General features: G+C 41.8%; 35 protein-coding genes (1 of these 35 running past the window's edge). 17 read left to right on the top strand and 18 right to left on the bottom strand.

Annotated elements, in window-relative coordinates:
* Positions 1-120 precede the first annotated feature (120 nt).
* Both pyk and AC1DBT_RS04765 read right to left on the bottom strand, forming a co-directional pair.
* On the bottom strand, positions 121-1,551 hold the full coding sequence (gene pyk, locus AC1DBT_RS04770; protein ID WP_480018809.1) for a pyruvate kinase: 1,431 nt from the start codon (positions 1,549-1,551) through the stop codon (positions 121-123).
* A gap of 64 nt (positions 1,552-1,615) precedes the next feature.
* Entirely contained in the window at positions 1,616-2,620 is a 1,005-nt protein-coding gene (locus tag AC1DBT_RS04765; RefSeq protein WP_420027804.1) for a 2-hydroxyacid dehydrogenase, read from the bottom strand.
* Positions 2,621-3,220: 600 nt separating this feature from the next.
* On the opposite strand from AC1DBT_RS04765, the gene arcC reads away from it, so the two are divergent.
* From arcC to AC1DBT_RS04750, 3 genes are all read left to right on the top strand, one after another.
* Positions 3,221-4,159 (top strand): carbamate kinase, encoded by a 939-nt coding sequence (gene arcC, locus AC1DBT_RS04760; RefSeq protein WP_480018808.1) that lies wholly within the window; start codon positions 3,221-3,223, stop codon positions 4,157-4,159.
* Between the two features lie 162 nt (positions 4,160-4,321).
* Entirely contained in the window at positions 4,322-6,325 is a 2,004-nt protein-coding gene (locus AC1DBT_RS04755) for a subtype A tannase (protein ID WP_480018807.1), read from the top strand.
* A 57-nt stretch (positions 6,326-6,382) separates the two neighbouring features.
* On the top strand, positions 6,383-6,727 hold the full coding sequence (locus tag AC1DBT_RS04750) for an ACT domain-containing protein (RefSeq protein ID WP_480018806.1): 345 nt from the start codon (positions 6,383-6,385) through the stop codon (positions 6,725-6,727).
* A gap of 93 nt (positions 6,728-6,820) precedes the next feature.
* Here the strand turns inward: AC1DBT_RS04750 and AC1DBT_RS04745 are convergent, their stop codons facing one another.
* The gene (locus AC1DBT_RS04745) at positions 6,821-8,200 is read right to left on the bottom strand and encodes a glycosyltransferase family 4 protein (protein ID WP_480018805.1); all 1,380 of its coding nucleotides are present in this window, start codon (positions 8,198-8,200) and stop codon (positions 6,821-6,823) included.
* Between the two features lie 330 nt (positions 8,201-8,530).
* The gene (locus tag AC1DBT_RS04740) at positions 8,531-10,987 is read right to left on the bottom strand and encodes a KUP/HAK/KT family potassium transporter (RefSeq protein ID WP_480018804.1); all 2,457 of its coding nucleotides are present in this window, start codon (positions 10,985-10,987) and stop codon (positions 8,531-8,533) included.
* Between the two features lie 125 nt (positions 10,988-11,112).
* Between AC1DBT_RS04740 and AC1DBT_RS04735 the strand changes: the two genes are divergently transcribed.
* A complete protein-coding gene (locus AC1DBT_RS04735; RefSeq protein WP_480018803.1) occupies positions 11,113-12,678 on the top strand; it encodes a S10 family peptidase in 1,566 nt (521 codons plus the stop codon).
* A gap of 318 nt (positions 12,679-12,996) precedes the next feature.
* On the opposite strand, the gene AC1DBT_RS04730 is transcribed toward AC1DBT_RS04735, so the two are convergent.
* Both AC1DBT_RS04730 and AC1DBT_RS04725 read right to left on the bottom strand, forming a co-directional pair.
* Positions 12,997-13,329: a type II toxin-antitoxin system RelE/ParE family toxin gene (locus tag AC1DBT_RS04730; RefSeq protein WP_480018802.1), complete on the bottom strand. Its 333-nt coding sequence runs from the start codon at positions 13,327-13,329 to the stop codon at positions 12,997-12,999.
* Entirely contained in the window at positions 13,326-13,640 is a 315-nt protein-coding gene (locus AC1DBT_RS04725) for a type II toxin-antitoxin system RelB/DinJ family antitoxin (protein ID WP_480018801.1), read from the bottom strand. Before AC1DBT_RS04725 ends, AC1DBT_RS04730 begins: the two co-directional genes overlap by 4 nt.
* Positions 13,641-14,143: 503 nt before the next feature.
* On the opposite strand from AC1DBT_RS04725, the gene AC1DBT_RS04720 reads away from it, so the two are divergent.
* Complete coding sequence (locus AC1DBT_RS04720) at positions 14,144-14,746, top strand: DUF4097 family beta strand repeat-containing protein (RefSeq protein WP_480018800.1); 603 nt, start codon at positions 14,144-14,146, stop codon at positions 14,744-14,746.
* 89 nt (positions 14,747-14,835) lie between these two features.
* Here the strand turns inward: AC1DBT_RS04720 and AC1DBT_RS04715 are convergent, their stop codons facing one another.
* The 3 genes from AC1DBT_RS04715 to rlmKL form a co-directional block, all read right to left on the bottom strand.
* On the bottom strand, positions 14,836-15,213 hold the full coding sequence (locus AC1DBT_RS04715; protein WP_311444464.1) for a type II toxin-antitoxin system death-on-curing family toxin: 378 nt from the start codon (positions 15,211-15,213) through the stop codon (positions 14,836-14,838).
* Positions 15,210-15,458, bottom strand: a complete 249-nt coding sequence (locus AC1DBT_RS04710; RefSeq protein WP_061102691.1) for a prevent-host-death protein — start codon at positions 15,456-15,458, stop codon at positions 15,210-15,212. The genes AC1DBT_RS04715 and AC1DBT_RS04710 overlap by 4 nt, the downstream gene beginning before the upstream one ends.
* A 333-nt stretch (positions 15,459-15,791) precedes the next feature.
* A complete protein-coding gene (gene rlmKL / locus AC1DBT_RS04705; protein ID WP_480018799.1) occupies positions 15,792-18,287 on the bottom strand; it encodes a bifunctional 23S rRNA (guanine(2069)-N(7))-methyltransferase RlmK/23S rRNA (guanine(2445)-N(2))-methyltransferase RlmL in 2,496 nt (831 codons plus the stop codon).
* Positions 18,288-18,736: 449 nt separating this feature from the next.
* On the opposite strand from rlmKL, the gene AC1DBT_RS04700 reads away from it, so the two are divergent.
* A complete protein-coding gene (locus tag AC1DBT_RS04700) occupies positions 18,737-20,461 on the top strand; it encodes a phospho-sugar mutase (protein WP_311431361.1) in 1,725 nt (574 codons plus the stop codon).
* Positions 20,462-20,913: 452 nt separating this feature from the next.
* Here the strand turns inward: AC1DBT_RS04700 and AC1DBT_RS04695 are convergent, their stop codons facing one another.
* Positions 20,914-21,357, bottom strand: a complete 444-nt coding sequence (locus AC1DBT_RS04695) for an arginine repressor (RefSeq protein ID WP_006303142.1) — start codon at positions 21,355-21,357, stop codon at positions 20,914-20,916.
* Positions 21,358-21,723: 366 nt separating this feature from the next.
* Between AC1DBT_RS04695 and AC1DBT_RS04690 the strand changes: the two genes are divergently transcribed.
* The gene (locus AC1DBT_RS04690; protein ID WP_480018798.1) at positions 21,724-22,827 is read left to right on the top strand and encodes a hypothetical protein; all 1,104 of its coding nucleotides are present in this window, start codon (positions 21,724-21,726) and stop codon (positions 22,825-22,827) included.
* Positions 22,828-22,961: 134 nt separating this feature from the next.
* Positions 22,962-23,603, top strand: a complete 642-nt coding sequence (gene deoC / locus AC1DBT_RS04685; RefSeq protein WP_480018797.1) for a deoxyribose-phosphate aldolase — start codon at positions 22,962-22,964, stop codon at positions 23,601-23,603.
* A 248-nt stretch (positions 23,604-23,851) separates the two neighbouring features.
* Here deoC and AC1DBT_RS04680 read toward each other — a convergent pair whose 3' ends face one another.
* Entirely contained in the window at positions 23,852-26,071 is a 2,220-nt protein-coding gene (locus AC1DBT_RS04680; RefSeq protein ID WP_480018796.1) for a transglycosylase domain-containing protein, read from the bottom strand.
* Between the two features lie 281 nt (positions 26,072-26,352).
* Here AC1DBT_RS04680 and tyrS point away from each other — a divergent pair, with 281 nt between their 5' ends.
* From tyrS to lgt, 5 genes are all read left to right on the top strand, one after another.
* Positions 26,353-27,570 (top strand): tyrosine--tRNA ligase, encoded by a 1,218-nt coding sequence (gene tyrS / locus AC1DBT_RS04675; protein ID WP_480018795.1) that lies wholly within the window; start codon positions 26,353-26,355, stop codon positions 27,568-27,570.
* Between the two features lie 45 nt (positions 27,571-27,615).
* On the top strand, positions 27,616-29,520 hold the full coding sequence (locus AC1DBT_RS04670; protein ID WP_480018794.1) for a glycosyltransferase family 2 protein: 1,905 nt from the start codon (positions 27,616-27,618) through the stop codon (positions 29,518-29,520).
* Positions 29,521-29,600: 80 nt separating this feature from the next.
* Positions 29,601-32,198: a U32 family peptidase gene (locus tag AC1DBT_RS04665; RefSeq protein WP_480018793.1), complete on the top strand. Its 2,598-nt coding sequence runs from the start codon at positions 29,601-29,603 to the stop codon at positions 32,196-32,198.
* A 478-nt stretch (positions 32,199-32,676) separates the two neighbouring features.
* Positions 32,677-32,910 carry a NifU family protein gene (locus tag AC1DBT_RS04660; protein ID WP_029575192.1) on the top strand — a complete coding sequence of 78 codons (234 nt, stop codon included), beginning with the start codon at positions 32,677-32,679 and terminating at the stop codon, positions 32,908-32,910.
* Between the two features lie 5 nt (positions 32,911-32,915).
* Positions 32,916-33,740, top strand: a complete 825-nt coding sequence (gene lgt / locus AC1DBT_RS04655; protein WP_480018792.1) for a prolipoprotein diacylglyceryl transferase — start codon at positions 32,916-32,918, stop codon at positions 33,738-33,740.
* Positions 33,741-33,939: 199 nt separating this feature from the next.
* Here the strand turns inward: lgt and AC1DBT_RS04650 are convergent, their stop codons facing one another.
* Entirely contained in the window at positions 33,940-34,809 is an 870-nt protein-coding gene (locus AC1DBT_RS04650) for an aldo/keto reductase (protein ID WP_480018791.1), read from the bottom strand.
* A 341-nt stretch (positions 34,810-35,150) separates the two neighbouring features.
* Here AC1DBT_RS04650 and AC1DBT_RS04645 point away from each other — a divergent pair, with 341 nt between their 5' ends.
* Positions 35,151-38,999 (top strand): G5 domain-containing protein, encoded by a 3,849-nt coding sequence (locus tag AC1DBT_RS04645; RefSeq protein ID WP_480018790.1) that lies wholly within the window; start codon positions 35,151-35,153, stop codon positions 38,997-38,999.
* 626 nt (positions 39,000-39,625) lie between these two features.
* Here AC1DBT_RS04645 and AC1DBT_RS04640 read toward each other — a convergent pair.
* From AC1DBT_RS04640 to AC1DBT_RS04620, 5 genes are all read right to left on the bottom strand, one after another.
* A complete protein-coding gene (locus AC1DBT_RS04640) occupies positions 39,626-40,498 on the bottom strand; it encodes an ROK family protein (RefSeq protein WP_480018789.1) in 873 nt (290 codons plus the stop codon).
* A gap of 153 nt (positions 40,499-40,651) precedes the next feature.
* A complete protein-coding gene (locus AC1DBT_RS04635; protein ID WP_480018788.1) occupies positions 40,652-41,752 on the bottom strand; it encodes a PTS fructose transporter subunit IIC in 1,101 nt (366 codons plus the stop codon).
* A complete protein-coding gene (locus AC1DBT_RS04630; RefSeq protein WP_276769158.1) occupies positions 41,745-42,077 on the bottom strand; it encodes a PTS fructose transporter subunit IIB in 333 nt (110 codons plus the stop codon). The genes AC1DBT_RS04635 and AC1DBT_RS04630 overlap by 8 nt, the downstream gene beginning before the upstream one ends.
* 23 nt (positions 42,078-42,100) lie before the next feature.
* Positions 42,101-42,952, bottom strand: a complete 852-nt coding sequence (locus tag AC1DBT_RS04625) for a ketose-bisphosphate aldolase (protein WP_480018787.1) — start codon at positions 42,950-42,952, stop codon at positions 42,101-42,103.
* Between the two features lie 121 nt (positions 42,953-43,073).
* A complete protein-coding gene (locus AC1DBT_RS04620) occupies positions 43,074-43,523 on the bottom strand; it encodes a PTS sugar transporter subunit IIA (protein WP_480018786.1) in 450 nt (149 codons plus the stop codon).
* A gap of 184 nt (positions 43,524-43,707) precedes the next feature.
* On the opposite strand from AC1DBT_RS04620, the gene AC1DBT_RS04615 reads away from it, so the two are divergent.
* Positions 43,708-44,565 (top strand): MurR/RpiR family transcriptional regulator, encoded by an 858-nt coding sequence (locus AC1DBT_RS04615; RefSeq protein ID WP_480018785.1) that lies wholly within the window; start codon positions 43,708-43,710, stop codon positions 44,563-44,565.
* Between the two features lie 295 nt (positions 44,566-44,860).
* Entirely contained in the window at positions 44,861-45,859 is a 999-nt protein-coding gene (locus tag AC1DBT_RS04610) for a hypothetical protein (protein ID WP_480018784.1), read from the top strand.
* A gap of 120 nt (positions 45,860-45,979) precedes the next feature.
* Here AC1DBT_RS04610 and trmB read toward each other — a convergent pair whose 3' ends face one another.
* Entirely contained in the window at positions 45,980-46,846 is an 867-nt protein-coding gene (gene trmB, locus AC1DBT_RS04605) for a tRNA (guanine(46)-N(7))-methyltransferase TrmB (RefSeq protein ID WP_480018783.1), read from the bottom strand.
* Positions 46,847-47,694: 848 nt separating this feature from the next.
* Here trmB and AC1DBT_RS04600 point away from each other — a divergent pair.
* Positions 47,695-48,334, top strand: partial view of an ABC transporter substrate-binding protein gene (locus tag AC1DBT_RS04600; protein WP_480018782.1) — the 5' portion only. It continues 995 nt past the right edge of the window; 640 of the gene's 1,635 nt are visible here — the first part of the coding sequence; it begins with the start codon at positions 47,695-47,697; the stop codon falls past the right edge of the window.

Genomic DNA, 48,334 nt, shown 5'->3' with positions numbered 1-48,334 from the left:
TAAGTTTAAAAACATAATCGTATTTCATACAAAACCCCTTTCACTGGTTTTGTCCAGTAAAAGGGGTACATATCATCCGCGGATATAGAGGGGGTTTCTTAACATGTAAGACGTGCGTGCTTATTGAATCTGAGCAACCATAGTCATGTTAGTTGAGGTAATGTAGTCGCCTTGAGAAGGTGAAGTTTGTGGGTCACCAGCGGTAATAACAACAAGATCGCCCTTTTCTACACAACCATGATCTTTTGCCTCACGTAATGCGTTATAGCAGGTAGCAGAAAGTGAGCCTTGCTCAGGGGTTTTGTAAGAAGTAACACCCCAGTAGAAGCATGTCTTTCTGATTGCATGATTTGAAGGAGACATTGCAATGATTGGCAAACTAGGACGGAAGTTTGAGATAAGGCGTGCGGTACGACCTGAGTGAGTTGGGCAAATAATGCAATGTGCATGTACACGATTTGCGCACTCAACAGCTGCTAAACCAATTGCTGCGTTAACTTCGTCACCTGAATCGTGATAGATACCACGTTCAGCTAAGTATTTCTCGGTTTCTTTACAAACGGTTGCCATCATCTTTACAGCCTCAACAGGATATTTACCTGCTGCAGACTCGCCTGAGAGCATAACGCAGTCGGTACCATCATAAATTGCGTTGGCAACGTCGGTTACTTCTGCACGCGTTGGACGAGGATTTCTGATCATAGAATCAAGCATTTGAGTTGCGGTAATAACAGGCTTATACACCGAAGCACATTTGCTAATAATGCTCTTTTGAATGTGAGGAACTTTTGCAGGTGGAATCTCTACACCTAAGTCACCACGAGCAACCATAATACCGTCGGAGTGCTCAAGAATCTCGTCAAAGTTCTTTACACCAAGTGCGCATTCAATCTTGGGGAAGATATCAATGTGACGTTGACCTTGGCTAAAGCAGAGTTGACGGATTTCATCTACAGCAGCACCGTTACGGATGAACGAAGCAGCGATAGCGTCAATTCCAAGCTCGCAACCAAAGAGGATGTCTTTTTTATCTTGCTCGGTAACAGAAGGAAGACCAACTTCAACGTTAGGTACGTTTACACCCTTGCGCTCGCCAAGCTCACCACCGTTGTCAATGTTGCAGTACATGTCGGTACCTTCAACATGGTCAACAGTTAACTCAATTAAGCCGTCATCAATAAGAATGATGGAGCCTTTTTCTACTTCTTGAGGAAGACGCTTGTAGTCAAGCGAGAAGCGGTCTTTGTTTCCAATAACACCGTCATCAGTGGTAACGATGGTTTTTTCACCTGTTGTTAAAACAACTTTTTCGTGATTTTCAAGCTCACCCGTACGGATCTCTGGGCCTTTGGTGTCAAGCATAATAGCTACAGGAATACCGAGTTCTTGAGAAATACGGCGTACACGCTCGATATTTGTGCGGTGATACTCATGAGAACCATGGCTGAAGTTAAAGCGAGCAACATTCATGCCGCTCTTAATGATTTCACGTAAGATGTTATCATCCTCAGTAGCAGGACCCATGGTGCAGATGATTTTTGTTCTTTTCATCTATATCCTTTCACATGTGTTTATTTTGTATCCGCTATCATTGTAGTTGTTGTAGCAAAAAAATCTAGCATACAACGCTACGTTCTATAAACTCTTTACCTTCTGCATAACGTTCAGCATTTTCAAGGGTAACACGCGCAATTTGGCTGAGTGCTTCGTGTGTAAAGTATGCCTGGTGAGATGACATAACAACATTAGGGAATGCACACAGTTGGGTGGTAACAGATTCAAACACTTCGCTGGTACGGTCTTGATAGACGTTTGGACCCTCTTCTTCATAAACGTCCAAACCTGCTGCGCCAATTTTGCCAGAAATGATACCACGAATTAAAGCTTGTGTATCAACCAAGCCACCACGACCTGTGTTTACAAAGATAACACCAGGTTTCATCTTTGCAATTGCTTTGTCGTTAATCATGCGGTAGCTTTCATCGTTTAAGAAGGCATGCAGGCTGATAAGGTTAGATTCTGCATAGAGCTCGTCTAGGGAAACAAATCTATCAACACAGTGCTCTTCGTCTACCAATTTTTGATTAGGATACAAATCGTAACCCAAAACGGTCATGCCAAAGCCCTTGCAAATACGGCACAGAGCAGCACCAATACGACCACAGCCTACGATACCAGCTGTTTTTCCGTGTAAGGTGTCGCCAACAAGACCAGTAAGCGAGAAGTTGTTTTCACGAATACGATTGTAGCCTTTGCAAATGTGGCGGTTGGCTGCCAATGCCAAAGCCATTGCGTGTTCAGCGATTGCCTCGGGCGAATATGCAGGAACACGGGTAACTTTCATGCCAATTTCTTGAGCGGTTTTAACGTTTACGGCGTCAAATCCTGCGCATCTCATAAGAACAAGCTCAATACCTAAGCCTTTGAGTACTTCCAAAGTCATTGCTGATACGTTGGAGTTTACAAATGCACATACGGCGTCATAACCTTTTGCCAATGCTGCAGTTGTTGGAGTGAGTTCTACATCGGTGTAATCAAGTGTTACATGAGGGAAATCAGGTAACTCTTTGTTAAACGAATCCTTATCGTAGCTCATAGTTCCAAAAACAAGTACTTTCATGGCAACTCCTTTTACTAAAGGCTGTATTAAGATTATGTGCACTCGTACTAAGTGTGCACAAAATATTTAGGCAACCTTTAGTTTAACGCACTTTTAACACAGAGGGTATGAGTAAAACAGAAGTCCATATCACATTTTTAAATTCCATAATGTTAATTTTGGTTAACGGATAAAAGTGAGTGGTAAACGGTATAAATATGCAGAAATCATAGATACGTGTCTAGTAGTGATTTATGGAGTTGTTGTTATGGTTTTGTCGCGCGCGCCTTTTGTGCTGCTTAGTTTTTCATGCTATTTTTTCTATACAAAAGAATGACTATTACGAGGTATTTTCATTTAAATTGCGCGCAGTGTATGTATTAAACAATAAAAAAATACAATAAAGTGTATGCAATAAAAAATTACAGACAGCTTTGATTACTAGAATTCAAAAGCATAAGACCATTTACCGATAATTTTTGCATCTCAACAAATTTATACAATAACTCTTTTATTTTATGCGTAAGAAGTATGGTAGGCTTACACTGTGATATGTTATAAGAAACACGTGTAGCTTCGGCGGCTGCGCTTGCTGTTTTATACGCTCTACAAGGAGAAACTATGGATACACAACAAACCATCGTTGTTGCTTTAGGAGGAAATGCTTTAGGCAAAACTCCTCAACAGCAGCTGGCTCTTATTCAAAATACAGCAAAATCGCTTGTTGATATGATCGAGGAGGGTTATCGCGTAGTTATAACACATGGCAATGGTCCCCAGGTTGGGGCTATTAAAGTTTCTACCGATTATGCTTCTCAACATGGTGTTGGACCAGAAATTCCGTTTGCAGAGTGTGGCGCTATGTCGCAAGGCTACATTGGATATCATCTTCAGCAGGCAATGACCAACGAACTTGCTCGCAGGGATATACACAAACCTGTGGTGTCGGTAGTTACGCAAACGCTGGTAGATGCCGCAGATCCTGCGTTTCAACATCCTACTAAGCCGGTAGGTGCTTTTTATAGCGAAGCAGAAGCAAAAAAACGCATGGAGCACTCGGGCGATATCTATGTTGAGGATTCGGGGCGTGGATGGAGATGGGTAGTTGCTTCACCGCTTCCAACCTATATTGTAGAAACCGATACCATTAAGTCGCTGGTTGAAAATGGATGTGTTGTTATTGCTGCAGGTGGTGGTGGAATACCTGTTGTTAAGACTGAATCAGGTTATAAAGGCGTTGCAGCTGTTATCGATAAAGATAATACCGCAGCTTTACTTGCTCACGATATTAAAGCCGATCGCTTGGTTATTTTAACTGCGGTCGAAAAAGTTGCTATTAACTTTAATAAGCCCAATCAGCAAGACTTGGATGTAATAAGTGTTGAACAGGCAAAACAGTATAGTGATGAAGGTCAGTTTGCACCAGGATCTATGCTTCCTAAAATTTCTGCGTGCGTAAACTTTGTACAACAAACTCCTACAGGTGAGGCGCTCATTACCTCGCTTGAATGTGCAAAACAGGGGCTTTTGGGTAAGACGGGGACGCGCATTGTAGCTTAAGCAAGCACTTTGGGTACCTTATCGGGCAATTTAGTAATCATTTGACGTATGTGTGTTGGCACATACGTCTTTTTATATTTTCTTCTTGTGAATCTGGTGGGAACTTTCCAACTTTTTAGTCATAATATAAGAGGTCTTTTGAGGTAGGTACTTGGAGGATGTATGAACATCACAAGAAAGTCTTTTTTGTCACTTGCGTCGCTTGCAATGTTGTTTGCAGCAGGTTGCACCGCTCACACCGATGAACAACCTCAAGATACATCTGCAGCAACTTCGCCAGAGCCTGCGGTAAACTTGAGTGAATTTAAGGCGTTAGAGCTTAGGCGTGACGGTTGGAAATTTGATAAAGTTCACAACTGTTTTTATCAGCTTGCTGTTCCGTATTGTCTGCACCCTGCATCAAAAACGTATGGTTCTCTTTCAATTTATGTTCCTGGTACTTATTTTCTTGCAAAGAAAAAAGGCGATTTGTGGCAATGTACCACGCGCGAAGACGCGCAGCTAGGTGATTATACGCCTCAAACCGCTCCTATTGTTATGCCACTTAATTCGGCGTTCTTTACGCCTCAAGCATGTCCTAATGTTTATGAGTATGAAGGTATGCGCCGCTATCTTCAAGCTGGTATGATTTACGTTTATCCAGGTTTTAGAGGTAGAAGTTCTGGTTTTGAAAGCGATAAAAAAGAGGTCTTTTCGGGTGGTGCTCCTTGGGGCATTGTAGATCTTAAAAGTGCCATTCGCTTTTTACGTTACAATTCTTCGGTACTACCTGCTAATACCGATAATATTTTTACGCTTTCTTACGGAGCAGGTGCCACGATGAGCTCTGTTTTGGGTGCAAGTGGCGACAGCGAATTATATTCGGCGTATCTTAAAAAAGTTGGTGCGGCAACACATGACGGTCAGGGAAAAACAATCTCCGATAAAATTGCTGGCTGTGCATTATGGTGTCCTTTGCTTGATGCAGACTTAGGCAATTGTGCCTATGAATGGATGATGGGGCAATTTGTAACGGATGAGTCGCGTAAGTCAAATTCATTTAAAAAGCAGCTGTCTTTAGATCTTGCACAAGAATATGCTTTACGTTTGAATGATCTTGGTTTATGTGACGATCAAAATGAGCGTTTGCTGCTTTCAAAGTTAGACGATGGAAGCTATTGCGATGGATCATACTACAATTATGTAATGAAGACGCTTACCGATGCCGCTACTAATTTTATTACGCATACACAGTTCCCCTACATACAAACTCCTTCGCGTTTAATAGAGCCTTCTTTTCCAGGTAATTTAAACCAAAAACAGGAAAAAAGTTCAGCAAAAGGACAGCCGTCTGCAGAATCTTCGCAGGATGCGTCCGCTAAAAAGAAAGATGACAAAGCTCAAACAACTGATGCCGCTCAAGCCTCAGAACAGTCGTCTTCGGGAGTTTCAAAAGTACAAGGAATATCTTACGAAACACCTGCAAGCTATCTTGCAGCGCTTAATAGTGATACGCGCTGGATTACCTATTCTTCGTCAAAAGGAACAGTATCTATCAGTAATCTATGGGATTTTGTGAAACATTACAAGGTTCCCAATAAAGCGGTATGTGCTTTTGACGCTCTGGATAAATCTACGCCCAGCAATCAACTTTTTGGAATTGATAACGAATCTACCTTGCATTTTGATGCACACATTGCACATGTGCTTACCGAGCATCAGGACGCGTATAAAAAAGATTCCACCTTTGATTCAAAGCTTGTTGATGCTTTTAATCAAGATCTTGAGAAAAAAGATGCTTTGGGCTCCACGCAACAAACTCGTATTAATGCACTTAATCCGCTTTATAACTTATGTGGCTCAAGCGAAGGTTTTGGTAAAGCACAAGTTGCACCGTTTTGGCGTATTAATACCGGGCTTATGCAGCAGGCATCACCTTTAACTACCGAGCTTAATTTGGTAGCTGCTCTTAAACATTATGATGGTGTAAAAGACGTTCAGTTTACCCCCGTATGGGATAAGGGCTTTGAGCTTGCCGAAATTAAAGGGCATCCGCAAGATAACGCTATCCAATGGATAGGTGTATGTGTTAAGCAGCTCGTTTCCCTTCAGGAACAGCAAAAACAAAAGGCCGAAGAACAAGATCAAAACGCCGATCAAAATGATAGCGATCAATCAGATTCCTAACATTTGTGTGATACTACATATAGTAATAACGTTGCATACGTACGGAAAGGTATTGTTATGAATGAAAATAATACAGATGCCCAGCTTTTAGCGGATACGAACACAACGTTTGAGCGTGCGCAAAGCACGCATAATCGTGCGATTGTAAGTGTTTTAGGAAAAAACCGCTGCGGTATTGTTGCAAAAGTGGCAACGATTCTTGCCAACAATGATGCAGATATTTTAGATATTTCGCAGACAATTATGTCGTCCATCTTTACGATGACTATGGTTGTAGACCTTTCAGAAGTCAGCGTTAGTTTTGCCGAGATTCAAGAGTCACTTGATAAGCTTGGAGAAACGCTGCACGTTCAAATTACCATGCAGCGTGAAGATGTGTTTACCTATATGTATCGTTTGTAATCACACCGCTAGACCGCTTTAATGCGCCTCGAGGCGTACTTCGTGTGCTTTTATACGATAAGCCATGCGTACCTTTGCGCATGGCTTATCTCGCTATATATGGGTAAGATTGTGAGTATGGTGCTGCTGCTCAAATTTTGCTTCTTCCAGCTTAAATTCGGGATCTTTGGGCGAAACAAGTTCGTCTTTTCCAGTAGCAGGATTAGTGTGGTGAAAAAGTACAGGCTCAAACAAATGCAATTTAAGCGTAAACACCAGAGAAAGCGCAAAAAGGACGATAAAAATGCAGATACGTGGCATTACCTCAACTTGCGTCATAAGATAGGTTCCACAGCATAAAAACGCCGTCCATGCATACATAATAAGAACTGCTTGTTTTTGATTAAATCCTTCAGAAATAAGACGATGATGAATGTGCCCTTGATCTGCTTGACTAATACTGATATGCGCTCTTTTTCTTCTAATGATTGCCGAAAACGTATCGATAATAGGAATACCCGAAATAATAAGAGGTACCATAATGGTAGTAAGACCTGCTACACGTGTTACCGATAACAGCGAAATAACCCCTAAGGTAAAGCCAATCAGCAATGATCCTGAATCACCTAGAAAGATTGAAGCGGGATTAAAATTATATTTTAGAAAACCCAGTGTTGATCCACACAGTGCAATTGCTAAAAACGCAGCATCAAGTCTATTTGCCATAATCGAGAGTACAAACATAGTTGCACTTACAATAAAGGCAAGTCCTGTTGCCAGACCATCAAGGCCGTCGATGAGATTAAAAATATTAACGTATGCAACTAAGTAAAGAATCGTTAAAGGATACGCAATCCAGCCCAAATAGAGCGCGCCAGAGCTTAATGGATTAACAATAACGCCAATAACAAGTCCGCCGCATACCGCGCATGCAGCCGAAATAATTTGTCCGATGAGTTTTTGAAGGGGCGTCAAATGATAAACATCATCAATAACACCAGTGATAAAAATGCAGATCATACCAAGCATAATAAGTGGGTAGTTAATGTACTGAAATACTTCACTTGGTAAAAATACGCTTGGCCAAAGATGTGCAAGGATGCCTAAGTAATGAATAAGCAGCGTTAAGAAAATTCCTGTGAAAACGGCAATACCACCCATACGAGGAATGGGCTTTTTATTAACGCGGCGTTTTCCGGGGCGATCAATAGCTCCAAGTTTGTGGGCAATTATTTTGGCAAGGGGTGTCAGTGCCAAAACAGTTGCAAATGCTACAAAAAATAAGCAAAGAGAACAGGTAATAATAAGGGGAGAACATATTTCCTCAAGTGGAACCGGACCAGTTTGGAGCGTCAAAGAAGGGGTGAATGCATGCCACGTTGAAAACAAGGACATACAAGATGCTTCTATACCGCGGTGATTGGAACTGGTAAAAAGAGATTGATACATGCTGATACAATTGCTCACATGGTAATCGATAAGATTTGTGAGCATATGTGATCTCCTTACTTAGCAAGCGTTTATAGGACAAACGTGTAGAGCCAACTTGTTGTACCAATAATTACATACATCTTAAGTTTGAACGATAATGACTTTCTATTCAAGTCTATTTTATTATTACAAAATTCGCTATAGTAGTTATAGCGTCCTTTCGTAGTACAACTGGGTGAACCGACAAGCGTTTTGAGGGAGCTCATATTTCGTGTTTAGTACAGGCATCCTTCACAGTTGAGGAAGCTGGAACAAGCGATGAGAGCACCCACCTTATGGAAGGTGGGTTCATTTCGCACCTACGAAAGGGCGTGTTTATGAATGGTTGTGCCTTTACGAATGTTTACGCCTCGATCCCCCTTGATTATCACTTGTAAAGTTCTTTTGAGAATCCGGGTAAGTTTCATTTTCATACGCGTTATGCATATCTTGTGCGTCGGGTTCAAAAATGCCCGTGTCTGTTCCTATAAACTCTTCTCCCTGATAGCTATACTCGTCGTCTTCAGTATCATCGTTGTCGTCAAGTCTGAGCGGCCTAAAGCTAGCTGTATCTCCACCAATAAGGGAGTGCTCAACCGACTCATACGAATCTGCAAGTTCGTGTTTAACACTGGCAGAAAAAATATCTTCATCGCTGTCGTCTATGTGCATAACTCCTGTTTGTTCAAGGGAGGGGTTTACGTGAAGTGGTTTCATAATGCGTGTAAGGCGGTGCTGCTGTTTTGCTCGCGTAAAGAGTGGCACATACTCAAAAATAATGCTTGAGTTTTCAAGACCATACCATTTAACAGGCGATCCGCAGAGTCTGCGAATAATATATTTAGCTTCAATTACTACGCGATTAAGACCCGAGATATTGGTTTCGGGCGATAAAACCTTACGCAGCATACAGAATCTAAAGTCGCCAACGTTGCTATTTTCTCGATAAATTGAATACTTGTGGTGCTGAGGGTGCAGAATTCGCGCATCTACCATATCGGAAACAATTTGATACAGATAGGTGTTAATACGTTGGTTTACTCTAAATCCAAGACGGAGCTGTACTTTAAAAATAAAGTTGGTACCAAAGTTTTCTACCAAATATTCGTGAGTGTAAGGCTCGTTTGTAACTTTAATATTTACAAACCAGTATGCTTTTGCGCGTTTTGGACGCTTATCCAAAATTGAATATAAAATATCACGGTCAAGACGATCCTGAGATGAGTCATTTGACAAAAATACAATGTTATCGGCAGTATAGGGGAATTCGCGGTCGCGTTTAAGACGGCGCAGCTGATCGATATATTTAACGATGGGTAAATAAACGGTTTGCGTGTGCTCAACTGCGGTTGCTCGTCTCCATATATACATAATGGCAAACATCGCTGCTGCCATAAGCACGGTAAAATATCCACCATGGAAAAACTTGGTAAGCGATGAGAAGAAAAACATCAGCTCAATTGCACCAAAGAAAATACCAAAGACAATAGCTGCAGGTTTATTGCGTTTAATTGAAGTTAAATAAGTGTACAACAAAATGGTGGTCATTAACATGGTTGCGGTGATAGCAAGACCATAAGCAGCTTCCATATGATTGGAAGTTTGGAAGATGAGCACAACAAGTATGCATGCAAACCACATGGTATTATTGACCAGCGGAATATAAATTTGACCTTTGTTAAGAGATGGATAATTAATTTTCATGTGAGGCATGAGGTCTAAGTGGATTGCCTCGGAAATAATGGAATACGAGCCGGTGATAAGTGCTTGAGATGCAATAATAGCAGCAAGAGTTGAAAGTATAACGGCAAAGACACGATAATTTGGGTCAATCATTTGGAAGAACGGGTTAAGATCGTCTAGGCTTGCTAAAGAAAGGGAAGAGTTATTAACTAAAATCCATGCGCCTTGGCCTAGGTAATTAAGGATAAGACAGGTTTTAACAAAAGGCCACGTTGCAAAAATATTAACCTTGCCAACATGACCCATATCGCTATAGAGGGCTTCTGCACCCGTGGTACAAAGAAATACATTACCAAGTACCATTAAGCCAGCTGCATTTATCTGACCATTAAACAAAAATACAATTCCACGGATTGGATTAAGTGCGCGTAAAACATTAAGATCTGCACATAAATTAATAAGACCTGAAATTCCTAAGTAGAGAAACCATAGTGTCATGATAGGGCCAAAAGCCTTACCAATTGAAGACGTTCCTGATCGCTGCACAAAGAATAAAAGACAAATAATGGTGATGGTAATTATAACAACCACGCTTTGGCGTCCACCCATAAGCACGCGTATAAAAGGAATAGTTCGCAGACCTTCGATGGCGGTAGTAACTGTTACGGCAGGGGTTAAAATACCGTCTGCAAGTAGTGCGGCTCCGCCTATCATAGCAGGGATAATGAGCCATTTTCCAAAGCGTTTGACAAGTGAATACAGCGCAAAAATTCCGCCTTCGTTATGGTTGTCGGCGCTCATTGCTACAAATACATATTTTACGGTTGTAATAAGGGTAAGCGTCCAAATAATAAGTGAAAGAGCTCCTAATACAACATCTTCTTTCATGGTCATAAGTCCGCCGTTGCCTGTCATAATGGCTTTAAGCGTATACATAGGACTTGTTCCAATATCACCGTATACAATACCTAAGGTTACCAGCATCATTGATGCGCTTAAGGGTATGGACGGCATTTTAGCACGCGCTGTTGCCGCGATGCGACCCGTTTGTCCTATGCGACCTGTGACGTTTGCATTTTGTATCGACTGCATATTGTCACGAGATGCGCTAGAAGACGATGTAAACATGAACACCTAATTTCTTTATCTAATTTCACCTAAAAATTTGTACGCTAACCCGTATAATAAAAGGACGTACAAATATATATGTAATCCTATCTGATTTAAAAAGTTATGCAAGTAAGGAGATGCTTATGAGTGACACAACACCACAATCAGTACAAGATGGAGCTGTTTGTGTACAAAACGTACCGTCGCAAACCTCAACACGCGCTTCAAAAATAAAGGACGCCTTTATTACTGTTCCTGCGCAAACGCGAATTGATTTGCCCAAGGCTGCGTCCGCAAATCTTGTATGGCGTGGATCACACGAAACATCAGGAGAAATGATTAGCTATCAAGTGCAGGCATCTCATGTGGATGTACGTTCTGATACAGGTGCACTTATTGGTAATATGTTTTCCATGTCCTATCTTGCCTTGGACGAAAATGGAAAAACACAAAGCACACGTCCTGTTACCTTTGCTTTTAACGGCGGTCCTGGATGTGCTTCGGTTCCTATAAATTTTGGTGGCCTAGGCCCTCGCCGCGTTGTTTCAAATGGTGTTAAGCATCTAGGCACGCCTATTGAAGTTGAGGATAATCCATATACCCTTTTGCGTTCAACCGATCTTGTATTTCTAGATGCATTGGGCACTGGTTGGTCAACTGTTGCCGAAGGTGCAGATACTTCGTCTATTTTTGGTGTTGATGGAGACGCTGACGCGTTTTGTCGCGCAATTACTACCTGGCTTGAGGAACATAACCGCTGGTTGAGCCCTGTTTATTTGTTTGGTGAGTCTTACGGAACTACCAGAAATGCAGTTTTGATGCGCCTTCTGGGCGAAAAAGACATTAAAGTTGCAGGTGTAACCATGTTGTCTGCTATTTTCGACTTTGCCCAGGTAGAAGAGGGTAGTGACCTCTATCATTTAGGTATGCTTCCAACTATGGCTGCAACTGCTCACTTCTTTGGTAAAGCAGGTGCACAAGAAACTGTTGAATCTTGGTTTGATAAAGCGCTTGCATGGACCGATAAAACGCTTGCACCTGCGCTTTTACAAGGAGACCGTCTTGATGTCAACGAAGAAGAGCGTGTTGCGCAAGAGATGAGCCATTTTATCGGATTACCTGAGGCTCATATTCGCGCTTGTCATTTACGTATTACGCTCGACGATTTCCGTCGTAATCTTTTATACGAACAAGGACGTGTGGTAGGCCGTTTGGACATGCGTTATTCAAGTGATGCTCCTGTTGCTGTTCAGTCGAGTAGTTCTTGGTTTGCATCGCAAGATCCTGCTGATGATGCGGTTGAGGCAAGCTGGACAAGTGCATTTAGAGACTTTTGTCATAATACCTTAGGATATTCATTCAAGGCTCCGTATATGTCTATGAACTATGATCGTGTAGGCGTTAACTGGAAATGGGAACATACCACACCGGGCAAAGATGGTTCAAGCATGTCTGCTAACGTTGCATACGACATAAGCGTTGCTATGCGTAGAAATCCTTGCATGAAAGTGTGCATATTAGGCGGTCGCTACGATGCAGCAACTACCTATTGGAATGTTCTTCACGACATTTCCTGCCAGTTCCTTTCTCCCGAATTAAAAGAGAAGCTCGAGTGGCATTTGTATAACTGTGGTCATATGGCATATACCGATGCTCCAACGCTTGCGCAGCTTTCCAAGGATATGGAAGCGTTTTATAAGCAAGCATAAATAAGTATATAGGCACTTATGCATGAGCAAACATAAAGGTGCTCGTGCCGTTTGCTTTGTCTATCTGAGGCGCACCTGCGTACGTTTGCGTAGGTGCGCTTTTTGTGTCCTATACCTCCGCTTTTTGAGCGCACGTATGCTAAATTACAAAAATGGAGATTATATTACTCTTGTAGTTAATAAAGATAAAGTTCAAATTCAAAAATCTAAGGTTTTTATTGAAGACAGCATTAAAAAATAACAGCACATTATTAGAGGTAGGTGAAACGTTCGAAATTACGTTACTTCTTTCGTTACTTTTCTAGCCAAAATCGTGTATTAATTATTTGAGTCGTTAACAATGCTTTCTATATTTCTGCCTGAGTAGAATATGCGAATAATAGTAACTGTCATTTTATTTTCGTCTACTTGGTAAAAGACTGTGTAGTTATTGACGGAAACTCGACGTATGCTTTTAGAACGCCATGGTTCCCAAACAACAAGCGGATATCGCATAGGCATAGTATCAAGAGAGTGAATGGCTTTTCTAATATGATTGACTTGTTTTTCAGCTGTTTTAGGAACTTGCAAATTAAAACGGATGTATTCGTACAGTTCAGTGAGGTCAAGGAAGGCTTGCGGGGAATAAATGATGCTGTATGCTTTGCTCATACGCCGTATTCCTTTGCGAAAAACTTATCGACATCGTCGGCACTATATGATTTTCCGGTCGAAAGTGAGTCGATACCTTTTTGCAGTTCTGTATCCAGTTCAGCTTGAGTTAAATTACCTAAAGCAAGTGGCTTTTCTTGCTTATGAGCTGGCAGTCGAAGTTCAAAAGGTAAACCATTTTGTAAAACAATCTGGCTGTAAAGCATTTGGATTACTGAAGATGGAGTTATGCCAAGCTGGCTCAAGATACTTTCAGCATTTTTTTTAAGATTTGTATCGATCCTTGCATATACAGCGTTTGTATTTGTCATTGTGTTCACATCCTTTTTGCCCTTATTTTATAAAATATTGCAAGCATATGCAAGCAGATGAAAGCAATATATGTATCGAAATGTGATTAAGTCATTAAAACCTTTTAACGATAGCTTTTACTATCGTTAAAAGTGCGCCCAATACCCATAGCGTGCATTCAAAAAAAGTAGAAATACTACCTGTGCGCACACTTTTCGCTTAATATTCGAAAAAAACCTTATTTGACACGAGTTTTTGTGGCGCAGCGCCATGGGGTCAAAAAACACGTTTTGCATGTGCCCAGGTAGACGCGTTGATACTGTTTTAAGAACCTCTCAAAAGCGGTGCGAAGGGCAATTTTTGGCTTCAAAACTCGTGTCAAATGGGGTAATTTTCGAATTTTTCTCAAAAGTTTTGTAAGCGAGCACGCCAGCGGCTCCCTTGGTGACTAAAATTCCTGTTAAAATATCTGCTCACCATGTATAATCAAAACAAGCAATCCAGTAACAAGGGAGACGGTAAAGTGCCAAATAGTAGGAAGTTTTTAGCACACACAAAAGATGCTAGTTTAACTGTGAGAACAGCTGAGTCTTTTAGTATTAGTTATGTTAATTGCGAAAAAGATATATTTAAGATTGAAGAAAATCAAGACGGTATAAAACTTGTACAAACAGAAAAAGTTTCGGCTTTTTACTGGCTTAGGTGGCTGGCTAAAGGCAGTCCTGAAGTCATTGTTACGCTGCCAGACCACATTGATTTTTGTGAGATTGAAGCTGAATCAAATCAAGTATTAGTAACAGATATTAAAGCTGACAAGGTTTATGCACAAGTCCATAATGGCAAGGTAGAAGCAAGAAATGTTCAAGCGAACGATGTTTTTCTGAAGTGTCTTAATGGTTCTGCTGTGGCGCATAATGTTAAAGTTGCCGCTTCTTGCATGGTGGATACGACAAATGGTACAAGTATTTTAAAAGGAGAAATTACCAAGAACGCATGTCTTGAAGTGGTTTGTGAGAATGGTATTACCGAGGTTTCTGATAAGAATAAGGTCAATCTTGGATATAGAACAGATGGATGTGTTCACTATGCTGTGCGTTGCTTGAATGGAAAAGCTGTAGTGAAGTAATACTTTTGTGATGTTTTATGTCCTCTACTGTAACCCGTTGCATCAAATAGACTTTGGCAGATCCCAAAATGCTGCGGAATGTTGGGCCATCAGGCTTGGTGGTTTTCAATCCAGTTGTAAAGGTCGTTTTCATCTGCTCTATCAGACGCAACTTTGAAAATAATATCAATCAGCTCTTCATCTTTATAAGACAGCATAATGTTGTTGAGTGCCAAAAAGATGAGCATAGCATGCGTACCAATGCGCTTGTTGCCATCTATAAAAGGGTGATTTTTGATAAGACCAAAAGCCAAGCGTGTCGCCTTATCTAAAATAGTTGGAAAAAGTTCACGCTTGTCAAATGTTTGCAGCGGAGTTTTTAGTGCCGAATCAAGCATTCCTTCATCGCGAATACCTAAAGAGCCACCACTTGTTTCAATCAGAACCTGATGAAGCTTCATCACCTGCTCTTGGGTTAAATACTTCATTTAGCAAGTTCCTCATAGACTTTTTTGTTCTTTTTGATGAACATGTCAGATAAGGCTGCAACCTCATCATTTGTTGGAAGATCAATTTCATCAGTTTGCGCTTTTGGAAATTCTAAAATTACGTAGCGAGGAGCGTTATTTTTTAAAATAACAGCCGAGCCATATTTATCAACAAGGCGTGCGACTTTAGAAAAGTTTTGATTAGCTTCGGAAATAGGAACAAGCGTGTCTGTATTTACATTCATAGGTGAGACCTCCTTTTTAGGAGAATTATAGCATACATTTTAGGATAAATAAATCCTAAGTAGTTTGAGAGTTACTTTACAAATGACATATAGCTTCGTATTGTTAAAAGGTGCGTGCAATATCTATGCTGCGTGCTCAAAAAGGGATAGATATATTACCCGTTCATTCAACCCAGCAAAGCAACACAATAATGTTGTTTTCTGCGTGTGTGGACGTTTTTATGTGCATCGTATGCTTTGAACACGACTTTAGCTGCAATTTTACCTGCGTCTTTAGCTGCGGTTTTAGTCATGACTTTGATCACAACTTTGGCCACGACCTTGGTCACAACTTTAGCCGCGGGTTACAACATACGCATGGTGTACATTTTGCGTGCGCGCAAAATCAAAAGGAATGGTATCTGCGGTAATATCGTCTATGACAACGCCTGCTTTGGTAAGCGCTTCTTTGTTGAGTGTAAAGTGCTTAAGATTGCAGCAAAACAGGGCTTTTCCATCTCGTGTTAAGAGACGAGAAAGTGTAATAATTAACTCAACATGATCACGCGCAACATCCCATGTTTTTCCATGCATTTTATTTGAATTTGAAAACGTTGGAACGTCACATAAAATAAGATCCCACCTGTTTTTGCTATGACGCATGTCTTGTATCCACGTAAGTACATCCGCACGAATGTATTCATGCTGATTTCCTTTAAATCCGTTTCGTTCCATGTTACGTTGTGCCCATTGAAGTGTTGGCGCGCTCATGTCAACTGTTGTGGTATAGTTTGCGCCTCCATCGGCAGCATAGCAGGTAGATGTTGCAGTATAGGCAAACAGATTCAAAAAGCGTTTGGAACCTTTCATTGCTTTTGCCATCTCGCGCACGCGGTTTCTTACTTCTCTAAAGTCAAGAAAAATTCCGCAGTCATGGCGTGCGGTAAAATTAACTTCAAAAATCAAGCCGCCTTCTTCGATAAGATGAGATCCTTCGGGCATGCCTGATTTGCACAAAGGCGATGAGCTTGCATTGCGTACAGCCGACGTGTTTGCATTACGCAAAGCCGCCGTGCTTGTATCGCGCGTCCGCACGGTTTTACGAGCATTATTTGTCTGTGGCATATGATATTGCGATCCACCTTTTGCCTGCATTCTGGTGTGAACGAATACATCTTCGGGTTTGGTTTGAAGAATCAGCGATGCAATATGCAGCGTATCATAGAGTCTAAGCTTGGCTTTTACCGGATCGATAACTTTTGGTGCTTTATATTCAGAAATATTAAGCCAACGCTGCGCTGATCCATCTTGCGTTGCGGTCTTTGTGGTGCGCGGTTGATACGCATTAAACACATCTATTGCACAGGCGAAATCTGGGAGATCTGCATCATAGACGCGGTAGCAGCTAACATCTTCGCGTTTTGTCCAAGGTCCTCGCTGCTTGAGCGTTTTCTTAAGTCGCGCAGCAAATTGAGCTGCACCTTTATCAAATATCGTAATGTCTTGTATACGTCCTTGTGACCAAGCACCGCCAAGTTCGCAAGAAAACAACTCACGCGCGGCAGGGCGTAGATTACCAAACAGCACGGTTTGCGTACCCAGGCGCGTGGTGCACATTTGCGCAAGTAAAGCATCGCCAGCTTCGTGTGCTAACTCTTCGGGAATACTTACCGTTAAACTGCGTTTAAGCGTCTCAGAAGAATCTTTAGACGGCTCATGCTCCTTACAAGTTGCCTGTGCTGCTTGAATAAGTTTACTTACTCTATCAGCACATACGGCAGTTGAGCTTACATCGGTTTGACTGGCGTTGAATATAAACGCGGTCGCAGATGCGTTGCTTGCAACGTGAGGCGCTTTTGAGTTATTTGCAATGGTTTGACCTTGCGAAAACTGCGCATATCGTTGTATGAATTCGTCAAAATCAACGGTTTCAAAATTTACACGCGCAGCCGATATATGAGCACGCGAGAGCATATAGCGTATAGTTTGTATACTTTTGCGTTGAGCGGACGGATCATCGTATAAAACCAAAGTGCAGGTATGATTTTGATAGTGTCGCTCATCGTTTTTTGATTGGTTGATAACGTTTTCCCATATATCGGGCTGGTGGCCTTTCCACTTTAAAAATCCCCAATGTATACGATTACGGCCACATGCAAGATGTAGCGCTTGTTCTACAGCTTCAATGCAGAGCGTTCCACTTTGAGGATATGCACATACCAGTGTTGCATGTTCATGTCGAACACAACTGTACCAGCTGCTTTGACTTAACAGAGCAGCTGCATAATCAGGACGCAAAAATGCAAGATGGTGTTGCGTGTTCTTTTGAGCTTCCCAGCCGCGCTTAAAAAGCGGCTCGCCACTTAAATCAATGCCAAGTGTTGCACGGTTTTTTGCAATACGTAGCGAAATCATTACATCGGGGTGATGTGTGTCAATAGATGGACGCCATCCTTGCGTTTTTATGCACGCATCGCATAGAGCGTCTTTTACCTTTTGCGCGCTAAATATAGAATTGTTCAGGTTTTCATTGGTGCCATGAGCATCAATTGCACAGGTTGTACCACGATCTATATGCTCCCACCAGGGAATTTCTGCTGCTTGTTGGTAGAGCGTTTGCGCGTCTGTTGCATCGATATGTTTTATAACATATATAATGCGCGATGCTAAGCGCGTATAAAGACATATGGTATATGCATCTTTAAGCGTCGAAAAAAACTGTACACGTCCTTGCAGCGGACGTGTTTTTACTGGAGCAATGCTTCGCAATTCGCGACTTAACAGCTGTTCAAATCCCAAGGGACAGCTTGCAAAAAACTCCATTTGATCTGCAATTGGCTGATTACTCATGGGTTAGATCGCTCCTTTGAACACTTTGTTACGCTACGTAGATGACGTACAGTTTACTATGACGTAGTGCTTATAATATTTTGATTAGCAATATCTTAGTAATATATAACGCTTCTATCTAGCATAGAGGATATTTGCGTGCGCGCACGTCATAACATGTTGTAATACGCTTTATACATCCTAAAAATATAACGCTGCCAATCTTGTAAAAGACATCTACGGGCATCCGCATGACTAAAAATTTAGCGGTAGACGATAATTTGTAGCTATCTGTGAAGCTCACACATAAAGCTTATGTGTTGCTTTATACGAACATATGACCAGCTAAGTGCTTTATCGCCTTCACGCAATATGAAAGCGTTTGTTTTCGTCTTTACATCTGTTGTAATGTTACCTATGATGGTTTTGTGTGTAATTTTTTTCTTTCAACTAAAACCAAGGAGATTTTGATGGATTCACAAACTCAAGAGCGCATTGAGCTGTGGCGTAAACATGTAGAAGACGAAGATTTACGCCAAGAGCTTCAAAGCCTTTTAGAGGCAGATTCCCAAGAAAAACTCAACGATGCATTTTATCGTTGTCTTGAATTTGGTACTGCTGGTTTGCGTGGAACGCTTGGTGTTGGTACCAATCGTATGAATGTTTATGTAGTGGCTCAGGCAACACAGGGAGTTGCAGATTATCTTAACGCTCATTTTGATAATCCCAGCGTGGCAATTGGTCGCGATTCTCGTTTAAAGGGCGAGGATTTCCAAAATATTGCAGCACGCGTTTTGGCGGCTAACGGTATTCATGTGTATGTTTACCCACGCATCGAGCCAGTACCTGCGCTTTCGTTTGCTGTTCGTCATCTTCACACGTCGGCTGGTATTGTTATTACCGCTTCTCATAATCCAGCAATTTATAACGGCTATAAAGTGTATAACGATAACGGCGGTCAAATTGCCAATGAATGCGCTGCCGAGATTTCGGCATCTATTGCAAAAACTCCCGTATTCGGCGGAGCAAAACTTATCAGCTTTGACGAAGGCCTTGAGCGTGGACTTATTCAGTGGACGCCTGAAGAAGTGCTTGATTCGTTTATCGAAAACGTTATGAAAACGTCTGTTGAGGGCTTTAAGGCTTCTGATGGTTATAAAGTTGTGTATACGCCGCTTAACGGTACTGGTAGAGAATGTGTTACTCGTATCTTAAAGAAGCTTGGCGTAGAAGATGTAACCATTGTTCCCGAGCAGGAATTTCCAGATGGTAATTTCCCAACCTGCACCTATCCTAACCCCGAATTTAGAAAGACTTGGAATTTAGGTTTACAATTAGCCGATAAAGTTAAGCCAAATCTGTTGGTTGCAACCGACCCCGATGCCGATCGTATGGGTACCGCCATTCCGCATAATGGCGATTACGTGCTGCTTTCTGGTAACGAAATGGGCGTTTTGCTTATGGATTGGCGTGCTCGCATGGCGCGCGAGCAAGGCGAAGATGTTGCTTCTAAAGTATGTGTATCATCTATCGTTTCTTCTGATATGAGCTGTGCGCTTGCAGAAAAATGGGGCTTTGAGCTCAGACGCGTGTTAACCGGTTTTAAATACATAGGCGAGCAGGTAGATCAGTTAACCGATAAAGGCGAACAAGATCGTTTCTTGTTTGGTTTTGAGGAATCATACGGCTATCTTGCAGGAACTCATGCGCGCGATAAAGACGCTATTACTGCCACGATGCTCTGTGTTGAAATGGCAAGCTATTATGCTGAGCTGGGCTTAGACTTATACGAAGCTATGGATAAACTTTATCAACGCTATGGCTATTACCTTAACAAAACGGTGAGTGCAGCATTTATGGGCGAAGCTGGAGCTCAAAAGATCGTTGCTCTTATGAATAAGCTCCGTACGGCAGCTCCTTGTGAGTTTGGCGGCCTGCGCGTAGAGTCTATGGTAGATTACCTTACCGATTGTGAAATGCAGCGTATTTCTGGGTTGCAGAAAGAGCCAAGTCAGCTGTTGCCACATGCAAATGTTCTTGAGTTTAACTTAGAAGGCAAAAATAAGCTTATTATTCGTCCTTCTGGTACCGAGCCAAAGATCAAAGCATACATCTTTACCTATGGTTCTACGCGCGAGGATGCGCTACGCCTGCAAGATGAGCTGTCTTCTACGATTGACGAGCTGTTTGCGTAATAGTGTCTTTGCGTAAGATGTTTGCATTGTAAGGTGTGTTTTAATGGTTTAGTTTTTTAGAATCTATCGGCGTAATCGGCAGCAATACTGGTTACGCCGATTCTTATAAACGATAAGCGACGCAGACAAAATATTTTTGAAAGAGTTTCACAGAACATTCAGTTGTTGCAAAATTTGCAACAACTGCTGCTGATAGAAAGGCATTTTCTTAAAAGTATTGATACCCTAGAAGCTGTTGAGCATATAGATGAGTAGTTATAGAAGTGCTGATCAACTATAATGAATACTATTTACGTTACCGAATAATGAGCTATCGCTCACGCACCGTGTATTACGTTTTGGGTATCACGCATTGCACACAAACTTTTTGTGTGGTTGATTTCTTTTTGTTTCTCCCAAGAGGTCTACAAAAATACTCGTACATGTCTGTAAACGGCGGTGTGGTATGCACCTTATTTCATAAGGGTAGAATTGCGCAGCTTATTGATGAGCGAAACAAAATCTTCGGCGGCTTCCATGTCATCTGCTACCACTAATACGGTGTCATTACCTGCAACAGAGCCTTTAATTTCGGGAAGTGATGCCGCGTCAACTGCAGCAGCAACACCGGGTGCAGTGCCTGGTTGTGAATGGATAACTATCAAGTTACCAGCCTGATCAATATTGGTGACAAATTCTGACACCATGCGTTGTAAATGGAGATCTTCGGCAAGGACATAAATTCCTTCTTGAAGCTTACGCAATCCCATATCGGCAATATCACGAGAAACCGTTGCTTGCGTGCAATTAAACCCAAGAGCCTGCAGCTGATCCACCAAAGCTTTTTGAGTACGAATTGATTGTCCGCGAACAACGTCACGTATAGCGTCTTGTCTATTGTTGCGCCGCTTAACCATGTAAGCCTCCGAACATATTGAGCATTTCCTAGAGCACTCACGCATATTTTGGTTCATGTGCCTGCGGTTCTCTCATACCGCAGACGGTACAGCTTTGTATACATGAATCTTCTGACAAATAAAGTGAGTATTAATCCTCTTAAAAATACGGAACTATGACTAAAAAGTCAATAATTGTTACATTTTGTTAATATTAGCGGGTAAAATGTTGCATAGAATTTATGAATGCAACGGCTTTATACATTATATTCGTCCGCTGAAGGAAGCTTGTATTTGATATTCACTATAAATACGCTAAACTGAATCTATATGGATACATATCTACCATGTTGCTGACTGTCTGTAAGGTACGAGGAGGCATAACTAATGGCATTTTTACAAGGTCCTCACACACGGGGTACAAACTCCTCGCGTCGCGGTCAAACGCTTTCTCGTGGAAATTCTGGTTCGCTTTCAAATCGCGACGCTAAAGTGTCAGAGCCTGGTAAACGTCAGCGTTTTTCTCCCTATAAAAGCCATCGTAATTATCGTACGATTCGTGGAACAGACGCTGGTCTTAATTTGCGCCATTTTGAGCGTTCTCGTCGTTCTCGTAAGTTATTCGGTTCGATGTCAGACGATATGCTGGCATATATTTTAATTGGTATTTCTGCTGTTATTTGCGTTGTTTTGCTGCTGTGTCTTGCCAACTGCGTAAGCGGATGCATACACGGATGTTCTCATGAAGAGACTCCAGTTGTTCAGACCAACGAAATTGATTCTCGCGTTGAGGCTAGTACCTCGGAAAATCTTACCAATCAGTTTACGCCCGTGCTTGACTATGCTGATGACATTACCTGGATTGCAGCGCACGCGCATGAATATAGTGACGAGCGTTTACCCGAGCTTGCAATTCGCGAGCAAAGCGCCGCGCCGTTTGTGAGAAGCATTCTTGATAGTAGTAAAAGTGTGTCTGCATCCGAGATTACGCCGCAAAAAGGAAGCATGACTGCATATTACACGTGGGATAGCTTATGGGGTAATACGGCCTATGGGCAGGGAACTATTGCTACCGATGGTTCTGGTTTGGTGTCGTGGTTTATGATTCGCACCATGCTTTTAGGCGATGCAAATCAAACGCCAGCCGATTTTGCCGAACAGGCAAAAGATTATGCAGATGATACCTGTGGCACGCAAGGCGAATTCTTTGTACAACATGCAAAAGATGCCGGTTTATCCATTAAGGACTATACGGTTTCAGCGGATAATTTAAAGCTTTCGTGCGATGGTGAAAAAAAGCTTGCGCTTGTGTGCTTAAAAGAGGGCTTTACCTCGCCATATCAGCATTGGGCTGTTGTTGCGCGTGTTAATAAGAATGGTACGGTGTCTTTGTATGATCCTGCAAGCAAAACGGCTACAGATGCTACGTGGGAGCAAAGCAAAATTACCGATCAAATTTGTAAACTGTACGCGGTAAGTGCGGCGTCGTAGTGTTTGGTGCTTAGCGCTTAGCGCGTTGCATGACCTAGTGATCTAGGCGTTTACGTGCGTATAGTGCGTATTGGTATGTGAGCTGATTTTAGAGCGTTGATCAGTCTTTTACAAGAAAGGTAGCACAAAGCGGTATGGAACTTAATCAGTATATTGATCACACATGTTTGGCTCCTCATGCTACAAGGCATGATATTGAACGTTTATGCAACGAAGCAGTAAGCCATTCGTTTAAAACAGTTGCAATTAACGGCTGCTGGGTCTCATGTGCAGCACAGCTCTTGCAGGGGAGTAATGTTGGTATAAGCGCCTGCATTGGTTTTCCTTTGGGTGCTATGACTTCTCAAGCAAAAGCATACGAAGCTCGCGAAGCTGCGCATAATGGTGCAACCGAAATTGATATGGTTATTAATATTGGTTTACTTAAAGATAAAGACTATGATGCATGCACAGCAGATATTAAAGCGGTGGTAGACGCTGCACAATTACCCGTTAAAGTTATTTTGGAGTGCTGCCTTTTGACAGCAGATGAAATTGTACAGGGTTGTATATGTGCACGTAATGCAGGTGCTGCTTTTGTTAAAACAAGCACTGGTTTTTCTGCGTATGGTGCGCGAGTTGAGGATGTCAAACTGATGAGGAAAACGGTTGGCTCAGCGCTTGGCGTAAAAGCGGCTGGTGGTATTCATACATCTCAAGAAGCGCGTGCCATGATAGAAGCAGGTGCGTCGCGTATTGGTGCGTCTGCTTCGCTCGCAATTTGTGGTGAAGCGTAAATTTACCTTTGAACATTTAAACGCCTGTACAAACACTGTGCAGGCGTTTAAAAATGTATCCCCTCACGTGCAGATAAATTTGATACGTGAGGGGATATTTTATGTGTGCAAACCTACGTATGAGCTGCATAAAAGTGTACAAGCAGCGTTTAAGCGGCGGCTATGCGAGCATGCAGACGTCAAGCATGTAAACGCCATGCAAGTGTGCAAGCAGCGTTCAAGCGGTAACCATGAACAATCCACGATGCCTACCGTCGCGCGGGCGGTTGTTTGTTATCAGGCTTGCCAGGGTTTTTACCTCCTGGGTTTGTTCTGTTAGGCGTACCACCTGGATTAGTTCCACCAGGATTATTTTGATTTGGCTGTCCTGGATTTCCTCCGTTAGGTTGATTGGGGTTTTGATTATTTGGCTGAGAAGGCGTCGTGGTTTGATTATGATTGTCACGACGATTGGGTTGCTCAGGATTTATCGTCTCCTGTTTTTGTTCTTCCTCGAGAGTCTCAAGGGTATCGGTTTCACCTGTATTGGCGTTGTCAGAGGTAAACTTAAAGGTCCACGAATTGTTGGGCTTAAAGTCAATGGTTCCGTTTGCAGCTGGGAAATCGGCCGCGCCGGCATCACCAAGTGCTGCATTAATAAAATCACCGAATAAAGGAACAGCGGTGTTGTAGGGGTGACCTAAGCCACCGCCAACACGTACAGGTACCTCTTCGATATATCCAAACCAGATAGCAACCGATAAATTGGGCGTAATGCCGCAGAACCACAAGTCACGACATTCCTGAGAAGTTCCTGTTTTACCAGCAATAGGCTGTTTGATTCTTACAGTTCGAGCCAGCTGACCTGCGGTTCCTCCGCCTTTACAAACGCCTTTCATAACATCAATGGTTGCGCGCGCAACTTCGGCCGAAATAACTTGGCTTGGCGCGTCTTTGTGCTCGTACACCGTATTGCCATTTCGGTCTTCGATCTTAGTAATTGCGATAGCATCGCGATGCTGACCTCCAGCCGCAATGGTTGCATATGCTTCTGCCATTTGGACAACGGGAACACCGTCTACACCAAGCGTCATAGAATCGTATGCGTCGAGCTTTGCATGAATACCCAGGTTATGAGCCATTTCTGCAACATTGCTGTTGCCCAGCGTTTGTGCAATCTGTACAAAACCAGTGTTTGAAGACACTGCAAACGCTTGTTGCACGCTAATTGTTCCAAAACTTTGGTTACCAAAGTTACCAAGCGTCCACAAAGGAGTTACCTGAATAGGTGAATTACAGTTAACGCGTGTTTGTGGACTCATGCCATTGTTAATAGCGCAGGCAAGCGTAAACGTTTTAAATGAAGAACCAGTTTGGCGATACGCTTGTGTTGCCAGGTTAAATTGATTACTACTATAGTCTTTACCGCCGATCATAGCCTTAATGTAGCCAGTTTGCGGCTCAACAGCTACTAAAGCTGCTTCTAGACGTTTATTACCAATGAGCTTAAGCCTTCTTGATGTTACTTGTTGTGCCTTATCCTGAATAACGGGGTCAAGTGTTGTATAAACCTTTAGACCACCTTGCATAACTGTATTTTTATCAAAATCGGCAAGCAAAAGTTGTTTAATATAATCTGCAAAATAGGGATAACGTCCTTTATTGGCACTAAATTTACCAGGGTTTACCTGCAATGATTCGGCTATTGCTGCATCGTATTCGTCCTGTGTAATATCGCCCGAGGTAAGCATACGTTGTAATACGATATTTCTACGAGTAACGGCATTATCAGGATTAACAAGTGGATCGTATGATGATGGCGCTTGCGGCAATCCTGCAAGTGTTGCGCTTTCAGCAAGCGTTAAATCTTTGGCATTTTTGTTGAAGTATGTAATAGCGGCAGCTTGAATACCATAAGCACCATGACCAAAATAGATGGTATTTAAATACATGTTAAGAATTTGATCTTTGGTATACATTTTTTCCATCTGAATGGAAATGTAAGCCTCGCGAACTTTACGACGAATAGTTTGCTCAAACTGCTCTTTTGATAAAACGGTGTTACGAACAAGCTGCTGAGTGATGGTAGATGCACCTTCAGATCCTCCGCGTGCGGTTTTTACAACAGCACGAATAATACCTTGGGGGTCAACGCCGTTGTGCTTGTAAAAGCGGCTGTCTTCGGTATCTACAATAGCTTTGAGCACGTAAGGAGAAATTTGATCTTCAGAAACGCTTCGTCTGTTTTGCAGGTAAAATTCTGCAATCACCGAATGGTCTGCTGCGTAAACGGTAGTAGGTTCTCCTACGACATATGCATCTGCTGAGGTGTAATCGGGCAGGTCTTGAAGCCATGAAGAAATAAGAGAGCTTAAGGAAAATGCAAGTGCAAGGCCCAATAATGCCATAAATCCAAAGGCACCGGCTATTCCAAATTTAACTGCATGTGTTTTACTGTGTTGTCGTGCTCTACGGGTTCTTACGCCCATGTATCCTCCTTACAGAGTCAGTAATACAACATATTATAATTGATATTCGACTTAAATTAACTCATTCTTGCGTCTTTACAAAGAATAACAAATAGTTTACGAACATGTGTACTATATAGTTTTTCTTATGCCATGTGTTTTACACATATAAAACATGGTACAGTGTAGTGAATTGCTTGAATTGTGTTTTGTTAAACAAACACATACAAGGCACTACGTAAGCTTCATAATCGGTTTGCGCAGATGATAGGTTGTTCAACGTATATTTGGAGGACAGAGCGTTGGTGTCAGTAGAAGAACAGCTTAAGGTTATTACTTCGGGTACTATGCAAATTGTTCCCGTTGATGAGCTTAAGGCAAAACTCAGTCGTCAAGAACCTTTAACCGTTAAACTGGGTGTAGATCCTACATCACCCGATCTTCATTTAGGCCATGCTGTGCCCTTGCGCAAAATGCGCCAGTTTCAAGATTTAGGCCATAACGTGGTTCTTATCATTGGAAATGGTACGGCTCTTATTGGTGATCCTTCGGGTAGAGATTCCACGCGTCCTCCTCTTACCGAAGCCGAAGTTGAGAAAAACGCAGCTACCTATGTTGAACAAGCTATGAAGATCCTTGATCCTCAAAAGACAAAAATTGTTCATAATGGTGACTGGCTTAAGCCTTTAGACCTCAGCAGAATGCTTGGACTTATGAGCAAGTTCAACGTAGCTCGTATATTAGAGCGCGAAGATTTTCACAATCGTTATACCAATAACCAGTCAATTTCTTTGCACGAGTTCATTTATCCTGTTTTGCAAGCATATGATTCGGTTGTTGTTCATGCCGATGTAGAAATGGGCGGTAATGATCAAATTTTCAACCTTTTGGCAGGTAGAGATCTTATGCGTGCCGAGGGTATGGAGCCGCAAATAGCGCTTACCATGCCGCTGTTGGTTGGTACCGATGGCACTAAAAAGATGTCTAAAAGCTATGGTAATTATGTTGGACTTACCGATGCAGCAGACGATATGTTTGGCAAGCTTATGTCCATCCCCGATGAACTTATTGCATCGTACTATCGTTTATGCTCAACATTTTCTTTGGAAGAAATTGATGCCGTTGATGAGCAGTTTAAGAATAAAACAGCCGATCCATATGCGTTAAAGCGTGCTTTGGCCGTAAATATCGTAACGCTTTATCACGGAGAAGGAGCAGGGTTAGCTGCACAAAAGCAGTTTGACGCTCAGTTTAAGCATCACGAGATTCCAGACGATATTCCTGAGTTTTCTACCTCTATTGTAGAGGTTAATGACGATGGAACGGTGTATTTAGCAAAACTTATGGTTGATTGCAATCTTGCGCCTACGGCAAGCGAAGCACGTAGGCGTATTGATGGTGGCGGTGTAAAGATCGATGGAGAAGCGGTTGCACCTAAGTTGTATAACATTTCTCATGAACGCTTACACGCTGGTACAGTTTTACAATTTGGTAAACGTAGCTGGGCAAAGCTCAAATAACTTTGTTATTGAATATAGATTGTTGATTGTTGATTGGAAGATTTTATGCAGAATTTTACGCTCGCACACGTTATATTCGAAAATTCTCAGCGTTTTTATCAGTTCCCAACGCTTTACTATTTCTCAGCGGCATCCTTGCAGTCTGTTGACATGTATCAAGCAAAACTGTTGGGTGGTGCAACATATGACTTTACATCGTTTATGAACGCATGCTCTGTACAAAAGTGGGCTACCTATACCTATGCTCAGCAATTTTTCTTGCACGTAGAATACAAGGGCGCCCCTGCTAAGATAGAGCTTACCTACGCAAAAGCTTATGACGAGCAACCTCAAACGTACCAGACATCTTATGAAATTGGCAGTGCAGCTGATGAATGGCAGACGCAAGACATTGCCTATGAGCTCGATGCAGATGTAGTTATATGCGGATTTAAAATAACAACAACTTCTGATGCAATGATTCGCAACTGCTATTACTATACATCGGTTGCGACCGAGCATATTTGTACTCCTGAGCTGGCTTTATGTACAACAACGTTCAAAAAAGAATCTTTTATTATAAAGAATGCACAAATGGTGCGTGATTATATTCTGGCTTCGTCAGAGCCCATCGCCAAGCATTTTTCTATGCACATTGTTGATAACGGGCGTACGCTTAAAGCAAGCGATGTTGAATCCGCAGGTATTGAGCTTCACCCCAATCCCAATGCAGGTGGCTCAGGTGGATATGCACGCGGTATGATCGAGGCGCTGCGCCAAGAAAAGCCGGCAACGCATGTACTGCTTATGGATGATGATGTAAGTGTGTGTCCCGAAAGCATTATGCGTACGTATGCAGTCCTTTCTCTGGTACGCGATGACTATCGTGAAGCATTTATCAGCGGTGCCATGATGTGCTTGGATGCTATGGACACCCGTTGGGAAGATCTGGGTCACATGACCGAAGTTGGCCAATGTCTTCCTCTTAAGGTTCCAGGTTCTATGGCTTACTTCCAAAACATTGTGCGCAATGATGTGGCTTGTTCGCACGAAGAAATTAAGCAGATTGCTGATAACAATCATTGTTATGCTGGTTGGTGGTACTGTGTAATTCCTGCGTCTACCATCAAGCGTTTTGGTTTGCCGTTGCCACTGTTTGTTCGATTTGACGATATTGAATATTCTTTGCGTGTTCGTCCAAAGTTTATCAGTATGAATGGTATTGCTGTTTGGCACTTGGGTTTCAATGCAAAATATAATGCAGCAGTAGAGCGCTATCAAACTACTCGAAATTCCTTTATTACGCAGTGTACAACTCATATTGCTTCTAGGAATTCGTTACTTGTCCGTTTTAGAGATCTTGCCTTTGGTTTGGATCTTAGAAAATTTAATTATGAAGATGCACGTTTAGCACTTGAAGGCTTTGAAGATTTTCTTAAAGGTCCAAGTTATATTATGAAACCTGGTACCGTAGAGGAGCGCTTTATGCATGCGCATAAAGTAGCCGAGCACTTGCTGCCAGCTGACGAGTTTAAAGCGCAGCTTAAAAGTAAACTTAACTATACGCTTTCTGATGTGTATGGATCTTCATATGTTGCGCCTGTTGGCAATGGGTACGATGTTGCGCGTTCTCTTAAACAAAAGTTGATAGACCTTATCACGTTTAATGGGCATCGTTTTACTTGGTTGGCACATACAAATCCCGAGCCTGTCATTATTGATGCCGCAGGGTGGACATATCAATCAGGTATTATTTCTCAGCGCAAAACGCTTTTGGTCATCAATGGTCTTAATGGATCGGGAACTATTCGTACCCGTGACGCCCATGCTTTTCGTGAGTTGTACCATAGGTTTAAGCGTGATATGAAGTTTTATAATGATCACAAAGATCAGCTTGAGCGTGCTTATCAAGAAGCTATGCCAGAAATGACTTCCGTTGAGTTTTGGAAAAATTATCTGGGAATCAAATAATGCGCATAACCGTGACAGTTAACGTGCCAGTTGGGTATAGTTGCATGAGATTTACACGTTGCGTATAAGAAAGGGTTTCGTTGCACGTTTGTTCACCTCGCAGCTCACAAGCTAAGTTTCCTTTAGAACTTTTAGCTCCTGCAGGAAGTCCCGCTGCTTTTTATGCGGCTCTATATGCAGGAGCTGATGCTATATATTGCGCACTTGGTTGCGATTTTAACGCGCGCCGTAGTGCGGATAATTTTTCGGATGAAGATTTTCAGCAGGCGTGTAAAGACGCGCATATTTTAGGCGTGCATGTGTACGTGCCTATTAACATCGAAATGCGAACCGAGGAGATTCCGCGCGTATTAGCTTTGGTTGAACGTGCCTGGACACTTGGTGCCGATGCTTTTATTATTCAGGACTGGGGCGTTTTGTTTGAAGTCCGCAGGCGCTTTCCGCATATCGAGTGTCATATTTCTACTCAGTCAAACATACATGATTGCCGTGGTATTGCATTTTGTCGCGCGTGTGGTGCCCAACGCGTTACGCTTTCGCGCGAGCTTAGTTTGCCCGAATTGGCCAAACTCTCAAAAGAGGGCGTTGATTTGGAATGTTTTGGGCACGGTGCCTTATGTTTTTGTTATTCGGGTTTGTGTATGCTCAGCTCACTTAACGGCGATCGTTCTGCAAACCGTGGGCTTTGTGCTCAGCCGTGTAGATTACATTATCGTATGTACGACGACGAAGGTCATGTGTACACAATCAAGAAAAACGATCATCTTCTTTGTCCCAAAGATTATTGCGTCCAAGATAAATTACAGGATATGGCTCAAGCAGGAGTTTTCTCCCTTAAAATTGAGGGGAGAATGAAAAGTCCTGCGTATGTTTATGCCGTTGTTCGTGCGTATCGTCTGCGCATGCAAGCACTTTTGGAACACAGAGATCTAAGCCCCGAAGAAGAACAAACCATTCACAACTTGCTGCAACGAAGTTTTAACCGCGGTTTTACTCATGCGTATTTGGATGGAACTTCGGGAAATGAAATGATGAGCTTTGATCGCTCAAATAATCGAGGTCAGTTGGTTGGAAGCGTTGTTTCATCTCGCGATTTAGGCGTTTTTAAGCGTCCTCGTCCCGATAAACCAGGCCGTTTTCGTTATAAGCCAACGGCAGAAATTACGGTGTTATTGTCTTGTGAAGTTCGTAAAGACGATTTATTAGAATTGCGTGAAGACGGTCACAGCGACTTTTTAACCTCGCGTGTTACTCATGATGCACAAGCTGGCGATACAATTATCTGTCAAACCGCGCGTCCTCTTCCGCAGGGCTGTCCTGTTCGTATGATACGTTCTCAGGAATTGATGGATATAGCCGATAAAGCTGCTCGTCATGTACTTGTGCGTCGTGTGCCTGTTGTGTTTTCTATATATGCACACCTGAACGAAAAATTTATCATCACCGCTCAAACCGCAGATGGTCGCGCTGCGGCCACGCTTGCAGGCGATCCGCCGCAGGTGGCAAAAACACGTCCGCTTACTAAAGAAGATATTATTGCGCATGTAGGACGTGTGGGAACTTCTCCTTTTGAGGTAGAATCCTTTTCTATTGATATGGACGAAGGACTTGGCATGGCGTTCTCAACGCTTCATCATCTGCGCCAACAGGTACTTGAGGATCTTCAACATACTTTATTGGAGCCCACGTCACAACGTGCGCGCACTGAGGCGCTTCGTTGTATGCGCAAGGGGTTACCGTTTGCTCAAAAACCCACTATGGACACAGTTGCAACTGAGCTAGCGTATGGACGTCAGAAAAATTTGCTCTTGGGTATGCGTGATAGCCGCGTCCATGAGCAATTGTCTTCGCAGCTCTTTTATGGAGCGGCTATCTGTGCGCTGGTGCCTTCGGTAGAAGCTGCATTTACCGCAATTAAAGCTGGTGCAACCAGGCTTTATGCAACTGTTGATACGCTTTTGTACGCAAAACATCATCATCAAGCATGGCCTGCTCACCACGTTCCCATTCCTTTGTTAGACGAGGTTTGTCGCGAACGCGATCACGTGCGCAACGATTTGTTTGTACAGCGCGATAAGTCTTGTGCGGTGGGAAATATGTCCGAGCTTTTGCTTGCTCATCAAAGCGGTGCAATAAGCGAAATTAGACCCTGTGTGCCGGTTTTTAACACCTCAACTATTGAGGCACTTGCGCGATACGGTGCAAGTACCATATGGTTTTCGCCTGAATTAAGCTTGCGCGAGCTTATTGGGTTAAGTAATGCCTCACCTTTGTGTACAGGTATGCTTGTATTAGGAAGGCCTCGTACGATGACAACTGAACACTGCATTTTGCAAGCGGCAAACCAGTGTATTCATAATTGTCTTAAGTGCAGGCTGCGCCAAAGGCGCATGTGGCTTGAGTCTGAACGTGGCGATAAACATGCCTTTACCGTTGATTTAGAAGGAAGAAGTAGGCTGTATTCGGCGCATCCGCTTGACGCAACGCCCCATATTCCAGCACTTATGGAAGCAGGCATGAATATGTTTATGGTGGATTGCACGCTTTTGTCAACTGAACAAATTGTACAATACATCCATCATGTACAACATGCCGTTCTTGCTGGGTATAATCATAAACAGCCAAAGCCGCGCATGGTTGGTTTTTCGGCAGGCAGACTTTTTGACGAAGTAGGATAGAAGAAGTAGGGTAGACAAAGATATAACAATACGTATGTACCATGTGACAGAGCTTGGGTTTTGTAGATGTGCGCTATCGGTACGTGCGTGTTGAAACCTTATTAAAGTACACAAGTTCAAAATAGGTGATAGGGGTACGGTCGTGGAAGAAACATACGATTCACAATTTTCGTCGTATACGGAAGGCTTTAATAGCGATGATTTCAAAGATTTAGAGCAATCTTCAGATAACGAGTATAACGTAGCTGCGGATGCTGCTGCGCGCACTCGTGCACTTGCGGCAGATGAAGCCGCTGCACGCGCATGTGATGCCGACGTTAAAGATGATGCTTCTGAGCACACTACAGATACCCAAGCTGCCGCGGATACCCAAGCGGCTACCGCAGGTTCATCTCCTGATATTTCGCCTGAGGCGCAGCATGAGCTTGATAATTTTCAAGCGCATGAAACGTCCAGCGAAAAGCCGGCTCATGTTCCTATTAATCGCGAAATCCTTGAAGCAACGCTTGATGTCATTCGAGAAAGTCTGCAGGCTGATGGTGGTGATATTGTGCTCGTTAACGTGTCAGATGATGGCGTAGTAACGCTTGATATGGTTGGCGCGTGCGCAGGGTGTCCGATGTCTGCTTACGACATGAGCGAAGGTGTAGAGCGTATTTTAAAAGAGCATGTTCCTGGTGTTGTTAAAGTTGAACCTTCGATGATGTGGTAGATGCTATGTGGCTGAATGATTTTTACCAAACGCTTAATCCCATTGCTTTGCAAATAGGCCCTTTTATTATCAGATGGTACGCGCTTGCCTATATTGCAGGTTTTATTTCTGCTGGTATTGTGATGTATAAAACGTCGCAAGCGTGGAAGATTCCTTTGGGTATTGATCGCGTAATGGGGCTGGTAAACGCAAGCATCATCGGCGTTATTGTGGGTGCTCGTTTAGTGTACGTGCTGTTTTATGGCTTTTCATATTACAGCGAACATCCGCTTGAGGTGTTTTTTCTCAATCAAGGCGGCATGAGTTTTCACGGTGGACTTGTGGGCGCGCTTATTGCTGGATATATTATGTGCCGCTTTGTATATAACATTTCATTTGTAACCGTGTGCGATTTGGCTGTTATTGGTACCTGCCTGGGTCTCTTTTTTGGCCGTTGCGCTAACTTCATTAACGGTGAATTATGGGGAAAGGCTTGCGATCTTCCCTGGGGAGTTATGTTTGCTCATACTGGCGGCGGATTTGTGTATCGTCATCCTTCACAGTTGTACGAGGCTGTGCTTGAAGGCTTGGTTATCTTTACCGTGCTGTTTACGCTGGCACACTCAAAGAAGCGCAGGTATGAAGGGGAGTTTATCGGTATTTTTCTGGTGATGTATGGCGCATTTCGCTTTTTGATCGAGTTTGTGCGCCTGCCCGATGCGCAGCTTGGATACCTATGCGGAACTGATTGGCTTACGATGGGACAATGTCTTTCGCTGCCACTTATCGTGCTGGGTGCGTTTGTTCTTTTTTGGGCGTTTACGCGCAAAATTGAGCATCATTTGGCGTAATAGACATACTAAGCAGGCTAGAGTGCTTTTTTCCTAGTCCAATTTATACATGCTTGATGTTATGAGTTCGCGTCCGCGCGCATATAAAACAATAAACTCCGTACCCGACAAAGCGGATACGGAGTTTTTTAGTGTGCTAATTTATTTCTCGTGTGCGTTATTGGTTGTGTGCTCCCTAACTTGCAATGCTATAACAACGCTATAAGGGCGTATTCACGCACTTCGCAAGCCAGTCTTCATCGGTCATTGGATGAGATATTTTTCCATCCTCTCTTCCAAGTGAAGTAATGCCTTTGACCTCGTCTTCGGTGAGCTTAAAATCAAAGACACTTAAATTCTCGGGCAGGCGCTCCTCGTGCACGGTTTTAGGAATCACTGCAACGCCGCGATCAATTTGCCAACGCAGCACCACTTGTACCGGAGTTTTGTGATACTTTTGAGCGCAACTTTGAACGATATCGCTTTGCATAACTTCGGCTTTTGCGCGCGCAATTGGACAATATGCAACCGGCTGAATATTGTGCGCATGCAGGTAGGTTATCAGCTTTTCTTCGGGCCATAACGGATGAATTTCAATTTGGTCACAACTTGGCATAATGCGCGCATGCTGCATAAAATCGTCGAGCATTGCTTCATTAAAATTGCTTACGCTAATGCTTTTGATGATGCCCTGATCGTGGTAGTCTTCCAGCACGCGCCACGTTTCCAAAGCTTTTTTACCCCACCAATGCAGATACATCATATCAAGGTAATCTACCTGCAGATCCTTAAGAGATCGATCAATGGAGCGCTTTGCAAGCTCTTCGCCGTAATAGTTAGGCCATATTTTAGTTGCAACAAAAAGATCCTCACGCCTTACATCGGTATGAGCAATTGCTTGACCCACTTCTGCTTCGTTTTGGTACATCCATGCCGTATCAAGCGCGCGATAACCAAGGTCGAGTGCTTTAAGCATAAGATCAATGGTGTTGTGCGCTTTATACGTACCTAAACCAAGCATGGGCATGGTGTATCCGCTTGCTAGTTTTACAGTTTGTACAGCTGCTGTTTTGTACGTATCAGTTTGCATTAAAACATCTTCTTTCTAAATTACGCATAATCGACGGACGAGTTTTGTGCTGGAATACGCACGCTTTGTGTTGGGACGCAGTTGTTCCGACAGTGTTGACGTGTCATAGCACGCGCTTCCGACGACGTTGACGTAAAAATTTACTCTTTTGTATTATAACGTAGGATTTAATATACACTTCTATCTTGGCAAGATAATCTCTATGATGCTCAACTTTCTTTTAGGCTCATTCTAGATCATTGGCAGTTTATATTCAATATATACTGTATATTAAATCCTACTTTATAAGACATGATAATTCTCTATATACTCCGATATACACAGACCGTATAGGAGAATTTATGTCTCAAAAGAATAAAAAATCCAATGCTGTTCTACCTGTTATTTTAAGTGTTGGTATGTGCGCAACCACGGTAGGTCTTGCAACAGCTGTTTCTACGCCAGCGTATGCTCAAAGTACTACAGTTACTACCTCATCATCTGCTACGGGATCAAATCAGGCACCCGATGCTCAGCTTCCGCCTGTGCGCACAAGCTTAACCAAAGAAGAAGCTGAGCAGATGGAGGGCTGCGAGGCCTTTTTTGATCAAGACAAGCAAGAGTTTGTTATTCGCCCTAAGAACGGGGCGAGTGAGGGCGTTATTTCCTATTCGCTTGAGAATAAAAAAGGCGACTTTACGGCAATAAATCATGTACTCGACTTTAAGGACGAAGCTCATGACTACGCCCCAGTGCGCTTCGATAAGCGTGTGTATATTTACGATTCTACGAATCCAGGTGTTTCAAACGATACATTGTTCTTTCAAACATCCGTCAAAACCATTAATATTACGGATAATCTGAATATTAAGTTTGCCAAAAATTTAGCAGCGTTCTTTATGCAAAATTATCGTAAGGCTGCCGATCACCTGAACTATATTAAGGGCATAGAGAACTGGGATACATCTAAAGTAGAGAGCATGGAAAAGATGTTTAACTTGGCAAGTCAGCTTGAAGGCAAGCTTGATCTTTCCAAGTGGGATGTATCTGGTGCAGATAAGCTTAATTTGATGTTCTCGGGCGTCGGCAACGAAAACGACAGTTTTGTGCTCGATTTTAGCAATAAAAAGTTTAAGAATACTGCAGATGTTACCAACATGTTCAATTCTTTCCGCGGTGTGCTTGTAGCTAATAATTGGACGCTTGTGGATCCGAATGGAGCGGTTAATCCAATTCAAAACTTGATGAATAGCACAAGTTCAATTCTCACACATTGGGATGCTTCTGCAAAGAAATACACCGGTCCAAGCTGGCATTTGCTGATCACCGACAACCCGACGATTCTTGAAAAGAATAAGACTGCAAAGTACAAGTTCTACAAAAAAGTCAAAGTTATTTATAAGGATAAGGATACCGAAAAGTCAGTAGAGCTTGAGTTGCCAGCTGTTTACGATTCGCGCATCGACGATGCCGGCAAGCCTGATGTAAACAAAGCTGCTTCCAACGACCCCATGAAAGTTGTTAGGCCGCAGATTGATGATGCTATTAAACAGGCTGTAAAGGACTTGCGCGATCAAAATCCTACGCTTAACTTGCCTGAGAATGTAATTCCTGTACCGGTTCACGATCTTAAAAACGCTAAGTCACCGATTGAACTTTTCCAGGATTACTACCTGGGGCTTGTAAAAGAGGAAACAATAAAAGCTAAGACAACATACACAGCTGATCCAAACTTGGAATACAAGACAGTCGAATATGACACCCAACCTCAAGACGGTAAAAAGCAAACCATCACTGGTGCAATGAAAGACGGCACTTGGGATCCAGATGCCACTTCTTATAAAGAAATAACGAAAGTCGTCAACGGCAAAGCACGCGTTGGTAATAAGCAGGTTACGACTGAAGATATTCAGCCTGGTACAACGTATGAGGCCGACAGCTCGCTTACTTACAAGCAGGAGCAGCCGACAGAAGGCACCAAGGGCACGAAAACCACGACGACCATCTATGAAGTCAATTCTGATACCGGACTTACAGATAAAGTAGAAGGCGAGCCGAAAGTTGAGACCAAAGCCGCTAAGGACAAAGTCATCAAAGTCGGTAACGTTAAAAAGGAAAAGAAGGACGTTGCGTTTAAGACTCGCTATGTTGCGGATGGTACGCTTACTTACAAAGCGCAAAAAGATAAGACTACTGGTCAGAACGGATCTAAAACTGTTACTACCACGTATAAAGTGAATAAAACTTCCGGTCTTACCGCAGACGTTGAAAGCACAAAGGAAGAAACGACAACCAATCCTACTGATCATGTGATTGGCGTTGGTAATAAGGAAGTAAAGACTGAAGATATTCAGCCTGGTACCGTCTATGAGGCTGATAGCACACTTGATTATAACCAGCAGCAAACAACAGAAGGCACCAAGGGCACGAAGACCACGACAACTATTTACAAGGTTGATGAGAATGATGGTCTTACAAGCAATATTGACGGTACACCGACTGTAGATACTGTCAAGGCCAAGGACAAAATCATTAAAGTCGGCAACGTGGAGAAAAAGACAAGCGACATTGCTTTCAAGAAAACCTATGTGGGAAATCCAGATCTTACTTACCAAAAACAGGAAACTAAAACCGCTGGTAAAAACGGTAAAGAAGAAGTCACGTTGACTTACAAGGTAGATGCTGCGACCGGCTTAACGACGGAAGTTGAAGCGAAAAAGGGTTCGTGCACCAAACCTGTTAATGAGGTTATACAAGTTGGCAACAAAGAAGTTATTCAAAACAACGACGGCTCAACCACAACTAAGATTTACAAAGTTAATCCGGACGACGGCACTTTAAGTGATCCGACGGTGGTAACCTCGCGCCCGTGGACCGATATTGCAGGCGGAGCATCAGTTACGGAAGTTTTAAAAGCGAAAATGACTTATACGGCCGATGACTCATTGCCCTACGGCCAAACTCAGAAAGTAAGTGATCCAAAAGACGGAGAGAAGACCACTACTCCAACAGGTAGGGTGGAAAACGGCAAGTGGGTCGAAGGCGAGCCGAAAGTTGAAACCAAAGCAGCTGTAAACGGTGTAACTAAGGTTGGCAATAAGAAAGTTGAGACTGAGGATATTCAACCAGCTACGGTTTATCAGGCCGACAGCAAACTTGATTACAAGAAAGAGCAGACGACTGAAGGCACCAAAGGTACAAAGACCACGACAACTATCTATGTAGTAGATGCTGACACAGGAGTGACAAAAACTATTCAGTCAACCGAAAGCAAAACAACAAAAGCCGCCACAGATAAGGTTGTTAAGGTCGGAAACGTTGATACCAAGACAACTGAGATTAAGTTTAAGACGATTGAAAAAAATGACGCTTCCTTAAAGAAGGGCGAGAGAAAAGTTCAAACACAAGGTAAAAATGGTAGTGACGTTGTTACTACCACGTATGTTGTTGATCCCGTAAAAGGCTTGACTGAGAATGTCGAATCGGTACGAGGTAAACACATTGATGCAGTTGATGAGGTAGTTTTAGTAGGAACGAAGGAAGATCTTACACCAACTCCAACGCCTGAACCGCCTACACCTGAGCCCCCAACACCTGAGCCGCAACACGACAGCTCAGCGCCTGCGGTAATGGATACGCAAGAAGCAGAAGTCTTGCCAGGCAAGATGAAGTACGAGGCAGATGATACGCTTCCTTACAACACACAAAAGAAGATTAGCGATCCTGTTGAAGGGCTTAAAGTTATTACTCATACAGGCAGCTTTGTTAACGGCGTATGGGTACCAAGCGAGAAGGTAGAAATCACCGATGCCAAGGATGGCCTAACAAAGGTAGGTAATAAACAAGTTACGCATGATGGTAATAAGACTATTACCACTACGTATACGGTTAATCCAGATACTGGCGAATTAACCAACCCACAGACTCATACATCTATGTCGTGGTCTGAACTTATACCAGCTAAGCCTGTAGCTCCAGATACGGATAATCACGAGAGTGATAACTCAGGCGACAATACCGGCACTAATGCAGGTACGAACAGCGATGCCAACGCAGGCACCAATGCCGTCACGGACGCATCAGCGTTGTCGCAACCAAAACACATGAAGCAAACGCCTAAGACGGGTGATGCGGGTTCATTTGGCTCGTTGCTTTCGTCGCTTGGTTTATCGCTTTTAGGATTTGCAACGCTACGCAAGAAAAAGCATTAAGCTTGGTGCGCTGGAGTTCATAAAAAGCGCTGCTACGCACGGTCTTTGCTTTGTAATTGTTAGGTAAGACAACCTTGGTTCTTAACTGATGCTTATTCTCAACATTGTTTGAGGACAAGACATCAAGCCAAGGTTGTCTTTTGTTTTGCCCTTGGCATGAAAGTACGATTGTCCAAAGTTTAAGAACGCCCTAAGTTACGATTGCCCAATATCGGTACGTTTCCCGTAGACAGTATTGTGTGGCACTTTTTTGGTATGTATGAGAATAGCTTTGTAAAATTGATCCAATATTTGAACCATAATTTATGAGCTTATAAGCATCGAATTGCAGGTAAACGAATAGTATCAAATGCCCTAAAATTCTGTTTAAAATTACAATAATTACGATAAAATATGTATTGACAGTGCCCCTCTGCGCTTAAGGCTTTAGCCTGCGGACCATTGAGGGGACTTTTTTATAGAAAGACTATCAATAGTTTGCCTTAAACCAGCGTTATCGATGTCTTGTTTTTAGAAGTTTGCAATCACAATACATATGGAAACGCTGTGGTGTCGTCAGAACTACAACACAGCGTTTCCTATCCCTATACGACAGAATAACTTATTTACACTTGAACTATAGCCCTTTAATTCAATGTATTGGGTTCAAGAATGGATTTTGCTAATAAATAGCCTCCATATAGAGCTGAATCATTTTGAAGTCCAGGTTTAACTATATAGTTTTTAGGGTCAGGTATATCAATATAGTCACCTTTGATTTTATTAAAATGATTTTGTATCATCTCAATAAAACCTGTTTTATTAATAAGTCCTCCCCCTAAAACAATTTTATATGGTCTTAGTATTAATGAGTACGTGTATAGTGCTTTTGCAATATATCGTGATGCATATTCAAAAGAAAGGTCATTGATATCAGTATGTTCCCCTGACAAGTTTGTTCTTTTTTGTATGGAAGGACCGCTTGCTAAACCTTCTAAGCAACTTGTGTGATAAGGACAAACAGATTCTACGTTATCATCATCTTCTCGGCTAACTTCAATGTGACCCATTTCAGGATGTGAATATCCATTTACAATTTTGCCATTTTGTATGAAAGCTCCACCGATTCCCGTGCCAATTGTTAAATACAGTAATGAGCTAGAATTTTTACCTGCGCCCATGTAGTATTCGCCAATGGCTGATAATCCCACATCGGTCACTAACCCAATTTTACATTTCAAAATTGCTTCTAAATGTTCTAGTAGATTATAATTCTTCCATTGTATCTTAGGCGTATTTTGTATGACACCGTATTGAGGATCATCTTTATTTACGCCAATAGGCCCAAATGCACCTACTCCCACAGATTTTATCGCGCTCTTAGAAAAGAACTGATCTATTGCTTCAAGATTCTTATGAGGATCTTCCGTCTTTATATTTTTTGTTGACAATAAGTTGCCATCGATATCAAAGATCGCGCATCTAATTTTTGTACCGCCAAATTCAATTGATCCAAACATTGTTACCTCATAACATAGCCTCATATGGTTTAAAAGAATCTCCCTATCTTAATGAGTATAAATAGGGGATACACATTGTGTTTGATAGGGAGATTACATAATTTATTGCTTGTGTCTGCTTAGCCTGCTTGGTTTGCTGTAGACTCTGCTATTTTATCCTTCAGATATTTCTAAGCTATCAAAGCTAAGCTCGTCTTCATTTGAAGCTTCTTCGTTTATTGAAACTTCACCTTTTTTAAGACGCTTTTTGGTGATTATAAGCAATATCGAAGTTACCAATGAACCACCAAGTAATGCAACGAATGCCATAACAGGATTAGTCATAGCAGGGATGACAAAAACACCACCGGATGGAACCGAACTACCAACATCCATGCTAAAGCTAATAGCCCCTGTAATTCCGCAACCTATGGAAGTACAAAAAACAGTTCTTACGAGGTCATTCATAGCGATAGGAATTACGCCTTCTGAAATCATGCATAGACCCATGGGGAAGGCAACTTTAATGTTTTCTACCTCAACGTCGTTGTATATTTTCTTATTTAAAAGTTTACTCCATATCAACGAGATAGTTACACCTATAGGAGGAACCATTGCTGCCAATACTTTGATAGCTTCTGGCTCTAAAATGCCTTCCAATAATAACCCGTCACAGATCAAATTAGGTACTTTACTAATTGGTCCACCGTAATCCAAACAACCCAAAAATCCAATTACAAAACCATATGTTACTTTAGATGTCCTATCCAAATTTTTAATAAAGTATGTTAATTGCGAGGTAATCCAGGCAATTGGCTGACCAATTAAGAAGAACATAATTAAACCAGCAACAATAGCAGTTAAGGTTGGTACTATTAACATTGGCATTAAAGCTTCTGCCCATTTAGGCACTTTCAAGTTATCAATTAGGAATTTTGCCATATAACCGGCAATTAAACCACCAACGATACCGCCAAGGAAGCCAGCACCTAGAAAAGATGCAATTTGGCCCATTAAGAAACCTGGTGCTATACCTGGTCTATCTGCAATTGAATAAGCAGTATAGCCTGCAATGAAAGAAGGCAATAAACCCATACCAAATACACCTAATGTTGTTAATGCACTAGGTATTGTGAGCTGGCTAAACTCTTTTACTACTTGACCGCCCGTTAAGTTACCAATTGCAATAAGCAAACCTGCAGCAACTACAAGTGGTAACATATAAGAAATTGCAGTTAAAAGATGCTTTTTTAAATCATTTAAAAAGTTATTCATTGTTTTCACCTGTTTCATCTTTTACTTTGGCATGTATGGTTTCTAACAGTTTCTTGGGTGACTTAACGCAGTAGGTTGTTGGAACTGTAACCACTTTTTTACCTTTAAATCTTTCTTTGCCCGTTATTGCAATATCAATAGCTAACAGGACTACATCAGCTTCCGCTATCATTTCATCTGAAAGTTTATTTTCGGTTCCAATTGTTCCTTGCGTCTCGATATTGATCGTATATCCAAGCTCAGCGGCAGCAGTTTTTAACTTTTCTCTTGCTATATACGTATGAGCAATACCAGATGTACATGCGCAAACACATGCTATTTTCATAAACTACCCCCTCCGTTTATTTATTAATAAAATTTAACTTTATCGTTAGCTTTAAACAGACATACTTTATCTTTTACAACTTCGCACATGGCTTCAGTACATTCTGGATATATAACATTAGGCTCTCTAATGCTTTCGCTTCTGGCTAAAACCTCTCTACATTTTTGATGGAATGCCATTTTGATATCCGAGGAAATATTGATCTTATTGATACCTCTGTTTACAGCTTCAGCGATTTCAGCGTCTGGATTTGATGAACCACCATGTAAAACAAGTGGGATTTTTACTAATTCTTTGATTTCTGAAAGCAAGTCTAATTTTAATTTAGGAACAAAGTCTTTTGGATATACTCCATGAGCTGTACCAATTGCTACTGCGAGAGTGTCACAACCTGTTTCGTCGATAAATCTCTTAGCATCAGCTGGAACAGTATAGGTAATATCTCTAGATCCACCATATTGGTCACTTGCATCAGAACCTATTGTTCCAATCTCGGCTTCAACTGAAATATCAACAAGATGAGCAACGTCAACTACTTTTTTAGTAAGTTCGATGTTGTCTTCAAAGCTGAGTCGGCTTCCATCAATCATAACCGAAGTAAATCCATCCTGTATTGCCCTTACAACCTGAGCTAAGCTTGCACCGTGGTCTAAATGAACTACAACTGGAATTTTTGTTTTGTATGCTTTATCAAGTACAGTTTTTACAAAGCTATCACCTATATATGACAACTCGTCGGGATGAATTTCAAGAATTACAGGTGAGTTTAATTCTTCGCACGTTTTAATAACACCATTGAGCATTGGCAAAGATGAAATATTAAACGCAGGTACAGCAAACTTTTTCTCGTTAGCAACTTTTAATAGTTGATTCATATTTAATAGCATAGTTCCTCCCAAAATCCAAATTTGTTTTCACTCACAGCGCAACCAATCAACATAACTGTTGATTACATACTTAAACCATCACATCGCAGCCTCCTTAATACAACGTTTTTTATACGAAACAATTTTTAATATCAGTTTTATTTGAAGCATTCAGTAATTTATGTAATATCGTTTCATCTGCTAGATAAGAAGCAACTTCGGATAAAATTGCCAGGTGATTGTCTGCAAAATTTTTGCCATTTTTTACAACAAATAGAACGATCACCTTAACACCTTTACCGTCTAAAGTTTCCCATTCTATTTCGTTCTGTAATTTTGAGATCATAATGGTGGTTTTATTTACATAGTCACTTTGACCATGAGGTATTGCTACATAATCTCCTATGCCGGTAGTTCCCAATTTTTCTCTTTCAAGCACATCATTGAGAAAACCTTCTTTGTCGGAGATATAATTATGTTCCAACAAAATATCTGTCATTTTGCTTAGTGCATCAATTTTTGAATCGGCTTGTAAATTTTCTACCATGAGATCATCGTCTAATATTTCTAAAACGCTCATATTGCCTCCAAAAAAAGAATATTACATTACCTACAACACTTACGCCCTCCACGAAATATCATTACATAATACGATGATATAGTCAATTAAAAAAAAGTCAATGGATAATCTAAATCGGTGCGAATTGAAATTAAGGATTTATGTAGTAAAATCGATGGTACGAATGATTACACAAGAGGTGCTTATGAAACCAAAGCTGGCAGAGGCAAATGTAATTGAAACATTTAAGAGTAAGTATAACTCGTTGTTTAAAGCTGAGAAAAAAGTAGCAGAATTTATAATAAATGATCCTCATAAAGCGTCGTTAATGAATGTAAAAGAAATTGCATCTTTTACTAAAGTCAGTGATGCAACGGTAGTAAGAATGTGCCAGCATTGTGGTTATGAAGGCTTCTATCAAATGAAGATTTTGCTGCTTAGAGATTTAAACGATGCCAACGTTGCAGATTTTAAAGACTTTAATGAAAAGCCCATTCAGCTTTTTCTTAATAGAAAAAAGGGGCTGATTGATACAATCAATAGCGATCAAAATATTAAACATATAAAAGATCTTATAAGTTTAATATTTAGGTCAAAAATAATTTTGATATGTGCTGCGGGTAATACAATGCCTATAGCACTTGACTTAGATTTTAGACTAAATCGTTTAGGCTTTAATGCGTATACATCCACTTCTAATGAAAAGTTATTAAATTACGTGAGTAATTTAAAAAAAGACGATTTGATTATTAACATATCAAAATCGGGTCTTTCAAAAAGCATATTGCAAATTAGCGACATTGCGAAACGAAATCATGTGAAACAAGTTTGCATATCATCGGATGTAGATTCTTGCTTATCAGAAAATGCTGAATTTACGATCTTTTCAGGAAGGCTTTTTAACGATATTAACGATTCCCATAATGGGCTTGAAACACACATAGGGGAATATATCGTTAATGATGTAATCATAGCTTTTATTATCTCAATTAAAATGAATAATAATGAATTTATCAAATCACAAGAATTAGAATACGAGTTTTTCTCGTCGTTGAAGATATAGCGCAATTGAATTGGTTATGTAACAGACGTATACACTGATATTGATTCCGCGTGTTTTGATCTGTATACAGTTGGTTTAATTGATTAATGATTTTTTTGGATTAGTTTATAAGTTTGTAATCCTTTAATACGTTTTAACGCCGTGTATATGCTTTTAACAGGCATTTTAATGCACACTTAACCTAGATTTGAAAAAATACTTATAAAATATAAAGATTACTGAAAATAATGCTTTTTTTTTTATGTTCATTGAAGTACGCTAGTAATTGTATTCAATCTATGAAAGGAGCTTAAACATGAAAAGAATACACAGTACGATTTTAAAAATGTTCTCTGTAATGGTAGTGCTTTCTACGCTTGTATTTATTGCCGTACCTGCTTTTGCGGATGAATTTCAATTTATAAATGTAACAGGAAAATTTGAAGAAGGCGTCGGCGTTAAGGAAGAAGGCGTTGGTATTCTTAGTTGCCAAACAGCAGAAAAAGGTGTTGCGGTTAACCCTGATGGTTATCAGTTAAATAACAAAAACGGTGGTTTTACCATTACCAATATTTCGTATCTGATTTTGCCAGAAAACGAGAAACCAGTAGGTAAAACACTCCAAACGATAGCTGCAAATAAAATATCTATTCCTACTGATAAGATGAAGGACGGAACGTATAAGCTTTACGTCACTGATCAACGTGGTAGCAGTAACGGTAAACTGTTTATTTTTAAGTTTATCGTGCGTCATCCTAATCCCATTATTAATGTTGTAACAATAAATGAAGGCGGAAAACCTTATCTTCAATTGACGTTTTTGAACGGCGATACAAAAAAAGTTGATTTGAGCAGCCTGGCTGGCCTTAAAGGAGAAAAAGGCGACAAAGGTGACCAAGGAGCTATTGGACCCAAGGGTGACCAAGGCCCAGTAGGTCCTAAAGGTGACAAGGGTGACAAGGGTGACAAAGGTGACCAAGGAGCCGTTGGACCCAAAGGTGATAAAGGCGATAAGGGAGATCAAGGCCCTGCTGGCCCTAAAGGTGATAAAGGCGATAAGGGAGATCAAGGCCCTGCCGGTCCAGTAGGTCCTAAAGGTGACAAGGGTGATAAGGGTGATAAGGGTGACAAAGGTGACCAAGGTCCTGCCGGAGCTCCAGGTAAAGATGCCGCACAGTCGCAAATTCAAAGCTCTGATCAGCCTGACGTACAAAAGCTTCCACAAACGGGAGATCCTAGCTCGTGTGCGTTGCCGCTCATTATGACGGGCTTGACTCTTTCGGCTTGCGCGCTTTCAAAGAAAAAAGCCTGCTAATTTTTTGCAAAGCACGTAAAACGCAAAGCGCATAAACGCGCATAAAAGCACGCAAACGTATTAGAACCTGCATCGGCTGTTGCATTGCCAACAGCCGATGTTTTGTATCAAACATTCATTCTATTGCAGCAGCTGCCCATGCGAATCAAGCCGCTTGCCGTTGTGTTTTGCCTCGTAATTAATCAAATTAGTAAAAGTTCCCTGCATACCATGAGGGATATAACTCATAAGCGAGAGATCCTTTGGCAGATAATCAACCAAACTCAATTTTTCTACCTGTGAAATCTGCGCAGGCAACGCACCCACAATGTATTCTCGCGCCAACACGCGTGCACCTTGCTCACTTAGTTTTCCTTCGTATTGACTCATAGGTTCATCTGGTCGATCAGCTCGTGCATTGTCCGATTCCCACGTACATGTATAGCCCGCGCGCACAAATTGCGTTTTGGCAAATTGCATAAGCGGATATGAGTCTGTTTTAAACGTCAGCTTTGCACCTTTAGCCAGCAAATCGCGATACACCAACAAATTATCAAGATACACCAAGCGATCACGCGCCTGCTTTTTACGCGGAAACGGGGTTGGAAAATTAAGGTATATACGTGCCAACTCGCCTTGAGCAAAATATTCATGCAAAAGACTCGAATGCGCGCAAAATACCACCACATTAGAAAGCTTCTCGTCACAAATCTTCTGCGCCGCAATGGCTATGCACAACGGCTCTATATCCACGCCAACAAAGAGCACACGGGGCTCGCGCCGTGCAGCCTCAAGTGTAAAATTTCCTTTTCCGCACCCCAAATCTAAGCGAACTTCTTTAAATGATGCTTGCACATATTTGCCATGTTCGTCCTTTTCACACGGGCAACACCAGTTGCACCATGAACCGCGAAGCGTTTTGGGCCTCTCTACGATTGCTTTCTGGTAGCGTATAAGACGCTGTGCGAGATCAAAATTTTTTCCAAGTCGTGCGTGAAGTGCGTGCATGCGTATTCTCTTTCGCGTAATTATTACCTTAATAAAACCGCGTTTTTGCCGTGTGTCATCTGTCAAAACAAAGACACGTTCCTACTGTGGTGGACTACCATAACAAAGACGCGTTCCTACTGTGTGCGGCTTTGATGTTGGCCTCACAATTTGTTTTCTAAAAAATATGCATCTAAGAGACAAAGCCACAATAACATGGTAAAGGTATCACCAATAAAAGTTTCAGCACTTTCTCGGTGTTCATAGAATATGCGGTTCATGCTTGAGCATCTGTCAAATTCTGTGGTTCGTGTTTGAGCATATAAAATTATGCGGTTTGCGTTGGAGCACGTACTAAATTATGCGGTTCGCGCTTGAGTACCTACTAAATTATGCGATTCGCGTTTCACTATTCATTTGTTTTATAAATACGGATGCATTTTAACTTTCATATGAGCACCTAAGCGTAAGTGATACGTAATTAACCAAAGTTAACTTGTTGGTAAGTTAAGATACGGTATTTTTAGTCGCATTTTGAATAAAAAAACAAGAAGTTTATTGCAATAATTTGCATTAAATATAAATAAAATACAAAAAAGTGTAGAAGGTATGAAATACAAGGGATTTTATGGCTAAATATTACATGATTGTTTCCAAACTCACAAAAGTCTTTTAACTTTTGCTAAAACATGGCAAAGTAATACGCAAGCAAAAAAGAGTGCGTACTTTACGAACGAAATAGAGATGGCTTTGCTTTCAAAGTATCACGTGCCAATTACGGCATCACGCGTCGCGCTTCGTTCGCCCAGTGCGTTTCATCTTCGTTGCTTACGTTATACACGACAAGCTTTAGGAAAGGTAGGATTAAGATGGATAAAATTACCCGTCGTAATTTCCTTAAGGCATCAGCCGTCTCCATGGGCGGCATCGCCGCTTCGGCGATGTTGAGCGCTTGTGGTGCAACTGATGAAAATGCAGGTGCAGATAAGAAGAAAATTGTGCGTTTTGGCTTAGCCAATGCTAAGGTTCCTCTTGATATGCAACGCAGCACCAATTCGCTTTCCGCTTCAATTTCGGATAGTATTTGCGAATCACTGCTTCGTTGGGATGAAACCAACAAGTTGGTTCCTGTTTTGCTTGAGTCAATTCCTCAATTTGAAGCTGACGGTGTTACCTTGCCATGTACGCTTAAATCGGGCGTTAAGTTCCATGATGGCTCAACGCTTACTTCTGCGGATGTTAAATATACGTTCGAGCGTATGTTTACCCCTGAAACTGCTGCTAAATCTACGTATATGTATTCATCAATCTTGGGTGCCGCCGAGATGCTTGCTGGTAAGGCTAAAGAGCTTGCTGGTTTTAAGATTCAAGATGATACGCATTTTACTTTTACGCTTAAAGCTCCTTTTGCGGCTTTCCCGTCTAATTTAGGTATTTCTTACGCGCATATTTTCCCCAAGGATGCATGCGAAAAGGCAGGTAAAGATTGGGGTCAGGGTACTAACCTTA

The sequence above is a fragment of the Fannyhessea sp. C0108B2 genome (assembly GCF_056583915.1).
Note: the sequence above shows the minus strand (reverse complement) of the source record. Positions and strands in the feature narration are given on the sequence as shown.

Bases quoted from the DNA above. Each gene is read 5' to 3' on its own strand.
- AC1DBT_RS04750 (WP_480018806.1), top strand. From the start codon at position 6,383: ATGAATGAAAATAATACAGATGCCCAGCTTTTAGCGGATACGAACACA.
- AC1DBT_RS04620 (WP_480018786.1), bottom strand. From the start codon at position 43,523: ATGAGCGTTTTAGAAATATTAGACGATGATCTCATGGTAGAAAATTTA.
- AC1DBT_RS04690 (WP_480018798.1), top strand. From the start codon at position 21,724: ATGGCATTTTTACAAGGTCCTCACACACGGGGTACAAACTCCTCGCGT.
- trmB (WP_480018783.1), bottom strand. From the start codon at position 46,846: ATGCACGCACTTCACGCACGACTTGGAAAAAATTTTGATCTCGCACAG.
- AC1DBT_RS04630 (WP_276769158.1), bottom strand. From the start codon at position 42,077: ATGAAAATAGCATGTGTTTGCGCATGTACATCTGGTATTGCTCATACG.
- AC1DBT_RS04710 (WP_061102691.1), bottom strand. From the start codon at position 15,458: ATGAATGTAAATACAGACACGCTTGTTCCTATTTCCGAAGCTAATCAA.
- AC1DBT_RS04740 (WP_480018804.1), bottom strand. From the start codon at position 10,987: ATGTTTACATCGTCTTCTAGCGCATCTCGTGACAATATGCAGTCGATA.
- AC1DBT_RS04715 (WP_311444464.1), bottom strand. From the start codon at position 15,213: ATGAAGTATTTAACCCAAGAGCAGGTGATGAAGCTTCATCAGGTTCTG.
- AC1DBT_RS04635 (WP_480018788.1), bottom strand. From the start codon at position 41,752: ATGAATAACTTTTTAAATGATTTAAAAAAGCATCTTTTAACTGCAATT.
- AC1DBT_RS04695 (WP_006303142.1), bottom strand. From the start codon at position 21,357: ATGGTTAAGCGGCGCAACAATAGACAAGACGCTATACGTGACGTTGTT.
- AC1DBT_RS04735 (WP_480018803.1), top strand. From the start codon at position 11,113: ATGAGTGACACAACACCACAATCAGTACAAGATGGAGCTGTTTGTGTA.
- AC1DBT_RS04645 (WP_480018790.1), top strand. From the start codon at position 35,151: ATGTCTCAAAAGAATAAAAAATCCAATGCTGTTCTACCTGTTATTTTA.
- AC1DBT_RS04725 (WP_480018801.1), bottom strand. From the start codon at position 13,640: ATGACAAATACAAACGCTGTATATGCAAGGATCGATACAAATCTTAAA.
- AC1DBT_RS04755 (WP_480018807.1), top strand. From the start codon at position 4,322: ATGAACATCACAAGAAAGTCTTTTTTGTCACTTGCGTCGCTTGCAATG.
- AC1DBT_RS04700 (WP_311431361.1), top strand. From the start codon at position 18,737: ATGGATTCACAAACTCAAGAGCGCATTGAGCTGTGGCGTAAACATGTA.
- AC1DBT_RS04765 (WP_420027804.1), bottom strand. From the start codon at position 2,620: ATGAAAGTACTTGTTTTTGGAACTATGAGCTACGATAAGGATTCGTTT.
- AC1DBT_RS04615 (WP_480018785.1), top strand. From the start codon at position 43,708: ATGAAACCAAAGCTGGCAGAGGCAAATGTAATTGAAACATTTAAGAGT.
- lgt (WP_480018792.1), top strand. From the start codon at position 32,916: ATGTGGCTGAATGATTTTTACCAAACGCTTAATCCCATTGCTTTGCAA.
- arcC (WP_480018808.1), top strand. From the start codon at position 3,221: ATGGATACACAACAAACCATCGTTGTTGCTTTAGGAGGAAATGCTTTA.
- AC1DBT_RS04680 (WP_480018796.1), bottom strand. From the start codon at position 26,071: ATGGGCGTAAGAACCCGTAGAGCACGACAACACAGTAAAACACATGCA.
- AC1DBT_RS04650 (WP_480018791.1), bottom strand. From the start codon at position 34,809: ATGCAAACTGATACGTACAAAACAGCAGCTGTACAAACTGTAAAACTA.
- pyk (WP_480018809.1), bottom strand. From the start codon at position 1,551: ATGAAAAGAACAAAAATCATCTGCACCATGGGTCCTGCTACTGAGGAT.
- AC1DBT_RS04745 (WP_480018805.1), bottom strand. From the start codon at position 8,200: ATGCTCACAAATCTTATCGATTACCATGTGAGCAATTGTATCAGCATG.
- AC1DBT_RS04625 (WP_480018787.1), bottom strand. From the start codon at position 42,952: ATGAATCAACTATTAAAAGTTGCTAACGAGAAAAAGTTTGCTGTACCT.
- rlmKL (WP_480018799.1), bottom strand. From the start codon at position 18,287: ATGAGTAATCAGCCAATTGCAGATCAAATGGAGTTTTTTGCAAGCTGT.
- AC1DBT_RS04670 (WP_480018794.1), top strand. From the start codon at position 27,616: ATGCAGAATTTTACGCTCGCACACGTTATATTCGAAAATTCTCAGCGT.
- AC1DBT_RS04730 (WP_480018802.1), bottom strand. From the start codon at position 13,329: ATGAGCAAAGCATACAGCATCATTTATTCCCCGCAAGCCTTCCTTGAC.
- deoC (WP_480018797.1), top strand. From the start codon at position 22,962: ATGGAACTTAATCAGTATATTGATCACACATGTTTGGCTCCTCATGCT.
- AC1DBT_RS04610 (WP_480018784.1), top strand. From the start codon at position 44,861: ATGAAAAGAATACACAGTACGATTTTAAAAATGTTCTCTGTAATGGTA.
- AC1DBT_RS04640 (WP_480018789.1), bottom strand. From the start codon at position 40,498: ATGTTTGGATCAATTGAATTTGGCGGTACAAAAATTAGATGCGCGATC.